General features: G+C 37.4%; 62 protein-coding genes (2 of these 62 cut by a window edge). 47 read left to right on the forward strand and 15 right to left on the reverse strand.

Going from position 1 to position 57,671, the window contains the following annotated elements:
* The 7 genes from E1I69_RS06780 to E1I69_RS06810 all read left to right on the forward strand — a co-directional run.
* A protein-coding gene (locus E1I69_RS06780) for an FAD-dependent oxidoreductase (protein WP_136378845.1) crosses the window boundary here: on the forward strand, positions 1–664 show its final stretch. The gene continues 914 nt to the left of window position 1, outside the view; 664 of the gene's 1,578 nt are visible here — the last part of the coding sequence; its start codon lies beyond the left edge, outside the window; the stop codon is at positions 662–664.
* A 26-nt stretch (positions 665–690) separates the two neighbouring features.
* On the forward strand, positions 691–2,532 hold the full coding sequence (locus tag E1I69_RS06785) for a hypothetical protein (RefSeq protein WP_161974849.1): 1,842 nt from the start codon (positions 691–693) through the stop codon (positions 2,530–2,532).
* A 16-nt stretch (positions 2,533–2,548) separates the two neighbouring features.
* Positions 2,549–4,138, forward strand: a complete 1,590-nt coding sequence (locus E1I69_RS06790; protein ID WP_136378847.1) for a hypothetical protein — start codon at positions 2,549–2,551, stop codon at positions 4,136–4,138.
* A gap of 13 nt (positions 4,139–4,151) precedes the next feature.
* Positions 4,152–4,769, forward strand: a complete 618-nt coding sequence (locus tag E1I69_RS06795) for an SGNH/GDSL hydrolase family protein (RefSeq protein WP_136378848.1) — start codon at positions 4,152–4,154, stop codon at positions 4,767–4,769.
* Positions 4,770–4,940: 171 nt separating this feature from the next.
* A complete protein-coding gene (locus E1I69_RS06800; RefSeq protein ID WP_136378849.1) occupies positions 4,941–5,498 on the forward strand; it encodes a hypothetical protein in 558 nt (185 codons plus the stop codon).
* 474 nt (positions 5,499–5,972) lie between these two features.
* Positions 5,973–6,701 (forward strand): ABC transporter ATP-binding protein, encoded by a 729-nt coding sequence (locus E1I69_RS06805; RefSeq protein ID WP_136378850.1) that lies wholly within the window; start codon positions 5,973–5,975, stop codon positions 6,699–6,701.
* Complete coding sequence (locus E1I69_RS06810) at positions 6,698–7,450, forward strand: ABC transporter permease (protein ID WP_136378851.1); 753 nt, start codon at positions 6,698–6,700, stop codon at positions 7,448–7,450. The genes E1I69_RS06805 and E1I69_RS06810 overlap by 4 nt, the downstream gene beginning before the upstream one ends.
* Positions 7,451–7,584: 134 nt before the next feature.
* Here E1I69_RS06810 and E1I69_RS06815 read toward each other — a convergent pair whose 3' ends face one another.
* Both E1I69_RS06815 and E1I69_RS06820 read right to left on the reverse strand, forming a co-directional pair.
* Positions 7,585–8,286 carry a cell wall hydrolase gene (locus tag E1I69_RS06815; RefSeq protein WP_136378852.1) on the reverse strand — a complete coding sequence of 234 codons (702 nt, stop codon included), beginning with the start codon at positions 8,284–8,286 and terminating at the stop codon, positions 7,585–7,587.
* Between the two features lie 178 nt (positions 8,287–8,464).
* Positions 8,465–10,036: a glucose PTS transporter subunit IIA gene (locus E1I69_RS06820; RefSeq protein ID WP_136378853.1), complete on the reverse strand. Its 1,572-nt coding sequence runs from the start codon at positions 10,034–10,036 to the stop codon at positions 8,465–8,467.
* Positions 10,037–10,178: 142 nt separating this feature from the next.
* Here E1I69_RS06820 and E1I69_RS06825 point away from each other — a divergent pair, with 142 nt between their 5' ends.
* On the forward strand, positions 10,179–11,363 hold the full coding sequence (locus E1I69_RS06825; RefSeq protein WP_136378854.1) for a helix-turn-helix domain-containing protein: 1,185 nt from the start codon (positions 10,179–10,181) through the stop codon (positions 11,361–11,363).
* Between the two features lie 47 nt (positions 11,364–11,410).
* Here E1I69_RS06825 and E1I69_RS06830 read toward each other — a convergent pair whose 3' ends face one another.
* The gene (locus tag E1I69_RS06830; protein WP_136378855.1) at positions 11,411–12,571 is read right to left on the reverse strand and encodes a M20 family metallopeptidase; all 1,161 of its coding nucleotides are present in this window, start codon (positions 12,569–12,571) and stop codon (positions 11,411–11,413) included.
* 198 nt (positions 12,572–12,769) lie between these two features.
* Here E1I69_RS06830 and E1I69_RS06835 point away from each other — a divergent pair, with 198 nt between their 5' ends.
* The 12 genes from E1I69_RS06835 to E1I69_RS06890 all read left to right on the forward strand — a co-directional run bounded on the left by E1I69_RS06835 (position 12,770) and on the right by E1I69_RS06890 (position 23,571).
* The gene (locus tag E1I69_RS06835) at positions 12,770–12,910 is read left to right on the forward strand and encodes a YjcZ family sporulation protein (protein ID WP_136378856.1); all 141 of its coding nucleotides are present in this window, start codon (positions 12,770–12,772) and stop codon (positions 12,908–12,910) included.
* Positions 12,911–13,118: 208 nt separating this feature from the next.
* Positions 13,119–14,039, forward strand: a complete 921-nt coding sequence (locus tag E1I69_RS06840) for an NAD(P)/FAD-dependent oxidoreductase (protein WP_136378857.1) — start codon at positions 13,119–13,121, stop codon at positions 14,037–14,039.
* A 111-nt stretch (positions 14,040–14,150) separates the two neighbouring features.
* Positions 14,151–15,506, forward strand: a complete 1,356-nt coding sequence (locus tag E1I69_RS06845; RefSeq protein WP_136378858.1) for an aspartate aminotransferase family protein — start codon at positions 14,151–14,153, stop codon at positions 15,504–15,506.
* Between the two features lie 20 nt (positions 15,507–15,526).
* Entirely contained in the window at positions 15,527–16,219 is a 693-nt protein-coding gene (locus E1I69_RS06850; RefSeq protein ID WP_136378922.1) for a CoA transferase subunit A, read from the forward strand.
* Positions 16,204–16,845, forward strand: coding sequence for a 3-oxoacid CoA-transferase subunit B (locus tag E1I69_RS06855; protein WP_136378859.1), 642 nt, complete (start codon positions 16,204–16,206; stop codon positions 16,843–16,845). Before E1I69_RS06850 ends, E1I69_RS06855 begins: the two co-directional genes overlap by 16 nt.
* A gap of 14 nt (positions 16,846–16,859) precedes the next feature.
* Positions 16,860–18,131: a peptidase gene (locus E1I69_RS06860; RefSeq protein WP_136378860.1), complete on the forward strand. Its 1,272-nt coding sequence runs from the start codon at positions 16,860–16,862 to the stop codon at positions 18,129–18,131.
* Positions 18,132–18,166: 35 nt separating this feature from the next.
* Positions 18,167–19,024, forward strand: coding sequence for a putative beta-lysine N-acetyltransferase (gene ablB, locus E1I69_RS06865; RefSeq protein ID WP_165439149.1), 858 nt, complete (start codon positions 18,167–18,169; stop codon positions 19,022–19,024).
* Between the two features lie 61 nt (positions 19,025–19,085).
* Positions 19,086–20,459 carry a sigma-54 interaction domain-containing protein gene (locus tag E1I69_RS06870; RefSeq protein WP_136378862.1) on the forward strand — a complete coding sequence of 458 codons (1,374 nt, stop codon included), beginning with the start codon at positions 19,086–19,088 and terminating at the stop codon, positions 20,457–20,459.
* A gap of 72 nt (positions 20,460–20,531) precedes the next feature.
* A complete protein-coding gene (gene ablA, locus E1I69_RS06875) occupies positions 20,532–21,944 on the forward strand; it encodes a lysine 2,3-aminomutase (protein WP_136378863.1) in 1,413 nt (470 codons plus the stop codon).
* A gap of 18 nt (positions 21,945–21,962) precedes the next feature.
* Positions 21,963–22,235: a YokU family protein gene (locus E1I69_RS06880; RefSeq protein WP_136378864.1), complete on the forward strand. Its 273-nt coding sequence runs from the start codon at positions 21,963–21,965 to the stop codon at positions 22,233–22,235.
* Positions 22,236–22,301: 66 nt separating this feature from the next.
* The gene (locus E1I69_RS06885) at positions 22,302–22,520 is read left to right on the forward strand and encodes a YozE family protein (RefSeq protein ID WP_136378865.1); all 219 of its coding nucleotides are present in this window, start codon (positions 22,302–22,304) and stop codon (positions 22,518–22,520) included.
* A 358-nt stretch (positions 22,521–22,878) separates the two neighbouring features.
* Positions 22,879–23,571, forward strand: coding sequence for a hypothetical protein (locus E1I69_RS06890; protein ID WP_136378866.1), 693 nt, complete (start codon positions 22,879–22,881; stop codon positions 23,569–23,571).
* On the opposite strand, the gene E1I69_RS24605 is transcribed toward E1I69_RS06890, so the two are convergent.
* A complete protein-coding gene (locus E1I69_RS24605; protein ID WP_136378867.1) occupies positions 23,568–23,765 on the reverse strand; it encodes a hypothetical protein in 198 nt (65 codons plus the stop codon). The two genes, E1I69_RS06890 and E1I69_RS24605, sit on opposite strands and share 4 nt — an antisense overlap.
* Positions 23,766–23,911: 146 nt before the next feature.
* Here E1I69_RS24605 and E1I69_RS06900 point away from each other — a divergent pair, with 146 nt between their 5' ends.
* Complete coding sequence (locus E1I69_RS06900) at positions 23,912–24,082, forward strand: YozD family protein (RefSeq protein WP_083497256.1); 171 nt, start codon at positions 23,912–23,914, stop codon at positions 24,080–24,082.
* Positions 24,083–24,137: 55 nt separating this feature from the next.
* Here E1I69_RS06900 and E1I69_RS24695 read toward each other — a convergent pair whose 3' ends face one another.
* A complete protein-coding gene (locus E1I69_RS24695) occupies positions 24,138–24,284 on the reverse strand; it encodes a hypothetical protein (protein ID WP_010281467.1) in 147 nt (48 codons plus the stop codon).
* A 14-nt stretch (positions 24,285–24,298) separates the two neighbouring features.
* On the reverse strand, positions 24,299–24,433 hold the full coding sequence (locus E1I69_RS25195) for a hypothetical protein (protein WP_262983756.1): 135 nt from the start codon (positions 24,431–24,433) through the stop codon (positions 24,299–24,301).
* A gap of 130 nt (positions 24,434–24,563) precedes the next feature.
* Between E1I69_RS25195 and deoD the strand changes: the two genes are divergently transcribed.
* The 5 genes from deoD (at position 24,564) to E1I69_RS06925 (ending at position 29,246) form a co-directional block, all read left to right on the forward strand.
* Positions 24,564–25,268 carry a purine-nucleoside phosphorylase gene (deoD, locus tag E1I69_RS06905; RefSeq protein WP_136378868.1) on the forward strand — a complete coding sequence of 235 codons (705 nt, stop codon included), beginning with the start codon at positions 24,564–24,566 and terminating at the stop codon, positions 25,266–25,268.
* 61 nt (positions 25,269–25,329) lie between these two features.
* On the forward strand, positions 25,330–27,525 hold the full coding sequence (locus E1I69_RS06910; RefSeq protein ID WP_161974850.1) for an amidohydrolase family protein: 2,196 nt from the start codon (positions 25,330–25,332) through the stop codon (positions 27,523–27,525).
* An 88-nt stretch (positions 27,526–27,613) separates the two neighbouring features.
* On the forward strand, positions 27,614–27,853 hold the full coding sequence (locus E1I69_RS06915; RefSeq protein WP_136378870.1) for a hypothetical protein: 240 nt from the start codon (positions 27,614–27,616) through the stop codon (positions 27,851–27,853).
* A 242-nt stretch (positions 27,854–28,095) separates the two neighbouring features.
* Entirely contained in the window at positions 28,096–28,905 is an 810-nt protein-coding gene (gene mutM, locus E1I69_RS06920; protein ID WP_136378871.1) for a bifunctional DNA-formamidopyrimidine glycosylase/DNA-(apurinic or apyrimidinic site) lyase, read from the forward strand.
* Between the two features lie 74 nt (positions 28,906–28,979).
* Positions 28,980–29,246, forward strand: coding sequence for a phosphocarrier protein HPr (locus E1I69_RS06925; RefSeq protein WP_136378872.1), 267 nt, complete (start codon positions 28,980–28,982; stop codon positions 29,244–29,246).
* 44 nt (positions 29,247–29,290) lie between these two features.
* Here the strand turns inward: E1I69_RS06925 and E1I69_RS06930 are convergent, their stop codons facing one another.
* A complete protein-coding gene (locus E1I69_RS06930; RefSeq protein WP_136378873.1) occupies positions 29,291–29,524 on the reverse strand; it encodes a hypothetical protein in 234 nt (77 codons plus the stop codon).
* A 177-nt stretch (positions 29,525–29,701) separates the two neighbouring features.
* Here E1I69_RS06930 and E1I69_RS06935 point away from each other — a divergent pair, with 177 nt between their 5' ends.
* From E1I69_RS06935 to E1I69_RS06950, 4 genes are all read left to right on the forward strand, one after another.
* The gene (locus tag E1I69_RS06935; RefSeq protein WP_136378874.1) at positions 29,702–30,046 is read left to right on the forward strand and encodes a YojF family protein; all 345 of its coding nucleotides are present in this window, start codon (positions 29,702–29,704) and stop codon (positions 30,044–30,046) included.
* A 43-nt stretch (positions 30,047–30,089) separates the two neighbouring features.
* Positions 30,090–30,755, forward strand: coding sequence for a bacillithiol biosynthesis deacetylase BshB2 (gene bshB2, locus E1I69_RS06940; RefSeq protein WP_136378875.1), 666 nt, complete (start codon positions 30,090–30,092; stop codon positions 30,753–30,755).
* Between the two features lie 47 nt (positions 30,756–30,802).
* Positions 30,803–31,087 carry a hypothetical protein gene (locus E1I69_RS06945; protein ID WP_136378876.1) on the forward strand — a complete coding sequence of 95 codons (285 nt, stop codon included), beginning with the start codon at positions 30,803–30,805 and terminating at the stop codon, positions 31,085–31,087.
* Positions 31,088–31,221: 134 nt separating this feature from the next.
* Complete coding sequence (locus E1I69_RS06950) at positions 31,222–31,413, forward strand: hypothetical protein (protein WP_136378877.1); 192 nt, start codon at positions 31,222–31,224, stop codon at positions 31,411–31,413.
* Positions 31,414–31,455: 42 nt separating this feature from the next.
* Here E1I69_RS06950 and E1I69_RS24365 read toward each other — a convergent pair whose 3' ends face one another.
* A complete protein-coding gene (locus tag E1I69_RS24365) occupies positions 31,456–31,620 on the reverse strand; it encodes a hypothetical protein (RefSeq protein ID WP_154670399.1) in 165 nt (54 codons plus the stop codon).
* 54 nt (positions 31,621–31,674) lie between these two features.
* On the opposite strand from E1I69_RS24365, the gene E1I69_RS06955 reads away from it, so the two are divergent.
* A complete protein-coding gene (locus tag E1I69_RS06955) occupies positions 31,675–32,505 on the forward strand; it encodes a deoxyribonuclease IV (protein ID WP_136378878.1) in 831 nt (276 codons plus the stop codon).
* A 66-nt stretch (positions 32,506–32,571) separates the two neighbouring features.
* Here E1I69_RS06955 and E1I69_RS06960 read toward each other — a convergent pair whose 3' ends face one another.
* Positions 32,572–33,936 carry an MATE family efflux transporter gene (locus tag E1I69_RS06960; RefSeq protein WP_136378879.1) on the reverse strand — a complete coding sequence of 455 codons (1,365 nt, stop codon included), beginning with the start codon at positions 33,934–33,936 and terminating at the stop codon, positions 32,572–32,574.
* Positions 33,937–34,118: 182 nt separating this feature from the next.
* Here E1I69_RS06960 and E1I69_RS06965 point away from each other — a divergent pair, with 182 nt between their 5' ends.
* From E1I69_RS06965 to E1I69_RS06975, 4 genes are all read left to right on the forward strand, one after another.
* A complete protein-coding gene (locus E1I69_RS06965) occupies positions 34,119–35,357 on the forward strand; it encodes a DHH family phosphoesterase (protein ID WP_136378880.1) in 1,239 nt (412 codons plus the stop codon).
* A 104-nt stretch (positions 35,358–35,461) separates the two neighbouring features.
* Positions 35,462–35,548, forward strand: coding sequence for a putative holin-like toxin (locus E1I69_RS25430; RefSeq protein WP_223254366.1), 87 nt, complete (start codon positions 35,462–35,464; stop codon positions 35,546–35,548).
* Positions 35,549–35,813: 265 nt separating this feature from the next.
* Positions 35,814–36,698 carry an ATP-binding protein gene (locus tag E1I69_RS06970; RefSeq protein WP_136378881.1) on the forward strand — a complete coding sequence of 295 codons (885 nt, stop codon included), beginning with the start codon at positions 35,814–35,816 and terminating at the stop codon, positions 36,696–36,698.
* A gap of 10 nt (positions 36,699–36,708) precedes the next feature.
* Positions 36,709–38,625 carry a vWA domain-containing protein gene (locus E1I69_RS06975; protein ID WP_136378882.1) on the forward strand — a complete coding sequence of 639 codons (1,917 nt, stop codon included), beginning with the start codon at positions 36,709–36,711 and terminating at the stop codon, positions 38,623–38,625.
* A 49-nt stretch (positions 38,626–38,674) separates the two neighbouring features.
* Here E1I69_RS06975 and E1I69_RS06980 read toward each other — a convergent pair whose 3' ends face one another.
* Positions 38,675–39,919: a response regulator transcription factor gene (locus tag E1I69_RS06980; protein ID WP_161974851.1), complete on the reverse strand. Its 1,245-nt coding sequence runs from the start codon at positions 39,917–39,919 to the stop codon at positions 38,675–38,677.
* Positions 39,920–40,187: 268 nt separating this feature from the next.
* On the opposite strand from E1I69_RS06980, the gene E1I69_RS06985 reads away from it, so the two are divergent.
* Together E1I69_RS06985 and E1I69_RS06990 are read left to right on the forward strand one after the other, a co-directional pair.
* Positions 40,188–41,033 (forward strand): hypothetical protein, encoded by an 846-nt coding sequence (locus E1I69_RS06985; RefSeq protein ID WP_136378884.1) that lies wholly within the window; start codon positions 40,188–40,190, stop codon positions 41,031–41,033.
* A 92-nt stretch (positions 41,034–41,125) separates the two neighbouring features.
* Complete coding sequence (locus tag E1I69_RS06990) at positions 41,126–41,524, forward strand: hypothetical protein (protein ID WP_136378885.1); 399 nt, start codon at positions 41,126–41,128, stop codon at positions 41,522–41,524.
* Between the two features lie 31 nt (positions 41,525–41,555).
* Here E1I69_RS06990 and E1I69_RS06995 read toward each other — a convergent pair whose 3' ends face one another.
* A complete protein-coding gene (locus tag E1I69_RS06995) occupies positions 41,556–42,002 on the reverse strand; it encodes a hypothetical protein (protein WP_136378886.1) in 447 nt (148 codons plus the stop codon).
* Positions 42,003–42,176: 174 nt separating this feature from the next.
* Here E1I69_RS06995 and E1I69_RS07000 point away from each other — a divergent pair, with 174 nt between their 5' ends.
* Both E1I69_RS07000 and E1I69_RS07005 read left to right on the forward strand, forming a co-directional pair.
* Entirely contained in the window at positions 42,177–43,289 is a 1,113-nt protein-coding gene (locus tag E1I69_RS07000) for a histidine kinase N-terminal domain-containing protein (protein WP_136378887.1), read from the forward strand.
* 80 nt (positions 43,290–43,369) lie between these two features.
* A complete protein-coding gene (locus E1I69_RS07005; protein WP_136378888.1) occupies positions 43,370–45,541 on the forward strand; it encodes a DNA topoisomerase III in 2,172 nt (723 codons plus the stop codon).
* A 121-nt stretch (positions 45,542–45,662) separates the two neighbouring features.
* Here E1I69_RS07005 and E1I69_RS07010 read toward each other — a convergent pair whose 3' ends face one another.
* Positions 45,663–47,489 carry a M6 family metalloprotease domain-containing protein gene (locus E1I69_RS07010; RefSeq protein ID WP_136378889.1) on the reverse strand — a complete coding sequence of 609 codons (1,827 nt, stop codon included), beginning with the start codon at positions 47,487–47,489 and terminating at the stop codon, positions 45,663–45,665.
* Between the two features lie 251 nt (positions 47,490–47,740).
* Here E1I69_RS07010 and E1I69_RS07015 point away from each other — a divergent pair, with 251 nt between their 5' ends.
* Positions 47,741–48,622, forward strand: coding sequence for an aminoglycoside 6-adenylyltransferase (locus E1I69_RS07015; protein ID WP_136378890.1), 882 nt, complete (start codon positions 47,741–47,743; stop codon positions 48,620–48,622).
* 75 nt (positions 48,623–48,697) lie between these two features.
* The gene (locus tag E1I69_RS07020) at positions 48,698–51,052 is read left to right on the forward strand and encodes a polyprenyl synthetase family protein (RefSeq protein ID WP_136378891.1); all 2,355 of its coding nucleotides are present in this window, start codon (positions 48,698–48,700) and stop codon (positions 51,050–51,052) included.
* Between the two features lie 157 nt (positions 51,053–51,209).
* Here the strand turns inward: E1I69_RS07020 and E1I69_RS07025 are convergent, their stop codons facing one another.
* Positions 51,210–51,725, reverse strand: coding sequence for a hypothetical protein (locus E1I69_RS07025; protein WP_136378892.1), 516 nt, complete (start codon positions 51,723–51,725; stop codon positions 51,210–51,212).
* Positions 51,726–51,993: 268 nt separating this feature from the next.
* On the opposite strand from E1I69_RS07025, the gene E1I69_RS07030 reads away from it, so the two are divergent.
* Positions 51,994–52,491 (forward strand): hypothetical protein, encoded by a 498-nt coding sequence (locus tag E1I69_RS07030; RefSeq protein ID WP_136378893.1) that lies wholly within the window; start codon positions 51,994–51,996, stop codon positions 52,489–52,491.
* A 218-nt stretch (positions 52,492–52,709) separates the two neighbouring features.
* Here E1I69_RS07030 and E1I69_RS07035 read toward each other — a convergent pair whose 3' ends face one another.
* A complete protein-coding gene (locus E1I69_RS07035; RefSeq protein ID WP_136378894.1) occupies positions 52,710–53,150 on the reverse strand; it encodes a GNAT family N-acetyltransferase in 441 nt (146 codons plus the stop codon).
* Positions 53,151–53,306: 156 nt separating this feature from the next.
* On the opposite strand from E1I69_RS07035, the gene E1I69_RS07040 reads away from it, so the two are divergent.
* The 5 genes from E1I69_RS07040 to E1I69_RS07060 all read left to right on the forward strand — a co-directional run bounded on the left by E1I69_RS07040 (position 53,307) and on the right by E1I69_RS07060 (position 56,838).
* Positions 53,307–54,062, forward strand: a complete 756-nt coding sequence (locus E1I69_RS07040) for a class I SAM-dependent methyltransferase (protein ID WP_136378895.1) — start codon at positions 53,307–53,309, stop codon at positions 54,060–54,062.
* Between the two features lie 17 nt (positions 54,063–54,079).
* Positions 54,080–54,748, forward strand: coding sequence for an HAD family hydrolase (locus tag E1I69_RS07045; protein WP_136378896.1), 669 nt, complete (start codon positions 54,080–54,082; stop codon positions 54,746–54,748).
* 122 nt (positions 54,749–54,870) lie between these two features.
* Positions 54,871–55,440, forward strand: a complete 570-nt coding sequence (locus E1I69_RS07050) for a hypothetical protein (RefSeq protein ID WP_136378897.1) — start codon at positions 54,871–54,873, stop codon at positions 55,438–55,440.
* Between the two features lie 37 nt (positions 55,441–55,477).
* Positions 55,478–55,867 carry a VOC family protein gene (locus tag E1I69_RS07055; protein WP_136378898.1) on the forward strand — a complete coding sequence of 130 codons (390 nt, stop codon included), beginning with the start codon at positions 55,478–55,480 and terminating at the stop codon, positions 55,865–55,867.
* A gap of 14 nt (positions 55,868–55,881) precedes the next feature.
* Entirely contained in the window at positions 55,882–56,838 is a 957-nt protein-coding gene (locus E1I69_RS07060) for an MBL fold metallo-hydrolase (RefSeq protein WP_136378899.1), read from the forward strand.
* A gap of 38 nt (positions 56,839–56,876) precedes the next feature.
* Here E1I69_RS07060 and pepF read toward each other — a convergent pair whose 3' ends face one another.
* Positions 56,877–57,671: the end of an oligoendopeptidase F gene (gene pepF / locus E1I69_RS07065; RefSeq protein ID WP_136378900.1), read on the reverse strand. 1,020 nt of this gene lie beyond the right edge of the window; the window shows 795 of its 1,815 coding nt (coding positions 1,021–1,815); its start codon lies off the right edge, out of view; its stop codon occupies positions 56,877–56,879.

A 57,671-nucleotide genomic window follows, 5' to 3' on the forward strand; every position in this document is an offset into this window, starting at 1 on the left:
AAATGATTACTGGTTAGGTCCTATTATTGACGTAACTGAAGAAGAAAAAGAAAAACATCTAAATAATGCCAAACAATTAAGCTTGTCTTTACTTTATTGGATGCAAACGGAAGCACCTCGGCCAGATGGTGGAAAAGGGTATCCTGGGATTAGGTTAAGAAAGGATATTTTAGGAACAGAAGATGGCTTGGCTATGTATCCTTATATCCGTGAATCGAGGAGAATAAAAGCCCAATTTACAGTAAAGGAACAACATGTCAGTGGTGAATTGGAAGGAAAAGAAAGTGCAACGTATTTTCCTGATAGTGTTGGAATCGGAAGTTATCGCTTAGACTTGCATCCGAGTACAGGAATGAATACATATATTGATTTTTCTTCTCATCCATTCCAAATTCCACTCGGAAGTTTACTGCCTATTCGAGTTAAAAATTTGTTGCCAGCCAGTAAAAATATTGGGACTACTCATATTACGAATGGTTGTTATCGACTTCATCCGGTGGAATGGAATATCGGAGAAGCAGCAGGTCATCTTGCAGCATATTGTATTGACCATGACATTATCCCGCATGAAGTGAGACATATAGAAGAAAAATTAAAGGACTTCCAGTCGCGTTTAGTGAAAGCGGGAATTGAACTTGAGTGGCCAAAAATTTATAAAATATGATCTAAGAATAAAAGTGGTGATACGGAATGATCGCACTAGTCGACAAAAGTATGGAAATGAAGAATCTAGTTCGCTTCAATCATTATTTTTCAAATATCAATGAACTTTTACATGAAGATCTCCATCAATATACATGTATTTTTATTAATGGTCTAAACAAAGGAAAACCAATGAAATTGTCATATGAGATACTTGAAAAGCTATGGAACTTTGTGGAACATGGTGGGATTTTGTATGGGGAGCTCATCAATTGTGATGACTTCCCATCCTCTCGTCTTTTTGGGTTCAAGCAAAACTTTTCGGTGACCCATTGCCGTTTAGAAAAACTGGTGATTTCACGTGATAATTCCCTTTGTAAAAAAGGACAGCTTCTCGAATGGCATGGTCCCTTTTTAACAGGCTTTACTTTCGACACCGAAAGACTGCTAAATATCGGTCATTTTAGAGAGACACATTGTACGGAAGAAGAAGGGAAATATCCTGGTATTGTTGTTAAAAATCATGGGAAAGGAAGAACCATTTTTTCGACTTTTTCTTTTTTGGGCAATGACCACAATTGGATGTTACGACCTAATTGGCTATGGAACCAAGTTATGAAATGGTTGCAAATGGAGTATCACTTGCCATTAAAAAGCAAACAATTGGTTATTCAGCCTTCAAAGGAAAACAATCTTGAAAAAACTATTGAAAAGGGTATGAATTGGTTTTTAACCTCGGGAATTTTGCCGAAGGAAGATGGAAGTCTTGGAATTTATGAAAATGTCCATTCCATTCGAAGCGATATTAGTAAGGATTTCCGTCCGGATTGCCATGCACATACTGCGCTTTTATTTTACCTTTATGGAAAATATACGAATGAACCTACATGGATAGAGAGGTCTCAAAATTTACTAAACTACTTATTTGAAGCAGGCTATCAGGATACAGATCCTGATTCAGCTACGTATGGTTTCTGGAAATGGTTTCAAAGCCCGAAGGAAAAACCAGATCAACTATTTTCCGATGATAATAGTTGGGTAGCACTTGTTCTATTATATCTATACCGTAAAACCGGTAATACAGAATACAAAGAGAGAGGCTTATTAACAGCTTATGCTCTTTTACACACACAAAATAAAAACGGACTTCGACCGGAGTGTATTCGGGAAAAAGAATTACTTGACCATGGGACCGCATATTTCAGAAATTCAACCATGTCCAGTATGAATCCCCATTTTGAAGCAATCGTTCATTCGACATTTATCCAAGCTTATCTTGTCTCAAAGGATGACACCTTTTTACAAACTGCATATCAAGGTACGTTAACATTGCTTGATAATAAACGAGATTTAAAGTTTATGTATAGTAAAACGGCTGGATATAGTAGATTCTTATTGTCCTTAGCACAAGTATATGCCGTTACAAAGGATGAAACCATACTAAAAGAGCTACATGAAGTAATTGATTACTTAGCTAAAAATCAACATGAATCAGGTGGAATTGAGGAACGTGATAATCCAGATCCTGACCGTTATGGTACAGAGGATACAGGAGTGTTCCGAATGAACGGGGAAGGGATTGCGGATCAATTGTATACGAATAACTTTTTGCTCATGAATGCATGGGAGGCATGGAAAGCTACGTGCGACCCAACAGTGAAAAAGTTTTATGAAAAGCTTGTTCGTTTTTTATCTAGCATTCAAATTACTTCTCCAAAACTGGAGTTTAATGGTGGCTGGATGCGCTCTTTTCATCTAGAAAGTGGTGAGTACTTTGGCAATAATGGTGACACTGGCTGGGGAGCATATGTGATAGAAAGTGGATGGACGAATGCAATCATCCTTTCAGGACTTATTTTAAGAGAAATAGATCAATCATTACTGGATTAGTGTGAGGAGGTGCACAATGTCGGTTAGATGCAGCATTCTTTCTGATAACATATCTGTAGTTTTTGCAAAAGAAGAGTTGCTCAAGTATATCAAACAAGTCGAGCGGTCCATTCCTTATTCTTTTGTGTTAGGGGTGGAACAAGATTTGATTGAAAAGGGCTTAGTAGAACGAGCAACATTAAAGGAAAATCCAATAGTTGACGCTTTTCAAGTTGTACAAAAGGAAAACGAAATTTATATCATCGGTTCAAATCCTAGGTCCGTTCTTTATGGTGTTTATCATACTTGTAAAAAACTATTTGGATATAAATGGGTTCACTTTTCATCTGAAGAAAAAGTTGACTTCAGAGATGTTAGTTTTAAAAAATCTTCAAGTCACCGTGGGAAGATGGTTAGAAGAGGTCTAGTTATTGAAAATTATAGTGACACTTCATTTCTTTTACAAATGATAGATTGGGCAGCAAAACACTATGTTAATGAATTGTTTTTTACTTTTATGCTATGGGACAAGGTAAAACCAGTAATAGAAAAAGAGATAGAAAAGCGTGGGTTAACAATTACAATCGGCGGCCACAGCATGCACTACTTATTAAGTGATATCTCAATTTCAGATAAAAAGCAGATTAATTACTCAGATGATAGTTGGAAAGGTTTACTGATTGATAAAATAAAAAACGAAATCACCAAAACATCTTCTATTAATAGAGTATCCCTATGGCCAGCAGATATAGGGATAAAGAATGACCAGGATTTCTTAACAAAATACATTGCATTTACTGAACAATTAAAAAAGCACATTCCTCGTATTGAAGTAGAACATATAGCTTACAATGCCGGTTTATCATGGGATATGTTAGAACTACCAGATGGTTTCGATAGTTCGAAAACAGTTGATACGTTATTCGCATTCTGGGGTAGAAACTATCAGCAATCTTTTAAAAAGGAGGAAAGAGCATTTGAGGCTTTACATAAATGGCGTCAAGCAACGAAAGCTACTCAAAAGAATATAACTATTTTTGAATACTATAGTGACCATTTTATGTTAGGCAATCTTTTTCCACCTTTATTTCAAAGGATTCATGAAGATATTAATTTGTATTCGAAGTTGGGAATCAACCAAATAGTCAATCTAATCGTTCCATACATTCCTAAAGAAAATGCCAATGTATTAGATTTTCAGTATCCATGGGAATCTATACAGTTAATGAACAGTTATTATTTTGCACGATTAACATGGGGCGATGGCTTTGACGAAATTGAAGGGGACTTTTACTCGATCTTTAATGAACGTCAAATAATGGTCAAGAAAGTACTTAAGAAAATGGAGTCGGTACTATCAGAGGTATCGAAATGGAACTTCCCTTTATTTCCAAGTCGGATAATAGATCCCGAAAAAGTAAAAGAATGTGATGAAATACATCTTATTATCTCTGACCTTACTAAATGGAAAAATGAACTTGAACCTTTTAAAGACGATTTCATATCAGAAATTAAAGACCCATCCAGTATGATAACTTTTTATATTTATTATGTGTGTGAAATACTTGAGTATTACTTACGTGAATGGATGGAAAAGGTAGAGCAAGTGTCAGATAAACTACAATAGTATGGAGGAAAGTATGAAACAGCGAATTGTTTTTATTGGGGATAGTATTACATGGTGGGGGATGAGTGAGAGTGATTCGATCGGAACTGGCTATGTAAGGTTGCTACATGATTATTTGAAGGTAACCTACCCAAATAGGGATATGGACATTATAAACAAAGGGATTAGTGGTAATCGAATAACAGACCTAGCCGAGCGGTGGGACAGTGATGTGATTTCCCATAATCCGGATATTGTTTCGATATCAATTGGGATCAATGATGTTTGGAGGCAAGTGGATTCTCCAGAAATAGAACAAGTATTACCCAATAGGTTTGAAGAAGTACTTGAGTATCTTCTTATAAATACCAAGAAAAAAACCAATGCATCTATTATTTTAATGGAACCCACTGTCATATCAGAAGATATTCAGGGAAAAGGAAATATTATGTTAAAGCCATATATAGAAATCATCCATGAACTTGCAAAAAAACATCATGCAGTCAACGTTCCAACTCATCAGGCATTTCTTTCATTTTTAAAATATAAAAAGGAATTTCCGCTTACTATAGATGGTGTTCATATGAACACTTCAGGGAATATGCTGATGGCAAAAACATGGATACAAGCAACAAAAGAACTACTAGGGTAATCTACTGATATTTAATGTAGAGGAGTAACTTTCTAAAAAATAGAGTTGCTCCTTTTTACTTATTTTACACTATACTAACTATAAGTTGCTTGAGTTTTCCAGAATCTAACACTTTTCGACATCCCTATAAAGGTATAATGAGAAAAATGATTGAATAGGGAGGTTCGATTCTTGCTAGATTCAAGTCATGAATTCTATTTAAGCAGTGCAGAAAAGCAATTGATTATTAACGGGATTACAAATGGATTAGAGCGTTTTTATAAGGATAGAGAGGGGAAATCCGCCCTCGTCACTGAAAGAAACTTCATCTCTAGACAACGCGCCTCTTATGTGTTCGACTCCATCTACCACATCGCGAATCAACACCCAGAATTGAATGTAACACCCGAAATTCGAACGGCTGGTTTATCCTACGAATATGTATCGCTATTTTTTGAAACTCGAAAAATTGTCGTCACCTTCAGCCAAGTGAAGCGACCAGAAGATCTACCAGAATACAGTGAGTACCGCAACGAGTACACGGAAGGAAATCGCTTATACAATCCACAACTTTCCTTTTTTCGGGAAGATGATGAGTTTAATCTCAAAATCTACAAACATCTCGTCGTCACCTTCAATGGTTCTCATGGACCAGATCCATTGTTTGTATGGATTGGTGCGACAACGCCTGAACAAAATGAGTGGATTTATCATGAAGAACTAACAGTAGATGTTGGTGTGGGAAGGTAACAAGTGCACCTTGAAAATCTTATATAAAAACTTGTGTTTTAAAAGGTCTTTTGGAATTAGTTGGAAAAGGTGCGGCATAAAACAGGTTTATGATATGACTTTTGGGTATGTCTGGAAATAAACCTTATATATCTTGTGGATTTAATATGACCTTTGGTTATACTTGGTAAAACTCCTATTACAAAAGAGGTTTATTATATAACATTTGGCGATTTTTGGAAAAACAATTAGTTTATAAGTGTAATATACATAAACTTTTGGATAATTATGGTGAAGTCCAGAATAAACTTGTACTACGGTACAACCTTTTACAATTAAGGAGACTGTCTTGTATACAGTCTCCGTTTTTTTTTAACCCGGGTTTTAATTTGTGTTTGACAAAAAAAGTACATACTATACAAAATAAATTAAAATTTTTCCAGTAAAGTGACCTATATGATATCTTATAGATAGCGAGTTAAAGGAAGTGAGTAAGTGCAAACATTAAAACCAGCCATTCATTTTAACCGGGTGGATTTTCACGCGGACAATAAACATATTTTAAAAAATATAACAGGTTCCTTTTATGAAGGAACCATTACGACCTTGGTTGGACCATCTGGAGCGGGGAAAACAACGTTACTAAAGCTTTGTAATGGTCTTTTGTCTCCAAGTTCTGGTGAAATGTACGTAAAAGAAAAAAACATCGATACATATGATCCGGTGGCATTGCGGAGAATTGTGGGAATTGCTCTGCAAAATGCACCAATGATAAACGGGACAGTTTTTCAGAACTTAGCTTTACCACAGACACTCCAAGGTAAAAAACTGGAAGAACAAACAGCGAAGGAGCTGTTAGAGGACGTTGGATTAGAAGAGGAATATTTACATCGTGATGTTCGAGATTTATCAGGTGGACAACGTCAAAAGGTATCTATTGCACGCACGCTTGTGAATCATCCAAAAATCATGTTGTTGGATGAAATCACATCGGCACTAGATCGAGTCTCTAAAACCGAAATCGAGGAACTAATCGTAAAAATTAATCAGAAGTACAAGGTTACCATGATCTGGATTACCCATAATCTCCAACAAGCCATCGATATAGGAAACTACGTGTGGGTCTTAATGGAAGGGGAAGTGATTGAAACGGGGGAGAGTACTTTACTGAAATCTCCTACCCATGAAAAAGTACAACAATTTGTGAAGGGGGAGATGGCATGAGTACACTTGCATTGGCTATCGCTCTCATTTTTGTTCTCATCCCGATATTTTTATCGAAAACCTTTAACCTAGGTTTGGAAAAAGACACTACAATTGCGGTTGTTCGTTCCATTATTCAGCTTTTTGCAGTTGGCTATATTTTAAAATTTGTCTTTGAGACGGAAAGTCTTATCTATATTTTTCTAATGGTAGTTGTCATGATCGTTGCTGCTACACAAAACGCACGGAAAAAAGGAAAGGCAATCAAGGGTATCACTTGGAAAATTGCCTCAACCTTGGTTTTTTTGGAGGTTCTCACCCAGGTTATTCTATTAGGGTTTAAGATTACACCGGCAACCGCACAATATATCATTCCAATCAGTGGTATGGTAGTCGGAAATTCGATGGTACTAGCAATCCTCTTTTTAAACAGGTTCACAGCAGAGGTGGATGCGCATCAAGAACAGACGGAGCTCATACTATCCTTAGGTGGGACGCCAAAACAAGCAATTCATACACAACTCATTACATCCATTAAGGCGAGTATGATTCCAACCATCGAGAGCCAAAAGACAATCGGGCTTGTTCAACTTCCAGGGATGATGAGTGGACAAATCATTGCAGGCGCGAGTCCAATTCAAGCTGTTCAATTTCAATTGCTCGTTCTCTTTTTACTCTTAACAACAGCAGCCGTAACAAGCGTTATGCTCGGATTTTTATCCTATCCGACCTTATTTAATCAGCGCTTGCAGTTTCTGAAAATGAGATAGAAAAAATAGAAAACCAAAAATGCCTGAACCCTATGTCATATTATGGGCTCAGGCATTTAATCTATTTTGGAAAAGGCAACCTAATCAACCAACTAGGTTTCCTAGCTTATTTTCGAAAGTCAATACAACACAATTTAATACTTAAACACATGTCGTCCTATTTTCACAGCGGTTGCTCTCGAGTCCAACCAACGACTTGTGGCAATGGTAGGGTTGTAGAAGAACAACGCTTCTTTTGCAATATGTCTCATTTCAGATAGTGCTGCTTGCACAGCTCGTTTCGACTCTTCATCTGCAGGTTTATTGATTGCCCCATTTCGTACGGGTTGGAACTGACCACGCTGATATATGACACCTCGTATTGTGTCTGGGAATTTCGGGCTTTCTAAACGATTTAATACGACCGCCGCCACTGCAACTTTTCCTTCAAATGGCTCCGCTTGAGCCTCAGCTCGTACAATTCTCGCTAATAAGTCTAACTCTTCAGTAGAAAAACTATAGTTAGTTGAAACACTTTTAACCTCTGTCACTACTTTCTCTGTTTTTACCGTTTCTTGTGGTGCAACAACAACTTCTTCTATTTTCTCAACATTCATTCCTTCAAATAATGTTGGTCCATGATCATTCGTTACTTCCGTATTTATATTCTCCCCGACAACAATCAGGTCTAAATTTTCCACTTGTGGGTTCATTACTGCTAATTCATGTAATGTCATACCATGCTTTCGTGCAATTTCAGACATCGTGTCACCTTTTTGAACTGTATAGGCAAATGCTTGATCCGCAAAAAATAGAGAAGCAATAAAGATAGCTAGTCCAAATATTATTTTTTTCATAGTCATAGTCCTCCTAGTCATAGTATTACTGGGTAACTCTCTATGACTCATTTCTATGAACTAAAAAAGTAGATTAGTATTACAGTTTCGTTACAGGTAGATTACATCTTGTCTATCTTCCAATAACTAGAAAAAAGGATGATCCTCTTTTGATTAAGAGAACCATCCCGATTCGATTTTAAATATTCAATTGTAGTAAATCTTCTAACGTATTCACATTGCCCAAATTAGGAGCTTTTACATCTACATATTTTTCTGAATTCGTAATGACAATTGGAGTTGTCGTTTCAAACCCCGCTGCCTTGATTTGCTGTAAGTCAAAGGTAATCAGCAGATCTCCACGTTTCACATGGTCACCTTGCTTTACATGTGCTTGGTAATACTGACCTTTCAACTTTACGGTATCAATTCCGATACAAATTAAAATTTCAGCTCCGTCTTTTGATGTAACCCCAATGGCATGACCAGTAGGAAAGATAGTAGTGACAACTCCATCGACTGGAGACACGACTTTTCCATCTTCAGGTTCAATTGCAATTCCTTTTCCAACAGATTCAGTAGCAAATAGAGGCTCTTTGATCTCAGTTAATGGTACTACCTTACCGTGTAATGGGCTACTAATCTTCTCTGGTCTTACAATGATTAGATCATAATTATCTTTCGCTTTTTCTGTTTTTCCTTCAAATCCGAATACATAGGTGAAAATGAAACCTAATGCAAACGCAACAGCAATACCAATTAAAAATGGCAAGATAGGGGTGAAAGCTGGAATTGAAAGAACACTTGGTAGAACAAATGAATTCATTACAACACCTAGGCTTCCATTTATTGCTCCACCGACGGCTGCTGCGATTAAGACATAAACCATCGTTTTTTTATAGCGTAAAATAATTCCATAGTTGATCGCTTCAGTTGTTCCAGCTAAGGAACCTGGAACTATTCCGCTTGCAGCAAGTGCTTTTAAATCTTTGTCTTTCGTTTTCAAAAAGACAGCAATACCAATCCCGATTTGTGCAAATGGAGCTGCTGCAGCCATCCCGATAATTGGGTCTGGTCCTGTTGCAAGGTTTGCGATTGCTAGTGGAATGATTGTCCAATGTAAACCTGCAATTGTTAAGAATGTCCAAGCCCCTCCGAGAACGGCACCTGCTAATAAACCACTTTTATCACTTAGGAACGTGATTAATGTACCTAGACTTTCTCCTAATAATGTCCCGATAGGTCCAAATACGAGAAGGGTTAAAGGAACAATTATTACAAGAGATAGCAATGGATTCATAAATAATTGAATATCTTTATAAATGACTTTTTTCAACATTCTTTCTAGCCCTGCATAGGCAAAAATAGCCATAAAAATAGGGAAAACTGTTGACGAATAATCAGAAAGTAAAACAGGTAGTCCAAAAAATTCAAGTGAGTCAACACCATTTTCAACAAGATGAACAATTTCAGGACTTAAAATCGAAACACCAATAACTCCACCCACATAACCGTTTGCACCTAATTTTATTGCAATTGAGATCCCAAGAAATACAGGGAGAAAGTGGAATACGGCATCACCAGCTGCAGATAGAACGATGTATGAACCGTTTTCAATTGAAAGCCAATCAAACATGACAAGTACGGATAACATCGCTTTCAAAAGACCGGCACCGGCAAGAATTCCTATGATAGGAGCAAAGCTTCCGGAAATCACATCTAAAACCATTGCTAATTTTGATTGTTCTTTCTTTTTCGTTGTATGATTCATAGTAGTACCTCACAATTTTCTAAGATTATCAAACGTTTTCAAAAGAATTGCTTCTTGCATTATGATATTAGTATAATAAATACATCATGATACAATGTAGGATTATTTTGATAAAAATAGGACTTTTGTGAGGATAACTGTATTGGAAACATCTACTATTATTTCAACAACGATAAAATTACACTATATTACAGATTTAAATAGTTATGTATTGGATGAGAAGGGTTCGTATTTGTACAGTCAAGAACTGGTGCAATTGCCCATGTTTATCGAAGAAACGCGGGATGCAGCTTTTGGAACATTATCCAAAATGAGGGGGGATCAGGTCTATATTTTACATAATGAATGGGATTTGCAATTTTTTGGATATGCTCTTCATTATAATGGAATGAAATTTTGTATACTATTAGGCCCCTTTTATGAAAAAGCACCTGATTTTTTTAAGGTATCGAGAGAATATCATTTAACTCGAACGGAAAGTGAAGAATTGCGGAATGTTGCTAAAAAAATCTCGATTCTTACTGGAGAGAAAATTAAAAGCTTTACAAGTGTTTTACAGCAATTTCGAAGTTTGATGGACGAGACAGTTCCTGTAGCTATTGATTATACGATTAATCATGAGCGGAATGTCAGCCAATCAAGTAATGAGGAAATCAATCAACATGATTTGGTTGAATTACGATATAAAATCGAAAAGGATTTTCTGCGAGCGGTGGAAATGGGGAACAAAAAGCAAGCATTACAATTAATCAATTCAAATAATCTCTTATTTTCGTTTGCAGAGAGATTTCCAAATCAACCGATTAGAAGGTTGAAAAATAATTTAATTGTCTTGAATACATTACTACGAACGGCTGCAAGAAGAGGGCAAGTGGCATCTATTTTGGTACATCGAATTTCTGAGGACTATGCGCTTAAGATTGAAAAGGTTGATCGATTAGGAAAACTTTATCAAATCGAAGACCAGATGATTGGGGATTACTGTGATTTGGTGCACTCTCACTCCTTAAAACAGTACTCCATTATTATTCAAAAGGTCATTGAACATGTTACAAGCTACTACGATCAGCAACTAAATATTGAAAACCTTGCCGTGCAAAATGATGTAAATGTTAGTCATCTTTCACGGAAATTTAAGCAGGAGACAGGATATACAATAACTGGATTTCAGCAAATGCTTCGAATCAACCAGGCAAAATTTTTACTTGAAACAGAGAACCTCACGATTGAGGAAATTTCATGGATGGTGGGATACGACGATCCCTCTTATTTTACGAGAGTTTTTAAAAAGGAAACAGGTATGACACCGACACAATTTAGAAAATAAAAGGGACGATTCCATGACTAAGGGTGCCAAGAGAACCGTCCCTGTGGTTATTTATTCGCAAATTCTTTTTTTATCTTTTCTAGTAATTGTGGCTCGGTTAAAATTTTATAGCCTGTTAGGGCCATGGTTTTGGCACCGAGGATCATGGCTTCTTTTCCTTGGTTGCTTAAGGCAGCCTCTCGGAAACCGTGTGTGTGACATGCAAATGGTTCATCACATATTTTTATATACGGATGGATGGAAGGAACGACGTGGCTTACATTCCCCATATCTAGTGAACCACCTTCTGCGCGTTCGTGAATTTCCTCCGGATTCACTCCTAATTCAATTAATGTATCCGTAAAAGCGTCGGAAAAAGTTTCATTTGTCACCATGTCATCATAGGAAAATTCATAAAATGACCATTCCATTGTTGCACCTGTTTGTAGGGCAGCACCTTGGGCACATTTTTTTACTTTTTCCACGAGCTCGTTGACATAAGTACGAGAAGCAGCGCGGACATAGAATTGTGCCACTGCATAATCCGGTACGATATTTGCAGCTTTTCCACCTTCAGAAATAATTCCATGAATACGTGCGTCTGATGTAATATGCTGTCTTAATGCGTTGATGCTGCTAAATGTTTGGAGCACTGCATCAAGGGCATTGATTCCTTCGTGTGGGGCTGCTGCTGCATGTGCCGCTTTCCCGAAAAACTCAAATTGGATGGCATCCATAGCTAGGGATGCACCGCTTTTTTCGTAGTGGCTCAGCGGGTGGACCATCATGGCTACATCGAGTTGCTCGAATATACCTTGCTCTGCCATGGTTACTTTTCCACCTTTTGTTTCTTCAGCTGGCGTACCGTACACAATCACTTTTCCGCCAGTTTCATGAAGAACCTTTGACAAGCCAATTCCAGCCGCGATTCCCATTGTTCCGATTAAGTTGTGTCCGCAAGCATGGCCTAATTCGGGTAATGCATCATATTCTGACATGATTCCAATTGTTGCACCTGGTTTACCACTGTCAAATGTCGCTTCAAACGCAGTAGGAAGACCTGCAGTTCCAATTTCCACATTAAAATTTTGTTTTTTGAGTTCGTCGGTTAAAATTTTACACGCTTTAAATTCTTCATGACCAAGCTCAGGGTTTGCCCCAATATATGCACTGATTTCGTAAAAACGATCTTTATTTTCTTCGATAGCCGTTAGTATTTCTGGTTTCATAATGCCCCTGCTTTCTTTTTATAGGTTTTCTACGGATTATTATAAAACAATATGTATAAAAATACAATCAAACTCTTTGTCTACTATACTATTTTTATATAATAAATAAAAGTTAGGCAAAAATAGGCACTAGCACATACAGTACAACCCATAGGCTCATATCATACAGTGTAAAGAAAAAGAAAGGGAGATGACACTATGTACTACGGCGGATGCGGATGTTATGACGGATATGGGCATGGATATGGATATGGTGGTTATGGCTATCACCATGGCTTTGTATTAATTGTCGTACTATTTATCTTATTAATTATTGTTGGAGCTTCTTGGGTACGTTAAAAATATACAAAGCAATGAATAGAGAGGTTCCTTTCACTAAAAGTGAAGGGAGCCATTTTTATTTGTGATAGCAATAAAATGTAAACTACTATTGAAAAGTGTACGAAGGTTTATCATAAAAACATTATGTTAACCGGGTGTTTTTTTGAATAGAATATTACCCTCAAAACAAATGATAAAAGGTACATGTCTTTATTGAGGTGAGAGAATGGATAATCAATACGATGTCATCATTATTGGTGGGGGAATTGCTGGTTTACAGGCAGCGATTCAACTTGGAAGGTATAAACATAGAATCGCCGTCATTGATTCAAATGATGGTCGTTCCACAATTTGTAGAAACTACCACAACATCTTAGGCTGGCCAGATGGAGTCAGTGGGGAAACATTAAGAAATCTAGGGAAAATGCATGCTGAACGTTACGGTGTTTCGTTTATTCAAAATGAAGTAGTAAACATCGATAAAAACCAAGATACTTTTCAACTCCAATGTCGGGGTGGCGATGCATTTTTAGCAAAACGATTACTACTTGCAACCGGCGTAAAGGACAATATTCCTGCCATTAAAAACATTTATAAATGCCTTGGTCTAACTGTCTATGTATGTCCTGATTGTGACGGCTATGAAGTCGTTGATAAGCATGTGATAGTTATCGGTTCTGGGAAAACCGGGGCGAATATGGCACTGACGTTATCCTATTTTACAAGAAATATTACCTTCATCAATCATGACTGGAGTAACTTAGACCATGAAGTGATGTTGAAGTTGGAGGAAAAGGAGATTACTCATATCCAAGATGAAGTGGAGGAGATTTTACTTGATGAAAAAACCTCTGATTTTAAAGGGGTACGCTTGAAAAGCGGCAAAATCATGGAAGGAGAACGTGGATTTTTGGCGTTTGGGGGAAACGAGGTCCGCTCAGAACTTGCTACCCAGCTCGGTATTGAACGTTTAGAAAATAAACATATCGTCGTAGATCCAAGAACCAAAATGACAAATATTAAGCATGTGTGGGCAGCTGGAGATATAGCGGTTCATTCCGAGCAAACCACAATCGCCATGGGAGATGGTATGCAGGCAGCTATTTGGATTCATAAAAGCCTTTTGGATGAAAAAACCTCCGAATAACGAAATTATCATTCTATACATACATATGATGTAATAATAGGCTTTTTAATTATTTAAACGCTTACATTTTAAGCTGCTCGGCAATACCATTTTTGGCGAGGAGGGTTCGTAATGGACGAAACCCGCTTGATAAAACCTTTATTGGATAAGGATTATCCGATGATCAGCCATGGTGATGGAATCTATTTATATGATACAAACGGTAAAAGATACATCGACGGATCATCAGGGGCCATCACGGCAAGTATCGGTCATGGAGTCAAGGAAATCATTGAAGAAATTGAAAAACAGGCTCACAAAATATCATTTGTATACAGGTCACAATTCACAAGTGAGCCCGCTGAACAATTAGCCAAAAAACTAAGTGACTTAGCAAAAGGCGGTGAATACTGGTCTTTTTTTGTGAACAGCGGTTCTGAGGCTACAGAGACCGCAATGAAAATTGCCATTCAATATTGGCAGGAAAAAGGCATTAAAGGAAAAAACAAAATTTTATCCCGCTGGATGAGTTATCACGGAATCACGATCGGTGCGCTTTCTATGTCCGGACATAGCGGAAGAAGAGCCCGCTTCGTTCCTTTATTAGAGGACTTCCCAACCATTCATCCACCGTATTGTTTCCGGTGTCCATTTAATGCCACATTTCCGTCCTGTAACCATATGTGTGCAACAGAGTTGGAACAGGCAATCAATCGGATTGGTGCGGAACATATTGCAGCCTTTATCGCCGAACCAATTATCGGTGCAGCAGGTGGGGCGATTGTCCCGCCTGAAGGCTATTATCAAGTCATTAAAGAAATTTGCGAAAAGCATGACATTTTATTTATCGCCGACGAGGTCATGACCGGTATGGGGCGTACCGGTAAAATGTTTGCCCTTGAGCATTGGGATACTGAGGCTGACATCATAGCCCTCGGTAAAGGGATGAGTGCAGGCTACACACCAGTTGCTGCGACCCTCGTAAGTGAAAAGGTAATGGAACCCATACAGAAGGGGTCAAAGCTCATCATGAGTGGACACACCTATAGTGCAAACCCTCAATCTGCAGCAGTTGCTTTAGCGGTTGTTGATTACATCGAGACTCATCATCTCGTTGAAAAATCTGAGAAACAAGGAAAATATCTCATTACAAAACTACAAGAATTACAAAATAACCATCCAATTATAGGTGATGTTCGCGGAAAAGGACTGATGTGTGGGATTGAGTTTGTGTCAGATATGATTACTAAATTTCCTTTTAAAAAGGAGATTGATCTAACGTCACTTATAGTTTCTCAAGGGCAGCATAATGGTCTTCTCTTATATCCAGCAGCTGCTGGGATCGAAGGTATTGGTGGTGATGCCGTCCTTGTTGCTCCACCACTAACAATCACAAGAAATCAAGTCGATGAGCTAATCGAACTCCTTGATCAAACATTAAAGGATGTGGAAATGGAACTAAGGAATAATGGTGTCATATCAGCATAATATGGAGGTGTCATAGATTGATTGAAAATCGCTACAATAAAATTTCAACTCTAGAAGAGGCACTCGAACGTATCAATGATGGAACAACCGTAATGTTTGGGGGCTTTGGTGGGATAGGAAGCCCCCCGACTCTCATTGATGGGTTACTTGAGAAAAATGTCAGAGATTTGACTTTGATAGGAAATGACACGGGTTTTCCAAACATTGGAATTGGAAAACTCGTAAGCCGCGGTCATGCAAAAAAATGCATTGTCTCCCATATTGGTTCAAACCCGGTTGCAGGACAATTAATGACGGAAGGAAAAATGGAAATTGAATTTTCCCCACAAGGGACGCTTGCGGAACGAATTCGTGCAGGTGGAGTAGGACTTGGTGGTATTTTAGTAGATGTAGGTATTGATAATGAAATTGTATCAAATGGGAAACAAATCATTCACGTTGACGGTACAGATTATCTTTTAGAAAAGCCACTAACTGCTGATGTTTCCATTATTTTTGCGAAAAAGGCCGATCCATTTGGAAACCTTGTCTATGACAAAAGTGCTCGAAATATGAATCCGCTTGTGGCAATGGCAGGTAAATTCACGATAGCCGAGGTTGAAGAAATTGTTCCACTTTCTGAACTTGACCCAGAGGAAATTGTGACGCCTGGAATTTATGTCGATATGATCATCGAAAGCAGAGGGGTGAATTGGAAATGGGTATGGGAGTAGATATTCGCAACGCAATCGCCAAGAGAGCAGCCCAAGAGATTAAAGATGGAATGATTGTGAATTTAGGAATAGGGATTCCTTCCCTCGTTCCAAATCACCTACCTGCTGGCATAAATGTCATGATCCATGCAGAAAACGGCATTTTAGGGATTGGTCCAAGCCCAGAAAAGGGTTGTGAAGACGAGAATCTTTGCAATGCTGCCGGATACCCAGTCACAACAGCAATCGGTTCTTCCTATTTTGATAGTTCAATTGCTTTTGGCATGATTCGTCGCGGGTATATTGATATCACCATTTTAGGCTCGCTTCAGGTCAGCGAAAAAGGTGACCTCGCTAACTGGATTGTTCCAGGCAAACGCGTTCCAGGTATGGGCGGAGCAATGGAGCTAGCACAAAAAGCGAAGAAAGTCATTGTCTTAATGAATCATATCGACAAGCATGGAAACTCCAAAATTGTCAAGGAATGCAGTCTTCCACTCACCTCGAAAAGCTGTGTCAATCTCATCATCACCGATATGGCTGTAATTGAGGTGAAGGAAGATGGCCTTCATTTACTTGAAGTAATGGCTCCTTTTACAGTCGAAGATGTCGTCAAAAATACAAGTGCCGAATTGCAACTTTCCTAAGGGAGGAGAAATGTGTGGGTAACAATAACGCGAAAGTAAAAAAGTGGATACAAGAAAACAAGAACAAGGGGATACGTCTTTTAAAAAAGCTCGTTCAAGAACCGAGTCTCCAAGGGAATGAAAGGTCCTCACAAGCAATTATTATAGAAAAGTGCCGCCAGCTAGGGATGGAGATTGATATCTGGGAACCAAATGGTGCAGAACTGCTAAAGCATCCTTATTTCGTATCACCACGAACCACTTTTCTCGATAGCCCCAATGTTGTCGGTGTCCTTAAAGGGACAGGAGGTGGGAAATCGCTTCTTTTAAATGGTCATATTGATGTCGTACCAGAAGGTGATATTACCCAATGGGAGATGGATCCCTATTCTGCTGAAGTGAAGGATGGAAAATTATATGGGCGTGGCTCCACCGATATGAAGGGTGGGAATGTAGCACTCCTTTTAGCAATTCAAGCCATCAAGGATTCAGGTATTCAATTAAAAGGTGATGTCATCTTTCAAAGTGTGATTGAAGAGGAAAGTGGTGGCGCTGGCACCCTTGCGACCATTTTAAGAGGATATAAAGCAGATGGGGCAATTATCCCGGAACCGACAAATATGAAGATATTTCCAAAACAACAAGGTTCCCAATGGTTTAAAATTGATATTTATGGTCGGATTGCACATGGCGGCACAAGGTATGAAGGTGTTAGTGCTATCGAAAAAGCGATGACCGTTATCAATCATCTGTTAAAACTTGAAATGATTCGCAATGGTGCAATCAATGATCCTTTATATAAAAATACACCGATTCCTGTTCCGATCAATATTGGGAAAATTCATGGGGGAACATGGCCATCCTCTGTTCCGGACGTTGTCACAATTGAGGGGCGAATGGGAGTTGCACCAGAAGAAACAATTGACCACGCAAAAGCTGACATGCAACAATGGCTGAAAAAATTAGCCGAGATTGATAAATGGTTTGAGGAACATCCAGTTGAACTTGAATGGTTTGGTGCACGATGGGTACCAGGCACGATTGAACCCGACCATGAACTTATGAATCTTTTAAAAAATAGCTTTAAACAGGTGAAAGGGAAAGACCCCATTATTGAAGCATCCCCATGGGGCACAGACGGTGGGTTGTTAACAGCGGTAGGCAATATCCCAACAATCGTCTTTGGTCCTGGAACAACTGAGGTTGCCCATTATCCAAATGAATATATTGAACTTGAGCGAATGTTTGAAACGGCAGAAATTATCGCGCAAACGATTCTAGCATGGTGTGAAGTTTCAGAAGATTAATGATATGATGATAAAAACGATTTTAAGGAGGTTTGATGTTGTCAGTTCAGAAGTATAGTGAACAAAAACAAATAAACGCCGCTACATATCAAGCAAGCATTGTCATAGATTATTTTAATCGCAGGCTCAGAGTATTAGAATATCGGGGGAATCTATTTTCTCTTATTGATGAAGTTTACGAGATTGCCGTACAGCACTCCTTTGAAAAAATCATTTACATGGCAAAGCGAGAGGACCTTCATTGTTTAATGGCTCAAGGTTACATGATCGAAGCAATGATTTCTAAATATTTTAATGGCAGTGATGCTTATTTTGTAACCAAATACTTTACAAATGAAAGAAGAAACAGTGAAAAATGGATGGAAGAAGAAAAAATCATAACTGACATCTTACGCAATCCACAGGAAAACAAGCAAACAGACACCGACTTTTTAATCCGCAAAGCAACACCTAAAGACGCCGGGCAACTGGCCGCGTTATATAATACTGTGTTTCAAATCTATCCAACACCCTTAAACAACCCAGACTATATTCAGCAAGTGATGAAGGAATCGACTATTTTCTATGTGGTCGAAGATAACGGTACGATTATAAGTGTTGCCTCAGCCGAAGTGAACAGAGCCTTTTACAATGCAGAACTCACCGACTGTGCGACGCTTGATGCCTATCGAAAACATGGTTTAATGAAAAAGCTTTTAGTTCAGCTTGAAAAAGAACTCATAAGCAATGGAATTTATTGTGCCTACTCGATTGCGAGAGCTCTTTCATATGGTATGAATAAAAGCTTTTGCCAGTTAGGATACACGTATACTGGCAGACTCACAAACAATTGTTATATTTTTGATAAAATTGAAGATATGAATGTGTGGGTAAGAGATTTAACGGAGAAATAATTAGCCGAATTTTCGGCGCCAAACGCCGGAATTTCATCATCCGATTAGGAGGTGGAGATGCATGCAAATCGGAGAAGAACTCGTCATCGCCATTTTAGATAGCATAGATGAAGCGATTCATGTTGTGAATGAGGAAGGAATCACCATCTTCTATAATCAGGTCGCAGCAGAGCATGATGGGCTTAGCCGCGAGGAGGTTCTTGGAAAACATCTTCTTGAGGTTTTTCCCTCCTTAAATGAAGACTCTAGTACTCTATTAAAAGTTATTCGCACAAAACAGCCGATTTTTCATCTCCCCCAAACCTATAAAAATAAATGGGGAAAGCTGATTGATACAGTGAATACGACCCTTCCGATTAAAATGAATGGTACCTTTATTGGGGCTGTCGAGATTGGAAAGGATTACTCTAAAATTAAAGATTTATCCAATAAATTAATGGACCTCCAATCAAAGGTTCGGGGTGTTTCAAAAAAGCCGAATGAAATTTACGGTGCTAAATACACCTTTCATGACATCCTGACGAAAAATGAGCGCTTCAATCATGTGAAGCAACAAGCAACCAAGGTTGCCAATTCTTCATCAACAGTCTTGGTTTATGGGGAGACTGGCACTGGAAAAGAACTTCTTGTTCAAGCGATTCACAATGAATCAGCACGAAAACAGGCACCCTTTATTGCCCAAAACTGTGCAGCCTTACCAGAAAGCTTATTAGAAAGCATTTTATTTGGAACCGTAAAAGGCAGTTATACAGGTGCGGTCGACCGTGCCGGGTTATTTGAAATTGCCCATGGTGGAACACTCTTTTTAGACGAAATCAATTCAATGCCACTCGAACTCCAATCACGATTACTTCGTGTACTTGAAGATGGCATGGTGCGCAGAATTGGCAGCCCGAAAGCCCTTCAAGTCGATGTCCGGGTGATTGTTGCATTAAATAAATATCCTTCGGAATGTGTGAAGGCAGGGGAATTACGGCCGGATTTGTATTACCGATTAAATGTTTTTTCACTTGAGATTCCACCATTACGTGAACGAATTGGAGATATCCCTTACTTAGTGGATCATTTTATCGGAATGTATAATCATAGCTTTCAAAAAACTGTTTCTAAAGTGGACGAAGGGGTTCTCGACCTTTTCGCGCGTTACAAATGGCCAGGAAATGTACGTGAGTTAAAGCATATTATCGAACATGCAATGATTATGGCAGAGGGTGAGAGCCTGACCAAGGAATTACTGCCAAATCATCTTGTTGAATCACATGCGATTGTCTCATTACCATCGTTAAGACCACTGCGTGAAGCTTTACAAGAAACGGAAACCACTTTAATTGAAGCGGCAATGAAAAAATCAGGCGGGAATATTAACAAGGCCGCAAAACTACTTGAAATCCCACGTCAAACCTTACAGTACAAATTACAAAAAAAGAAATTTTAATCCAAATCTCTTTTCTACTTTAAAAGTTGGCATGCAACTTGCATGTTAATCAAAGTAGGGAGGAGATTTTTTATGCAGATTAATTTATATAAGCCTCAGCGTCATTGGAAGGATATTGAATTATGGAAGGATGTAACAGAGGAGCAATGGAATGATTGGATTTGGCAATTAACCAATACCATTCGCACCATTGATGATTTACGTAAGGTCATAAACCTTACTCCAGAGGAAGAAGAGGGTGTCTTAATTTCGACAAAGACGATTCCTTTAAATATTACGCCTTATTATGCTTCGTTAATGAATCCAGATGATCCACGCTGTCCAATCCGGATGCAGTCAGTGCCAATTGGAAAGGAAATTTACAAGACAAAATACGATTTGGAGGATCCGCTGGAAGAAGACGAGGATTCCCCAGTCCCAGGGCTGACTCACCGATACCCAGACCGCGTCCTATTTTTAGTAACAAATCAATGTTCAATGTACTGCCGCTATTGTACGAGAAGACGATTTTCCGGCCAAATCGGCATGGGGGTGCCGAAAAAACAGCTAGATGCTGCAATCGGTTATATCGCGAACACGCCTGAAGTGCGAGACGTACTCATTTCCGGTGGTGATGGTTTACTTATCAATGACAACATCCTTGAGTATATATTGAAAAATTTACGGGAGATACCACATGTTGAAATCATTCGGATCGGAACGAGGGCTCCAGTCGTTTTCCCGCAACGAATTACTGAAAACCTGTGCAATATCTTAAAGAAATATCACCCAGTATGGTTGAATACCCATTTCAATACATCGATTGAGATTACAGAAGAAGCAAAGAAAGCATGTGAAATGTTGGTGAATGCTGGTGTTCCAGTCGGTAACCAATCCGTTATTTTAGCAGGTATTAATGACAGCGTGGAAATTATGAAAAAGCTGATGCATGATTTAGTGAAGATTAGAGTTCGTCCATATTATATTTATCAATGTGACTTATCTGAAGGCATTGGTCACTTTAGAGCGCCTGTTTCAAAGGGTTTGGAAATCATCGAGGGTCTTCGTGGTCACACTTCAGGCTATGCTGTGCCAACTTTCGTCGTCGATGCACCTGGTGGAGGCGGAAAAATTGCAGTTCAGCCGAATTATCTGCTTTCGCAAAGCCCGGAAAAAGTGGTGTTACGTAATTTTGAAGGAGTCATTACGACCTATCCAGAGCCAGAAAACTATGTAGCCGGCCGTGCAGACGCTTATTTTACAGAGCATGTCGGATCGCTCAATGATAAAAAATCGACTGCAGGTATAGCGGGGCTTCTAGGTGATGGATTCAACCTTGTCCCTGAAGGAATCAACCGAATTTCGCGGAGAAAGCAATACAATGAAGACCCAACACACAGCACATTAAAGGATAAACGCGATAAACGGGATGAGTTAAAAGAGAAAAAATACCAATCCACTTTGAAAAAAATGCAGGGAAATAAGGAAGAAGAGGCATCAAGCTAAAGATAGGAGGTCAAATCTTTGAAATGTATGTGGTGTGGATCGGAAAAAGCACGTGAAACAACGAATAGTGTGTTTTGGGAGCTTCCAGATGGAACACGTGCAATTGAAATTACAAAAACACCTAGTGTTAGGTGTGAAGCTTGCGGAATGGAATATCAAGAAGAAGATATCATTAATGAAATTGAAGACCAGCTTATGCTTATCGATACAAAAAAACTTTCAAAAGCAATTCAATACAAGGAACTCATGCAGATTCCCCGATTTTTGAAGCATAATTACTTTCGTTTTTAGTTGACAGGACAACATAACGTGATAAAATGACAAAAAAATGGTTCGAGAGAGTAGGATGTGGTTGTCATGGGGAAGTCATTTTATCATTATATTGTGAAGTTTCGTGCGGCGAAAGCGAAAGATGAGATTAGTCAATTTGCAAATGATGTTTATTTGGATCATAGCTTTCCAATTTATTCGAAGGATTACAATGAATTAAGCTCCTATTTAGAGCTAAACGGTCAATATTTAAAAAGTATGTCCATTTTTGATAAAGCGTGGGATCTTTATCAGAACGAAGATTAAAACTACAACCACCGTTTTCGGTGGTTTTTTAGTTTGATCCATCATTTTATTAAAATACTGTTGCTATCAAAAATTTACTGTCACTATTACAAAAGTACTGTCACTAATCAGATTTTACTGTCACTATTACAAAAATACTGTCACTATCCAGATTTACTGCCACTATCTTAATAATACTGCCACTAAATAAACGAAAAAATATACCTCTAAATCGAACGCATCACACCGACAAATTTTAGGCTCGCCAGCCCTTTATTTTTCTTTTCTCACAAGCCCTAATCCGATGCCGTTTTGCAAAAGACTTGCATATACTATCTCACACCCTTCAAATCGACATAATAGCTAAAGGGATGAGGACATGGATGGTAGAAGCAAAAAGCCAAAATATAAAATAGGGGATATCGTCGTTGTTACGTTATATGGAACAGTGGGTTCTGTAACAGATATCCGTAAGCTCGATGGGCATTTTCTTTATAAAGTAAATAAGGGCGAGGCATTCTATTCGGAATCGGCATTAACTTTACTTTCTGAATACAAAGCAAAGTCGATTGAATTCGAAAAAATTGAGATTGAATATAAATATTATTTTGGTGACCTTGTCTTTGTTCAGGGATATGAAAACGACGTATTTAAAATTGTTGGGATACACACGGAAATTTGGAGATACAAAGAGGGTGCATGGGAGGATGTGATTTACGAATTAGCTAGAGTGACAGATGGTGAGTGGCTCGAAGCGGGAGAAGATGAACTCACACTACTTGCAGACTTTGATCAAGCTGAAACATTCCTTCAAACGTATTCGCTGAAGTATTTTGTGAAAAAGAAAAACAAAAATGTGGGGATGTATGAAAATATGGATATCTATCGTAAATCCGAAAAAGATCATATGCGGATCAAAAAAGAGAAAAAAGAAATCATCGATGGCTTACTTGATGTTTACAACGACTACAAGATCCTGCACGAAATGTTCCAGGATCAGAAATATAAGGATGTTATGGATTTGGCGATGAAAAATCTTCAAAAATTTGAGTCTGGGAAAGGTAACGATTAACCCATGAAAAAAGCTTGCACAAGAACATAAAAGAAATAAGGGATCCCTAAAAATAAAATAGTTGAAAATAATCCTTTTGTTACTTTTCCTAACACTTTATCGAATCCATCTCCGTCAATAAATTCAAAGAATTTATTTGTCTTTTTAACTTCTTCTCTTACTGGGAATTTTACGAGAACGGTATGCTTTGTCATGTGAACCCCTCCATTAGGCTTGTCCAATCTTTATATTTCATCCTATGTATGAACACTCGTAATCATGACTAAAAAATAAAATACATACAAAACTGACATAGGTGATGATTTTAAAACATACACCTTAAGTAAAGGGGGCGATCATGCTGAAGGAAATTGAGGTTGTTATTGATACAGAGGAAATTGCAGAGTTTTTCTATAACGAACTTGTCCAAAGGGGATTTGCCCCAGGCGAGGAAGAGCTAGAGGAGCTAGCGGATATCACCTTCGAATATTTACTTTATAAATGTGTAATTGACGAAGAAAACGAAGACTAAGTACATATCAACGGTAATGGAAAAGGGCGCCCAAACGATGGACGCCTTTTTCCATTTACTCATTATGCCCTGGACCGTTTTTACGACCACCTGCAGCGGAAAATTCTTTTCCGTGTGCAATTTGCTCAGCTTCTATAGCTTCAGGTGGTGTATGATTGTTTTTCTTAGGTGCATTTATGCGGTTACGATTTTTTTTGCCCATTAAAATCCCTCCACTTATTTAGGTTGCATAAATCCTTCTTTTTCTTTTTTTGATGTATTAGGTGGATTACCAACACCCTTTGTTGTGTCAGTAGCATTTGCATAGTCAACAGCTTGTCGCAATTTTTTGCTCATCTTTTCTTTAGCCACGGTTGAAACCCCCTTAGGAATTAATACAACTATAGCTTTCCCCATATTTTTGCGTTCATGTCTATTTTTAAGTAGAATGTATTTGTGGTAAGATAGAAAAAGTGCAAGATTTTACATAGGAGGAACATGAATGAGTACACATATTGGTGCAAAGCAAGGGGATATCGCCGAAACGGTATTATTACCAGGAGATCCATTGCGTGCAAAATATATTGCAGAAACCTTTTTTGAAAATGTTACATGTTACAATGAAGTGCGAGGAATGCTCGGATTTACCGGTACATATAAAGGAAAGCGAGTATCTGTGCAAGGGACAGGAATGGGTGTTCCATCCATCTCCATATACATACATGAATTAATGAATGAATACGGTGTCCAAAACCTAATTCGCGTTGGTACTTGCGGTGCAATTCAGAAAGATGTAAAAGTGCGTGATGTTATTTTAGCGATGACGTCATCAACGAATTCTCAGATGAACCGCATCAACTTTGGAACAGTTGACTATGCGCCAACAGCTTCGTTTGATTTATTAAAAAAAGCGTATGATGTAGGTACTGAAAAAGGCCTTAAATTAAAAGTAGGAAATGTCTTCACAAGTGACGTATTTTACAACGATAATGCAGAATTAGAAAAATGGGCACAATACGGCATTCTTGCTGTAGAAATGGAAACAACTGCACTATACACATTAGCAGCGAAATTTGGTCGAAATGCATTATCTGTATTAACGGTCAGTGATCATATATTAACTGGAGAAGAAACAACAGCGGAAGAACGACAAACAACATTTAATGATATGATCGAGGTTGCTCTAGAGGCAGCATTAAAAGAGTAAAGGTAAGGGGAAAAGATTTCGAGTTTCGAGATTTTTTCCTCTTTTATTAAGGTGATGAATGATGAGAAATCGTATTATTAAATATGGCGTAATGCTTGCAATTGTCCTTTTTGTCGTCTTTTTCGGATCAAAAATCTTTTCTCCTTCCGAGTCTTATACGGATACCGACGAGGCCGTTAAGAGTCAATTAATTGTAAACGGCTTCAAAATCGATGGGATTACGTTTTATGGAAATCAGGTACTCGCCATACTTGAAGAAAAGGGTGAGAAAAAACTTTATATTGGAGACCGCAATCAATCCTTCATTGAAAATGTGAAACCATGGGAAGATTATCAATTGCCAAACAAGGCAGACAAAACCTACCAAGGGGTTGAAGTAAATCCTGATTCCCACCTGATGTATTTGTATGGGAAAAAGGAAGATGGCAGTAATTTCATGGAAATCATTAATATTGCGACAAAGGAAACGGTTTCTGAAATTCCATTTGAGAATTCAGCAAAAATCAGCAATATTAAATTTAAAAATGGATACATGGAAGGAATGCTGTACGCCAAAACAAATCCAGAAAAACAACATGCAGATATCATTTTTAATACGCCAGAATTTAATTCTCATATGGATTTGCTTACCGTAAAACTGCCATCGAAAAAAGCGACACTTGATTGGGTTGATGCCAATCCTGAGCTTGAACAAATTGTTTACACCATTAAGGATCAAGGGAAGGTTTCAGCATATGTTCATGACCTCACAACGAATCAAACGACACAAATAAAAAAAGTAAATGGCGATAAGTTTTTATTCGATGGTGAACAACTTATTGGGTTTAAGTCAAAGAAGGACAAGCTTGCGATCAAAGTTTACGAATATAAGCATTCAGATTCTGCTGAAGAGCAGCAACAATCTGAAGCATATGATATCGTCATAAAAAATGGAATTGTCCTTGATCCAGACAAAGAGACTCTTAAAATTGGCTATCATGTTGGTATTAAGGATGACAAAATAGTGACTGTCACAAAAGCACCGATTCAAGGGGAGACCGAAATCGATGCGTATCAAAAAATCGTAAGCCCTGGTTTTATTGATATGCTCTCGTTTAATCCAAGTCCGATGGGTGCGAAATATAAAATTGGTGACGGGGTCACTACAAACTTATCGATGCATGGATGCACCGTTGATTTTGATGGTTTTTTTAATCAATACAGCCAATACCCCACATCTGTAAACTATGGCGGTGCGTTGTATGCGGTCAGATTGCGTTATGAAGCGGGTCTCGGCAATCACGGTACGCCTACAAAAGAACAAATTGACTATATGGTAAAACGTGCCCGTGAGGAAATAAAAAAGGGAGCGCTCGCTGTTGCGTTTAGTCCTGAATATTATCCTGGCACTTCTCCGGAAGAAATCAAGGCTATCATGAAAGTTGCTAAGGAATATGGGCTTGTTACTCATTTTCACGGCAGACATTCAAGTCTAACAGGAGAGCATACAAGTATTGATTCGGTAAAAGAAGTTCTCGGGTATGCAAGGGAGTTGGATGCACCTGTCCATTTCATGCATCTTCATAGTACAGGTGGAACAGGTGCAATGGAAGAGGCCATTAAGCTAATTGAAGAAGCACGGTCAGAAGGGTATCAAGTCACTTTCGATGTGTACCCCTACGATTCTTGGGCAACTAATATTTCATTTGAACGTATGGCTGGAGACTGGCAATCACGTTTTGGTATTACTTATTCTGATATTCAGGTTGCTGGAACAACCGAGCGGCTTACGGCTGAAACATTTCCAATTTATCGTAAAAAAGGCGGAATCGTAATTGTCTATGCGATGGAAGAAAAAGAGCTCATTCAAGCACTTCAGGTGGAGCATAGTATGATTGGCAGTGATGCGATAATGGATAATGAGTTTAACCATCCAAGAGGAGCGGGAACTTTTTCTAGATTTATTGGTCGTTATATCCGTGACCTTGATGTTGTTCCACTCATGGAAGGGATGAAAAAAGTGACGATTCATTCCGCAAGACAACTGGAGGATGTTGCTCCAGCGATGGCAACAAGAGGAAGACTTCATGTAGGTGCAACAGCTGATATAACGGTTTTTGATTACCATGAAATCATGGATACAGCAACAGCTGAAAAACCAGCTTCTTTATCAAAGGGCATTGACTACGTCATCGTATCTGGACAAATCGCTAAAGATGACACCGGGGTCCTAACAAACGTTAAAAATGGACAACCAATTATTGGCGTTTTTGAATAAGTTTCTATGGTGGGCAGACGCTTTTTAACTAATATTTACAGCCTTATTCTCCTCTAAAACGCAAATACTTCTAATGAGGTGATTTATCATGAATCATGAGAAGGATTATGATCGCGATCATGACCGTGAGGATGCGCTCACTGACATAGCTTTAAAGGAGATTTTGGAAACTGCCTACACGGCAGAAACTGAATTGATGAGACGCTATTTGATTACCTCTGAACGTATTTCGGACGATCATGAGCTTAAAGAAAGACTCGCCAATTTCGCCGAAGGAAATGCCAAACGAACAAAACAGCTTCAAAATGAAATAGAAAAATTACACTAAATAGCTAGCCACGGAGGGTCTACCTTCCGTGGCTTTTTTATACTGCATTCTTTTAAAATCAAACTACACTATTTTTAACGGCATTGCTGTCACTGGCATCCGAGTCGAAAAAGCAGCACCTGGGACGTTCGTTAAAGAAAAGTCTCCATTTTGCTCCCCTCGAAAATTTTGAAAACAGTTGAAGAAAATTCATACATGAAACCTTTGAAATAGCTTAAGCTAATTGAAAAGGTGGTGCCATCATGCCAGAGTTACCGGAAATGGAAACGTATAAAAACCTCCTCCAACTAAAAGTAGCAGGACATACAATTAAAGACGTTGAGGTAAATCGTGAAAAATCGATCAACAGCTCGGTTGCCGATTTCAAAAACGAACTGATTGGTAATCAGATCACCCAAATTCATCGCAGGGGAAAACATCTTATTTTTAACCTCGCAAGCGGTAAAACACTGCTCCTCCACCTTATGTTGGGTGGCTTAATGTACATTGAAACAGGTGACGAAACTATTTCAAGAACAAAGCAAGTAATTCTTAGCTTTGCCTCACACAGGCTTACATTTATTGGTTTACGATTAGGGTATTTACATCTTTTAAGGTCAAAGGAAGTAGAAGAAGAATTTGCAGACCTAGGTCCGGAGCCGCTTGCGCCAAGTTTTACAGTCCAGACTTTTCAACAATTAACCGAAACTAAAAAGGGAAAACTAAAATCAACACTGGTTGATCAACAATTTATCGCTGGAATTGGAAACCGGTATTCTGATGAAATTTGTTTTGCTGCAGGACTATTACCGACCCGAAAACTAGATTCACTAGACAATTCCCAGCTTCTTCAGCTTCATTCATCTATTCAATCTGTTTTACAGGAGGGAATTCGCTATGGTGGATACATCGATTTGCCTCTTTTTAAAGGAGATCAACTTTCAGGCGGTTTTGAAGAGAAATTTAAAGTGCATGATCGAGAAGGGGAGCCATGTATTCGCTGTGGTTCGATGATTGTGAAGAAAGATGTGTCATCTCGTAAAACTTTTTTTTGTGCAAATTGCCAAATCTAAAAATTATACTTGATTATCAAGGTGATTAATGGCTATTCTATAGGAGAATGAATATTAGAAAGAGGGTTAAAAATATGGCAGAAAAAACGTTTACTATTACAAGTGATGCTGGCTTACACGCTAGACCGGCTACAAAGCTCGTACATAAAGCAAGTCAATATCAATCAGAAATTACACTTACCTTTAACGGAAAATCAGTTAATCTTAAATCCATTATGGGTGTAATGTCTTTAGGTGTACCAAAAGGTTCACAAATTGTGGTACAAGCTGAAGGAAATGATGCAGATGCTGCCTTAGAAGGAATTGAATCTGTATTAAAAGAAGAAAATTTAGGTGAATAATCTAAAGTAGAAAAACAACCATCTGTCTGGATGGTTGTTTTCTATTATGCTGTTTCTTCGTCCTCATTCTTAGTTAATACCAATGCCCCATGACGGATTAAGTATTGAAAATGAGAGATCGGAAAGACACCTTTTTGCTTTGATTCGAGCTCTATTCGTACAGATGATGGATTTATTTCAACAACTCTTAACGTTTTTGCTTCGCATAAGTTCGGAATGAATTTTGATGTTATGCCAAATTCCATATTATTAACAAGTTCTAAGTTTTCTCTTGCCAAATTGTTCACCACCTTCTCCATATAGGTAATATAACCAATAAAAAGAAAATCATACCAGATATACTATGATTTGCAACTAATTTCATTTTTTAATTCGCATTATTGGAATTTTATTGATATTAAAGGTAATATTTAAATAGGATTAATTCATTTATTTAGAGTTTGGAGGATTCACATTTGAAACCGATTAAGAAAGAAGACGTACAGGAATTAATTAACCGTTTTGCCAATCAAAACGTTTATATTCACCTTGAAACGACAAACGGTGCATATGCTGTTCATTCAGGTGCCCGAAAAACATCGGCAGGTGCATTTATTCGAAATGCCCTGGTTACGTATACAGAAGGAAAAATCGTCGGTAATGACCCATACCGTGTAGGTCTTAAAATGGACTTGGGATGGATTTATGCAGAAGGTCTTACAGATTGGGAATTTGACGAGAAGGATCGATTATTACTTGCTGGACATGATGAAGAAGGTAAGCTGGCTGTCGCGCTTCAAATCAGCACAACCCCATTCTAGGGTAACTTTTAAAAAGGCATATTTTGAATAAAGGAGTAGTAAAATGGAACGACATATTTTAATCGTACTACCTCATCCAGATGATGAAGCATTTGGAGTTTCAGGTTTTATTAGCTTAAACACACAAAAAGGGGTTCCCGTAACATATGCTTGCTTAACATTAGGGGAGATGGGCAGAAATCTTGGAAATCCGTTTTTTGCAACGAGAGAGACCTTACCTGAGATCCGTAAGAAAGAGCTTAAAGAAGCTTGTAAGGCATGTGGAATTACAGATCTTCGCATGCTAGGCTATCGTGATAAAACATTAGAATTCTTAGATCCTGAAGAAATTGCAGATACCATTGAAGGAGTCATCAAGGAAGTAAACCCATCACTTGTTATTACATTTTATCCAGGACACGGTGTTCACCCTGACCATGATGCGACAGGTGAAGCTACCATTCGGGCCGTGAAGCGAATTCCGAAAGAAAACAGACCAAAGGTATATTGCAAAGCCATCACTCACGACCGTGTTGAAAAGATTGGTGAGCATGATGTCGAATTCGATGTTAGTGAAGTATTAGACAAGAAAATTGCAACATTAAAAGCGCATCGTTCCCAAACAGAGGGACTTATGGGCAATTTACTTCAGAAAATCGATAACAAAGAAGATGAAGTGTTGGATTGGCTTCGGACTGAAGTATATTGGACCTATAAATTCGATGAGTAGGGACTAGGAGCTTTGTGCTATTAGACATTAAAGGAGCTCTTAAAATCATGGAGAATGTTTCGGTTGATTATGATCGACTTTTAAAAGCATACCAATCACTATGGATGAATAGAAGGCTGTGGCAAAAGGACCTGAGCAGTGAGGATATCCTTCGGGCAACCATTCAGAGGGACTTACATGATGAGTTAACCCATCCAAGGTTACGAAAAACCCCGTATGAAAAATTTTTCATGGCAAGTAAACGAATTTTTGAATCTAGCTTACCAATCGAAGATAAACTTCACATCCAGCGTGTGTATCTCGAAGAAATGGAAAATGTGAAGAAAATGTAAACAAAACAAGAAAAAATTTACAAATAGTACAAAAAGCAGTTGTACAACTCTTGGGTTTCCTTTATAATCTGTGCATATACAAGCATGGCTCGTCAAAATATCTCAGTATATCGAGTAATGAAAGGGGTATTTTTATGGAGATGAACATGTATATGGAAATTTCATTGATCTTATTTTTGATCTTTGCATTTTCCTTCGCACATTCGATTTTTAAAGGAACTCACAGAAGAGTAGCCAAAATCATTAGTGCAACGGTTATCAGTTTATGTTCATTTGTAATTATTTGGAGAACAGCAAGTCTATTAACATATTTTCATTCATTTTAAAATGATGACCAACCAAAAGAGCGAATGGAATTTCGCTCTTTTTTATTGCTCTTCTCCCAAAATTGAACTAATTTTTTCAGGTGAAACAATATATAATCCCATTTCTTCCTCTAATTCCTCAATTGATTTATCAACGACCGTCTCTTCTTTTGATGGAAAGTTTTCCAAAATAATCACCTCGACAGCTAGTATGCCCATTCTTTGCATAGTTCCTTCTTTTATAGAAAAACTAAATGTATATGTTATATAGGAGACGAAACCATGAGATTTGGAAGTCATATTAGTATCCGCGATGGGTATTTAGGTGCCGCTCGTCATGCCGCAAAAATTGGGGCGAAGGCGTTTCAATACTTTCCGAAAAACCCACGAAGTCTGTCTGTAAAAGAATTTGATCGCCATGATGCAAACGAATGTGCGAGTTATTGTAAAGCCCACGATTTACGTACAATCGCTCACACTCCATATCCTACAAATTTAGTAGCTGATAAGGATCAAATAGGGATTGTGATGGATTCTTTATTAAATGATTTAGAGATTGCCAATGAATGCGGTTCAATTGGCGTTGTAGTTCACTTTGGTGTATTAAAAAATGCACCCAATCCTCTTGAAGGCTATCAACGGATGATCGAAACTCTAAATGAAGTTTTATCGAGATGGGATGGTGAAACTCTTATCTTATTAGAAAATAATGCTGGAAAAAGTGGACCCACTGGGACAATGCTAGAGGAGCTTGTGCAAGTTAGACAACTGACAGATTTTCCAGAAAGAATCGGTTTTTGCTTAGATACGTGCCATTTATACGCTAGCGGAGTTTGGGATGGAGATAATTGGCGTGAGGTCGAGACAAAAGGGACGGAGCTTGGCTATTTTGAACATCTTAAAGCTGTACATCTAAATAATTCCGTATATCCGACAAGGTCGATGAAGGACCGACATGCTACTATTCCGAATGGGGAAATAAAAGTGGAGCAAATCAAGGAATTTTTGTCGAGCTCAGTGTTTGGCGGTATTCCATTTGTACTTGAAACACCTCATGAAAGCCATTTTTCGCATAAGGATGAGATCGAGTTTTTGAACGAGTTAATGAAATAGTTGCACACGACTGTAGACGAATAGCTAAATCAAAAAACCAGCCTTTCTAAAAGGCTGGTTTTCTCTTTATTCCTCATTAAAATCGATTCGAGCTGCTTTCTGCTGAACAATCAGCAAGCGTCCTGATAACGTAATAGCACCAGCGGCAAGACCGACAATCAAACCTATCCAATATCCAAACGCACCAAGGGTGGTATACTTAGCCAACACATACCCGACTGGCAATCCAATAACCCCATAAGAGATGAGTGTCATCACAAAAGTTGTGTTCACATCTTTGTACCCACGAAGTGCTCCTTGTATCGGAGCCGCAATCGCATCTGAAAGTTGGAAGAAGATTGCATAAATCAAAAATTGGGTTGTTAATGTAATAACAGCTTCATTTGTTGAGTACATTTTTGCAATCGGCTCTTGAAATACAAAAATAATCAGTGCACAGACGATTGCCATCAATATAGCAATACAAATGCCTAAAATGCTATATTGTTTTGCATCCTTAAACCGTTTTGCACCAACCTCAAAACCAACAACAATGGTTAAAGCCATTGAAATACTTAACGGAATCATGTAAAGCAAACTCGCAAAATTGATAGCGACCTGGTGTGCCGCAATCGTGATTGTATTAAATTCACTCATAAGCAACGTTACAGCTGAGAAAATACTCGTTTCGAAAAAGATCGCGAATCCAATCGGTAACCCAAGCTTTAATATTTCAGCCCAACTTGGAAGTGATACAGCATAAAGTTTGCGAAATACACGATACTCGACAAACGGCGGTCGAGTTAAAATAATCCAAACAGCTATGATGACAATCAGCCAGTACGTGATCGCAGTTGCATAACCAGCACCTGCACCGCCTAACTCAGGAAAGCCAAATTTTCCAAAAATCAACAAATAATTAAACAGCACATTAATCGGTAATGAAGATAGAGTGATAATCATCGTTACACGCGTGTGACCTAGTGCATCAATAAAGGATCTCAACACGGAATACACGAAAAGTGGAACGATCCCGAATGACAGCCCGATTATATATTCTTTTGCGATATCACGAACCTCGGATTCAAGCTTCATGAGATCTAAAATCGGATCTAACACAAAAGAGCCAACAACAGCTACAACTAGTGCAATAACGATTGAGATATAAACACCCTGCATCACCGAATAAGGCACTTTCTCCCTTTGTTTGGCACCAACATAGTGCGCTATTATGGGGGTGATAGCAACTAAAATTCCTGACAATCCAGTATAGACTGGCACCCAAAGACTTGATCCAATCGCTACACCGGCAAGGTCATTTGCCCCAGCGCGTCCTGACATCATTGTATCGACAAAATTAATGAGATTAAGACCTACCTGTGTAATAAGGATTGGAAAGAGGATATGCAAAAATAATTTATTTTTTTCTTTTAGATTAAATGTTTGGTTCATTACGTATTCTTCTGCCTTCCATATTGATTAATGGATTATATCACAAAAATGACATGATTGAAGAGAAAATTTATTCTTACCAACATACAAGACTCGTTCTTTTCCCTTTTTTAGTGTAAAGTAGTAAACAGGTATGAAAATAACCTTTGTAATCGAAACTAAGAGTGAAGGGGGAATCCAACTTGATAAAGTTATTTTCAGATAGTGATTTAGATGGAGTAGGATGTGGACTTGTTGCCAAGCTAGCATTTGGTGATGAAGTTGATGTCTCCTATTGCTCTTACCGAAACTTAAACGAACGTGTGGAAAAATATATTCAAAATCCTGAACACAATCAAGCAAAAGTTTACATAACTGATCTTGCTGTCAATGACAAAAATGAAAAGGCATTGGAGAAACGTCATAAAGCAGGGCACTACATACAGATGGTGGATCATCATAAAACGGCAATGCATTTTAATAAGTATGACTGGGGATTTGTCCTTGCTGAATATGAATCAGGCAAGAAAACATGTGCAACCTCACTTTACTATGAATTTCTTCTTGAAAAAAATCTCATTCAAGAACATAAAGGATTAGAAGAATTTATCGAGCTTGTAAGACTCTATGACACATGGGAATGGGAATCTGAAAATCGAGTGGAAGCAAAGCGACTTAATGATTTATTTTTTATCATAGGAATTGAAGAATTCGAAGGGAAAATGCTTGAAAGACTTCAAAACAATCAAGATTCCTTTCAGTTAACAGAGGCTGAGGAGTTCCTATTAGATACTGAAGATAAGAAAATTGAACGCTATATCCATTCAAAAAACAGACAGATCGTTCAGACGTTTATTGAGGAGTATTGTGTGGGAGTGGTTCATGCTGAGCAATATATTTCTGAACTTGGTAATGCACTTGGCAAACTAAATCCACATTTAGATTTGATTGCTCTCTTAAATGTTGGAACGAAAAAGATTGGACTTCGTACCATCCACGATGATGTCGATGTATCAGAATTTGCAAAGCGTTATGGTGGAGGGGGACATCCAAAAGCATCTGGCTGTTCACTTGGTGACACGGCATTTGAGCTGTTTGTAAAAAATACGTTTCCATTGTATGCAATACGCCATGATGCCCCTGAAAACGAACTGAATGTCAAAGGGAACGAACATGGGACTCTTCTTGTGAATCGAAAAGGAGAAAAATCGTTTATCTTCAAAAAAGAGGACCATTGGGTGGTACATCATGAGAAGAAAACACTTGATGTAAAGTTTTTATCATTTGAAGAAGCTGAGCGGTTTATAAAACGGCAATTTGCAAGTGGTTTAGCGTTTGATAATGAACTTCTTTCTTACATAGGAGAGCATTTGAATAAGAAAGAAGATGCAATCAAAGCAAACCTCGAAGGTGCTCTAGTGAGTATAAAGAACCAATTTTAAATGAAACGTGTGTTCGCATGGTAAAATGTGCTATAATAAAATGGCAATAGATTGTCCATAAGGGTGGTCGGCTAAGCTCCCAAGTGAAAGGGGGTGATGCCTATATGACGATTTATGAGAGCCTTGTGATTATGCTTTCGTTTGCGTCTCTTGTTGTTGCGATTCTATCTTTTGACAACAATAAAAAATAGACCTCCCTTTTTCCGCTAAAAATCGGGTGAGGTCTATTTTATCTTAGGCTGATCCTCTTAGTGGGACCATTCTATTGCTAGACCGTAGATGCTCCCAACATCTGCGGTCTATTTGTATTTTACGAGTATTTATCATTATAATACCATACCTTCAGCGAAAATGTCACAAATACTTGAATTTCAAGGTGAATTCATTGCCCTTACGTCTAAACTTCGATAAAATACATCAGGGTATAAAGATATGTATGAGAGGATTTGATACTTCATGACAATTCAACTAGAGGATTTGACGTTACCGACAAATATACAAACTGAAATTTTAAATAGAAAGAAATATGCTTCCGGTGATGAGCTTTTAATTGGTAAAGGGGGGTATACTCCATCAGATATCAATATTATTCGTGATGCCATTATTGCCTTAAGCATTGGCAAAAATGTGCTTTTAAAAGGACCTACCGGTTCCGGAAAAACAAAACTTGCCGAAACCATTTCTCATTTGTTTCAGCAACCAATGTATAGCATCAACTGCTCTGTTGATCTAGATGCAGAAGCATTACTTGGCTATAAAACCATTCAAGAGCACGATGGAAAAATGAAAATTGAATTTGTTGCGGGACCTGTTATCAATGCAATGAAAAAAGGATATCTCCTTTACATCGATGAAATCAATATGGCAAAGCCAGAAACCTTGCCGATTTTAAACGGAGTGCTTGATTATCGAAAAATGATTACCAATCCGTTTACGGCTGAAGTCGTTCGCGCCGAAAATGGCTTTGGTGTCGTTGCTGCAATTAATGAGGGCTATGTTGGAACGGTTCCATTGAACGAAGCGTTGAAAAACCGCTTTGTGGTCATTGACGTTCCTTATATTCAAGGAGAAACGCTTAAGGAAGTACTTCAAACACAAACTGCCTTACAGGATGAACAATTAATCAATCGATTTGTTTCCTTATCTTCTGATTTAATCACCCAGGTTCGTGGAGGTATGCTGTCGGAAGAGGCTGCATCCATTCGTGCATTGATTGATACGTGTGATTTAGCGATGTATATGCCACCGCTGCGTGCCATTGAACGTGGTATTATTGAAAAACTGGAAGATGATCGAGAGAAAGCAGCGGTTAAAAATATAGCAGAAACTCTGTTTGAGTGAGGTTTTACCAATGAGATTTATTCAATTTAATGATAAAAAGGTGGACTCCTTTTTGTTCATGGAATTATCCGACCTTGCCAAAACAATCTCGAAAAATCCTGAACTTGAAGTCGAGTTAGGTTATAAATCATACCTCGATCCGATTCAACAAAAAGTCATCATTAGTCATTTTTGGGACAACCGCCCAACTAGCGACAAACGTAATGGTTTATTAAGTGATGTCTTTATCCGAAGTATTGGAAGCATGAAGTACACGGATTTTAAGGAAACGAATCAGTATCTTAAATACTGTAAAAAGAGTGAACTTCCAAGCTTTGCAAAACAGCTGTTCATGCTTTTTGAAGATTTTCGATTAGAAGAACTTTGTATAAAAGAACGGCCCGGAACAAGGAAGTCTTTTACTGAAAGACGACGAATTTATCGAAAGTATTATGAGGATCAGCTCCATGTGAATATGGTCAAGAGTGTTCCGACGGATGCGCTGTTTAATGCACTATTTATACTCTTAACAGCAGAATCTCCACTTGAGGAGATTCCGTCCATTCAAGATAAAATTGACCTTGCCATGCCATTTCTGCGAAGTCAAGTTGCAAAAGTCTTTGATGCTAAATCTACAAGAGACATCATAAAAAGTTGTAAAGAAATAATCGATGTGTTAGAGGATGTCCTTGATGAAGATATGTTAAACACTTATTTTCATTTACCTGAGCTAGATTATGACATTCTTGAGGACAGACTAAGAATTGATGATTTAAAACGCAAGGATAAATTGAAAAACAATGATGTGCTCGATGATGTGAAAAAAGGCGATGAGGATATCCATGAGGAGAAGTTCGAAACCTGGCATCGCGAAACAAGCACACCAACAAAAAGCTTTTTACAATTTGATTTGGAACAAGGGTCTAGAACGAATCTGATGGGTGAAGGGGCGAGAGAAGGCGAAGCGGGTGACCAAGCGCTAGGGATTGCCCAAGGCTCATCTCGTCGAAGCAAAAATAGCGATTACTCCAAACTCGAAGCAATGGAATTGGTCCATTCCGAGAAAGAGGGTTCCCAGGAATCCGAATTTGGGAAAGAAAATCGATTTGCCTATCCAGTCTTCAAAAAAGCACGAAAGCCAGTAGATGATGAGATTATTCAATACGAAAAAAACAAAACGATCATTGCTCCGTATCAGAAGAAGCTTAAACAAATGATTTTAAAAACATTGGAACATAAAAAGAATCTGCCAAGAGGGGATTTACATTTTGGCCGATTAAATAAAAAGCTTATTCGTATTTTTACGGACGATAATCCAAGATTATTTTATAAAAAAGAACAGCCATCACATCAAATTGATGCAGCATTTTCGTTATTAGTCGATTGCTCCGCTTCGATGTACGATAAAATGGATCAAACGAAGCTTGGGATTACATTGTTTCATGAAGCTTTAAAATCAGTTCAGGTTCCTCATGATGTAACAGGTTTCTGGGAGGATACCAATGATGCAGATAGTACGAAGCAACCGAATTACATGCAAACCGTGATTGATTTTGATTCTAGTCTGAAGCGCAGCTATGGCACGGAAATCATGCAACTTGAGCCAGAGGAAGACAATCGTGACGGTTTTTCCATTCGTTTACAAACAAGGAAGCTATTACAGCGTAGTGAAAAACAAAAATTCTTACTTGTTTTTTCTGACGGTGAGCCTGCAGCATTTGATTATGAGCAAAATGGAATTATTGATACACATGAAGCTGTGCTAAAAGCAAGGAAACATGGCATTGAAGTTATTAATGTTTTCTTATCAAATGGAGAGATTGATGAAGGCCAGATTACAACCATTCAAAACATTTACGGAAAGTACAGCATTTTAGTCCCTAACATTGATCAACTGCCAGATGTGCTGTTTCCTTTATTAAAAAAACTATTATATAAGAGTATCTAATTATGAAAGGGAGCAAAGCTATTCGCCAAAACGACTTTGCTCCCTATAACTATGCTTTCAAACTAATAAATCCTCTTGAAGCTCCGAGTACAGCCGCATGAGTCCGATTTTTTGCACCTAACTTTTTGATGATCGTCGAGACATAATCTCGGACAGTATAGCTGCTTAGCTTTAATTCATTTGCAGCCTCTGCTATCGATAAACCATTTGCCATTAACTGAAGTACATCGATTTCCCTGGGGGTTAACGGTTTTTCTGGAACTAGAGTCATTGAAGACACTTTCCCTTCCCAATGGGCATTAAGCAATTCTGCCGCACTCTGGCCAAACCTCATCAATGGGACTAGCAATTCCTGTGATAACTCAAAAGACTTATTTTCACCACAATCAAGAATGGCAATCCCGGTTAATTTATTTTTAGAAGAGACAAATAGCGGGACCATAACAACTGATTTTAGTTGGAACTTTTGAACATATTCAACAGGGAAATGGTCTTCGGCATTTGCGATGTAAATCGGTTGCAGATTAATGAGCTTTTTGATGTTATGCACGACAGGCAGTATGTTTGAAATGTTTTCCGTAATTTTTTCAATTCCTTTTAAACGATACCCCATGAGACCCACGCCTTTTTCCCTCTCGTGTGTAAATAACGCACAGCGAGTAAATGGAAGACAATGAACAAATCCAGAGATAATGTTTTCTACACTATGCTGAAAATTCCCTGACCGCATAATCCATTGGTTAAATAAGAGAAGGGCATCATGTTCATAATCATGTGTGGCAGTAGCCTTTTTTTGTTCAGATTCAATTTTCACTTGTAATGTAGATAGTAATTCTGTTAGGGAGATGTCTGATAGTCGAACTGATTGATGTTGGTCTATGGTGTAATGAGAATGCCTTGATACTAATTCCTTACTCATTTTCGAGAATAAATAATGAATGGCATGATATTCATGGTAGGTTGAGTTTTTATCAGGTCGAATGATTTTATGAATGATGTTTTCAAGAGATGCTAAGTAAATCAAAATGTGGTGGGTTTCTATTGGTGATAATGGCATTTTTATTTGATGTAACCGATCAAAAAATACGGAAACGGACTGTGGTGGATGTTGAAAAAGTATCTTTTCTAATTGTTTACCAAGTATTTTTGCGTAATAACCTTGTTCGAGTTGGTAAATTTCTTTATGTAGGATACGTTTCCATTCATTGCGAATGCTCTCCTTGTTTGCCCCAATGATTTGCAGACCTTTTAGTAATAGACTTTCCATACTGTCTTTTAATGAAAGTTGCTGCACACACATCCCTCCCAGTACTAACTTACACTTATTTTTCAAGGTAAAGCCATATGTAATATGGTCTAATTTTTCAACTTAGGTTACGACTTATGTTCTATTAGCTTTGAATTTGCTCATCATAAAATACGATATGTACCCGACGTATATAGGGGTTGTTCTTATTTGTATAAAGGGACACGATATTTAACGTAATTGGCATAATTTTCCGACACCTGTAAAATGAAAAGAAAACAAGGAGAAAAAAATTTTTATAATAGGGGGGATGGACTTGAAGAAAATGCAACGAGGTCAATATGCAAAAATTGGGATTATCATTTTGATTCTTGTAAGTTTTTCATGGTTTCATGATCGCGTGCCTGCTAAGGATGAAGAGAAAGTGTCAGCAAATGTAGCTAAGAAACAAACACCGTTATTCGATATTCCGCAAGATGATTTTGAAATTGATCCCATCACATTTGATGTTAATTGGGATATCCTTGACCCGATTGAACTTTCCATGAGTCCAATTTATTTTGATAAGATGAGTGCAAAGGCAAAGGTTTCGGACATGAAAGTTCAGCCTATTCCAGAAGTTCAAGTAAAAGCTGTGGAGCCAGTTAACCAAACACCCGAAAAAAAATCAAGGGTTGAAACTCCATCAGACAGCAAACAAGTTATTCATCCAAAGCAGCCTTCAACATCTATACAAAACCCAGAAAATGGTCCACCTTCAAAAGAAATAGATAGTGAGGCAGAACCAATAAATGAAGTAATCAAACCTGTAGTTGATCCACTTTTAGATGATGCCATAGCCCTCATTGACCAGACAATTGCGACACTTACAGGAACACTTGATACAATAAGTGATATCACAGACCAAACATTGAAAAATAAACTCCAAGCAGATATCGAGCATCTTACCAATTTTAAGCAAGAGATAACTTCCGCCAATTCGGTCTCCAAAACTCAAATTGATGAGCTAAACAAGATACATCAACAAGCAACTTCACTTAAAAATCTAGCAGGAAATACCATCACAAATAATGTACTGCCATTACATCTAGTCACAAAAACGTTATTAAATGTAGTAATGGAACCATTAGATGCATTAAGCAATACTATTTTAAAACTATGAATCCGGCTAAATTAGCTGGATTTTTTCTTTGTTAGAATGATATATCTTCCCTTATCATATGATGAAGTATCAAGGAAAATGGGGTGAAGAGTATGCAAGAATCAAAGCCTTTTACACAAATTCCAGAAGAACTCATTACAAGATATTTTACATTAAGTGAAAAAGCGAAGGAAATTGAAAAAGAATTAAAAGAGATGAAAAAGGTCTTAAATGTGTATTTTGATGAAACCGTAGGAAAGCATGAAAAAGGAGAGTCAGTTGTAGGAGATTATAAGATACAACGGCAAATACGTTTGTCTGATAGCTACCATGATGAAAAAATGGTGAAAAGATTAGAAGAGTTAAATCTGAACGATTGCATCCAGGTCATTAAACAGCCTGATCAACAGAAGATTGAAGCAGCAATTACGCTTGGCCTGCTTGGACAAGCCGATATCGACGATTGCATTTTGAAAAAGACAACAAATGCCATAACTGTTCGTAAACTATAAAAACAGGAGAGGCAACTCTCCTGTTTTTCTATTAATCCACCACAATATACCCGATCATCGGACCGTTACTATTTTTGTCAGCGTGATTTAAGCAAATAATGCGGTACATGCCTTCATCTTTAAAGTTTGCTTTAAGCGCGATTTCTTCACCTTTTTTCACGGTGCCTTTAAGGTCTGTACCCTCGATATAGAAAGAATGCTCCTTGCCATTTACCCCGTAAATATTGAAGGTTACATCTTTACCCTGAGGAACATATACCGTTCCTGGATTCCAAAAATAGGACTCGATTTCTTTGCCGTCATCCATTTTAGATTTCAGTTCTCCAGTTGTGATATGTATCACAACATCGTTTTTTGCAGCTTGTGGGGCGATCGTAGGAATGATTTCAGGCTTCAGCCATATCCATCCTCCAATTATGACCACAGCAGCAATAAAAGCTGTAACAATCCAACTCCTTTTAATCACTATAAAATTCATCAATCAACCCTCCTATAGTTTATCTCTTTATAATGTATGCTTGACCCACTATAAAACTTGTCTACTATTTTAATTTTTTAAAAATTCAAAAAGGATAACTGTGAAATTTGTAGAATATAATAATTAACTTTGATTTTGTGTCTTTAAAAGATAGATTGAAAGGACTTGACATAAATGAATCCAGTAATTGGTGAACTCGTATACTTCCTCGAAAGCAATTTATCGATCTTTTTAAAATCATGGAAAGATAAGACAGTGATGTCCGAGAATGATTTTCATAAGGACAAGTTGATATTAAATGGTTTAACTATGTTTGAAATGATCAAAAACTCATTAATTAATCCAATTGATGAAGAAAAGCTTAAGTCATTTGCCTATAAATTAGCAGAAGAGCGCGTAGAGGCGAATATTAATATTGGGGAATTTGTCTATAATGTAAATCTTGGACGAACTGAAATTTTAAAATACATATATCGATCAAAACTTGATTATGACCAATTAGACCCTGTTTTTGAAGAGGTCAATCGGATATTTGACTTGTTTTCCTATCATGCTGTTTCCAAATATACAGAAATGAAAGAAAAGATGTTGCAGGAAAAGATACAATATATAGACCAGAGTCACCAGGAGCGCCTTACAATTTTAGGTCAAATGGCATCAACCTTTGTTCATGAGTTCCGCAATCCACTTACAGCAGTAATCGGCTTTGTAAAATTAATAGGCAATGAAAATCCTGAGATCAAATATTTAGATATAATAAGTCATGAATTAAATCAATTAAACTATAAAATTTCGCAGTTTTTGCACGTTTCCAAAAAAGAATTAATTGAAAGCAATGAAAATGAAGTATCGTTACTCGATTTATTTACAGAAATAACAGAGTTTATTTATGCAAGTATTTTAGATAGCGAGGTAAAAGTTCATACGGATATAGAATCTAATATTCTTATTACCGTGAATAAGGATGAAATCAGACAGGTCTTGTTAAATATTTTAATGAACTCCATTGATGCGTTAAAACAAAGGGATTACGACCGCAACATCTGGATTAATGGACATCATATCAATAATCAAATTGTGCTCTCGATTATGAATAATGGACCTGCAATACCAAAGGAATCTTTAGCTACGATCTTCGAACCATTTTATACAACTAAGGAATTTGGAACAGGAATTGGTTTGTTCGTATGTAAAAAAATTATTGAAAAACATGGGGGCACTATTGGATGTACCTCCAATTCAATAATGACTGAATTTACAATTGTCTTACCCGTATATGAACAGTAAACTCGGCAATCAACCGGGTTTTTTTTATGCCTAGCTACCCGATTCGTGTATAATAGAAAGGGTGAATTGGAGGAATTAAAATGAAATCACTTGTACTTGCAGAAAAACCTTCTGTTGGAAGAGACATTGCCCGCGTATTGAACTGTCATAAGAAGGGCAACGGCTTTTTTGAAGGGGATAAATATATCGTAACATGGGCCCTTGGCCATCTTGTTACATTAGCGGACCCTGAAAAATATGGAGACCACTTTAAAACTTGGAAACTAGAGGATCTACCGATTATACCTAATCCATTAAGCCTTGTTGTCATTAAACAAACAGGCAAACAATATAGTGTTGTAAAAACGCAAATGCATCGTAAAGATGTTAATGAAATTATTATCGCAACAGATGCAGGTCGTGAAGGAGAACTTGTCGCTAGGTGGATTATTGAAAAATCAAACACTCGAAAGCCAATTAAACGATTATGGATTTCATCTGTTACGGATAAAGCCATTAAACAAGGATTTGCTACCTTAAAAAACGGGAAAGAATATGAGAATCTATATTCATCTGCTGTTGCACGTGCTGAAGCCGATTGGCTGGTTGGAATTAATGCAACAAGAGCTTTAACAACAAAATTTAATGCGCAGCTTTCATGCGGAAGAGTGCAAACTCCGACTTTAGCGATTATCGCAAAACGTGAAGAAGAAATTAGAAATTTTAAACCAATACCGTATTATGAAATAAAAGCAACAACAGACGGCTTAACACTAAAGTGGCAGCATGAAAAAACAAAGGAACAGCGAATTTTTAAAAAGGAAGTTTCGTCCTCAATTGTTCGTTCTCTTCAGGGGCAGGATGCGAAAATCATCGATGTTCAAACGTCACAGAAGAAAAGCTATGCGCCGCAACTTTATGATCTAACCGAGCTGCAACGTGATGCAAATAAACGGTTCGGTTTTTCAGCAAAGGAGACCTTAAATGTTCTCCAAAAGCTATATGAACAACATAAATTGGTCACGTATCCACGGACTGATTCTAAATATCTCTCAAATGATATCATAGAGACATTAAAGGATCGTATTGAAGGATGTATGGTGCAACCATATACTAAGCTGGGTGCAAAGATTTTAAAAAATGGAATTAAGACAAACAAATCGTTTGTAGATAATAGCAAGGTTACAGATCACCATGCCATTATCCCGACTGAGGAACGTCCTAATCTACAAGCCTTATCGGCGAAAGAAGAAAAGCTTTATGACATGATTGTCAAGCGGTTTTTAGCTGTTTTTCTTCCACCATATACCTTTGAACAAAAAAACGTTCAAGCACGTATTGGGAAGGAACTTTTCGTTGCAAAAGGGATTACGGTGACATCATTAGGGTGGAAAGAGGTCATCACTTCAATCGATGAGAAGGAGGATGAGGGCCAAATTCCAGCATTCGTTCAACCTGGAAAATCCCTTACTATTCTTGCGTTGAAGGAGATTGAAAAAGAAACTCTGCCACCAAAGCCATTCAATGAAGGCAGCTTACTTTCTGCTATGGAAAATCCGGCAAAATATATGGCGGGAGAAAGCAAGGATTTAATTGATACAATCGGCAAAACAGGTGGACTAGGCACGGTGGCAACACGTGCAGATATTATTGATAAGTTATTTAATACCTTTTTAATTGAAAAAAGAGGTCAAGATATTCACATTACCAATAAGGGCAAACAGTTACTAGAACTTGTTCCAGATGACTTGAAATCTCCTGTGTTATCAGCTGAGTGGGAGCAAAAGCTTGAACAAATTGCGAAAGGCCGATTAAAAAAGAATGCGTTCATCTCAGATATTAAGCAATACACAAAAGAAGTAGTTTCAGATATCAAATCAAGCGACTCAAAGTTCAAGCATGACAATATTACAGGTACAAAATGTCCAGAATGCGGAAAATTAATGCTTGAGGTTAATGGAAAAAAAGGAAAAATGCTTGTCTGTCAGGATCGTGAATGTGGCCACCGTAAAAACATCGCAAAACTGACAAACGCAAGATGTCCGAACTGTCATAAAAAGATGGAATTGCGTGGGGAAGGGGAAGGACAATTATTCGTATGTAAATGTGGTCATAGAGAAAAACTTTCCGCCTTCAACGAACGTCGCAAAAAGAACCAATCGGGAAAACTGTCCAAAAAAGAAGTATCCAATTACATGAAAAAACAACAAAAAGAAGAACCGATCAACACCGCCTTAGCAGACGCCCTCGCCAAACTAAAGCTAGATAAGTAGGCGCATGGGGCCATGGAGCCATGGGGACGGTTCTTGTGGTTCCGCCGGGCTAAATTTTGTCCCGGTACCAATGAAGCAAAAGAAACCTGAGTCCAATCTATTGGCTCAGGTTTCTTCATCATTATTTTTGCTTTCCCTCGTTCGTGCTGTAGAAGAATTTTGCTGTAAGGGAACCATCTTCATTTTCAACAATATCAGTTACATGGATTCCGGAATCAGCAGGTGTAGACCCATAGCCTTTCCAGAAATAATAGGAACCGGTATGAACATTACCTGAAACAGGCGTGATTTCATCTCCTGTTTTAAAGAAATCACCTGCATCACCACGGTTTACATATTTTTCGAGATCATATTTTCCATCTGCTTGTAGTACTGATAACCCATAATGGGTAACTTGTGTACCATTACTAGCTGTTTGCGATTGATTGTATTGAAATCTTTTATTCATCCAGTTGGCTACATTGTTCGGACGGAAACCGGCAGTTTGGTACAAATTGATAATATTTTCATCAACATGCCATGCAACCAAACCATGTGAATCTTCACCTTGACGGATTAAGCCTTGGTTGAAGCCGCTTTGCTGTACATTTTCGAATAAGAAATATTCAGTGCCATTTGAACCAGGTACTTCCATTTTTACAATACCGTTGTTATCGGCAGCTTGATCTATAGAAGGTAATGTGATTTCTTGAACTCCATCCTCTGGGCTTACTTCAATTGGTTGAGCCCAACCTAAGAAAATCTTTGAGAATGGGTCGAAATGTGTTGGTGAGTTACCATTGTACTCTAGTGCATCAGGGTAACGCATCCAAGACCCACCTGACATCATCGAGTAGTTACCAGTACCTTCAGAGTTATATGCTGTATCATAGAAATCAGGTAACCCTAATGCATGTCCGAATTCATGGGCATATACACCAACTTGTGCAGGGTATGGGCCAGTAACGAATGCATCATCATATTCACCCGTTGCCGCATTAAAACCTGCCACATTTCCACCAATTGCTGGTTGGATGTTATAATTGTTAACAACTACACCATCATAGGTCATATCTTCAGCAATCGTTCGTTCAATCCATTCCGATTGACTCATGCCTGCATGAACATCTGCTGGTTTACCAGTTTCATAGTATTTGCCATAATATAAAGCACTTAAAATGTTCCATTTATGGGACCAAAACTGTGCAGGGTCTCGGCTCCATTCAGCACCCGTACCCTCATGAACCACGAAAACATTAGGGACTTCACCATCAATCGCGTACTTGGAAAAATCGATTTGTTCGTCTGCCGCCTTAAGCAGGTCACGAACAAATTCTCCAGTATGGGCATCACCATTTACATTACCTAACACGTACGTACCATTTTCAGCATAGGTACCGTCTTGATCCAGGTAGTATGAGGCACCTTTAGGAAGTTCGACCCAAACGAGTTCAGCGCCATCATGTACAAGATTTACTTTTCCATAACTAGATTCATCATACACATTTTGCATGGTACGATCTTTTGGCACATTTGGTCCATCGTATTCTTCAAACGCTTCGAGTTCATACGGATTGTACTCAGTTCCAAAAATAAGGTCCTCATAATACTTTGCTGGAACCTGACCCTCCAGGTCACCTAAAGGTTCGTCGCCATCCTTATATTTTGCGAGAATAACCAGTACCGGTACATCTCCATTTGCTGCTTTGTAGGCAACGTGGTTATCACCAGCTTGTTGGAATTTCCTCCCATGGTTTGCGATTTTCTCAGCTGGATCTGCTTTTGATACATCGAATCCTTGTTCTTTGGCCTCTTCAACTAGTTCAGGAGTCGCTGAAACATAATGCGCAAGACTCAAGTCATATTTTGTAGAATGTGAAGAGGTAGATTCATTTACGTGAAATCCTGTAAGTAATACTCCACCGGCTAAAGCAAGCGTTAAACCTGTTTTTGAAAGAACCTTTAACAATAACACCACTCCTTTATGTATGATAGAGAAAATATAACAGAATATTTTGAAATTTGTAAGAATCCTTAGACCTAGTAGTCCATGTATCCTAATTCTCATTCTTTTACATATCGATAAAAAGTCATAGGGCTCTGGTTATAAAGGCTTGGGGTATTGGACTTAGTCTTGTGCGTTTTTCTTTGGCAACTTGCAGGTGAATTCATTGTGAAAATAGAAGTTAATCATACATATAAATTGTAAGGAGAATTTTTATGAGAACTGAACAGGAAATGATGGATTTAATTTTAGGTATTGCTAGGAATGATGAACGGATTCGTGCGGTTTACTTGAATGGTTCTAGAACGAACAAAAATGTTCCGAAAGATATTTTCCAAGATTACGACATTGTCTATGTGGTAACGGATACTAATTCTTTTATAAAGGATGAAGGCTGGATTCGTATTTTTGGTGAATTAATCATGCTGCAAGAACCCGATAAAAATAATCAATCAAGGGGTCATCAAGTAGAAGTTTATCCAACCTATGGGTATTTAATGCTTTTCAAAGATGGAAATCGAATCGATCTACATATTGAAACGAAAGAGAATATGCTTGGTGAATACGGAAGTGACAAACTTACCGTTCCATTATTGGATAAAGATCATATTTTACCATCAATTTCTGACCCAACAGATATTGACTATCATGTGAAAAAACCTACTGAATCAGTTTACTTAAGCAGTTGTAATAATTTTTGGTGGTGCTTGCAAAATGTAGCAAAAGGAATATGGCGTGAAGAATTACCTTACGCGAAACAAATGTTTGAACTTGTCATTAGACCTCATTTAGATGAGATGGTTTCATGGTGGATAGGTTGTGAAACCAATTTTCAAGTGTCGGTTGGAAAGATGGGGAAGTATTTTAAACAACACCTTCCTGATTCTTATTGGCAGCAGTACGAAAAAACGTATTCAGATCATCATGATGATAACTTCTGGAATTCTATATTTGTCACTTGTGAGTTATTTAGAAGATTAGGAAGAGAAGTTGCAGAAAACTTAGCATTTGCATATCCAGTTGAGGATGATAGGAACATGACTGAATATTTAAGACATGTGAGAAATTTACCGAAGGATGCTAAGATGATATATTAATTTAAACAACAACGATATGGATCCCATTTATAGCATATATATTTGGTAATGAACAAAAGTTGAGGTATTTACAATATGGATAAGAATGCCGAAATTAGGTATCAGCAAGCAGAGAAGAAGGCCAATCAGTATTTTAATACGTTATATCAGAGTGTAAAGGAAGAGAATTATATTACAGCCCTAATAAAAGACATTAATTCCTGGAAGCAGCATCATATTTATCATTCGCTATTTCCTTTTGGGACGAAGGCGAAGAAAAAAGCTCATACACAAGATTATGAAAGTTATATAAAATGGCTTAATTACACAGGAAAATTAAATCAATACTTAGATCGAAGTATTTCTTATATTTTCATGCGAGACTTGGGAAAAGACCTTACGTCCACAGATACACAAGTAAGGATCCAAAACGTCGTTACCAGTTTGAAAGATCACTTAATTCAAACAACATCTAACGATAAAAATGAAGAATCAACTCTTTTTAGTATCGCTGGATTGTACAGGTGGGGCCAAAAGGAAGGTATTGAATCCACCATTATTTGGTTAATCGATAAGTTGAAAATTGTATCTAAGAATTTACCAGAGGGAATGGATGGTACACATGCAAGAAGGAAGTTACTAAAAATCATCGCTGGAGTTGTCATCAATGAAATGGAAGAAATGGAATCAAACCTCTTACCAGATGATCGTTCAAAAAAACTTGATACTGCAATTCGATTAGGCTATGCATACGGTCTTACTTATCCTTTTATTGATGATCTTTTGGATGCCAAGGTTTTGTCAGATGAAGAGAAAAAGAGATATTCTACTATAATCCGCACCTCACTGTTAACTGGCTCAGTAGCACCATTAGGACAATGGGAAGGAAATAATAAGGAATTACTAGAATTTATTCATTCAGAACTTACTGATGCCTTTCAGTACATTAAGAACCAGCAGTCAAAAGAAACCTTACATTCTTTTTTTGAACAATCTTATGTTTTTTTTCATTCCCAAGAAGTCGATCGAATGAAAAATCTTTCAAATGAAACGTACACTAATGAAGATTTATATATTCCCATTGTGATTAAATCCTCTTCATCACGATTAATTGTTCGTTCTCTACTTCGTGCTCCCAAAGATGAAGATATAGACAATCGAGTTTTCTATTATGGAATCTATAATCAGCTTGCAGACGATTTTGCAGATATGTTTTCAGATATGGAGGAGGGTGCGGTAACCCCGTATACCTATTATTTAAAATATCACAAGCAACGAAATGATTTAGTGAATCCATTTGCATTATATTGGGCTGTGATATCCTATTTGATCCATAACGTTTATAATTCTGATTCTAAAGCAATAGAAATCATATTAGACCGAGCGTTTAATGGATTAAAACGTTTCAAAAAGAAGGTCGGTAGTAAGGTCTATGAAGAGGTAATGGAGACATTTGCTGTAGGTAATTCAAGATTTACTCAGTTAATTCAAAAAATGGTGCGAAAAGCAGATGATGTTGATTTCTTTGATAAACTCTTGCGTGATCATATGGTTACCAATTTGAAAAATGAACAAAAAGAGCAAGAAGACTTTTCTGAGTTGATTGATGAGGTCCGTACAAAGATAAATAACTTTTTGCACATAAATGAAATAGATTCTTCACCGATAATTGATGCCGCTAATTACAGTCTCAATGGAGACGGGAAAAGATTGAGACCTATCGTCGCCTGGATGATGGGTGTGAAGGAATATGGATTAGAAGAAAAAGCTATTTTTCCACTTTTGAAATCTATTGAGTACATGCATACAGCTTCTTTAATTTATGACGATCTTCCATCCCAGGATAATGCTTCCTTTCGGAGAGGTCAACCAACTGTCCATCAGTCCTACAACACCGCTGTAGCTGAATTAACTGGCCTTTTTTTAACGCAAAAAGCGGTAGTGGAGCAATCCTATCTCACGGAGTTTGATACGAAGAGTGTACTTAAGCTAATTCAATACTCGGCTGAGAGTACGATGGACATGTGCAAAGGGCAAGTGATGGATTTAGAGTCAAGAGGAAAACAATTATCGCTTGAACAGCTCAATCAATTATGCTTTTTAAAAACGGGGAAGGGGTTTGAGGCTGCGCTTATCATGCCTTCTATTCTTGCAAATGTGGATGAAATTCAGATTGATGCTTTAAAAAGATTTGCATATCATGCCGGTATTGCTTTTCAAATCAAAGATGATTTATTAGATGTAGAAGGGACACTGAATTTACTCGGAAAATCAGTTGGTAAAGATGCAGAAAACAATCATTCTACGTTCGTCTCGATTCTAGGAGTAGAAGATGCAAAAAAAGAAATGTGGGAACATTATTGTCTCGCGATGGAAGCCTTGCAAGAAATTAAACTTAAAAGTACTTTTTTAAAACAAATATTGAATTATTTTGTGCAGAGAGAACGCTAATAGGAATGCCTGTCCCTGATATCTAGGTAATGGGTTCCATTTTGAGGTGCAAACAGGTATAAACTCATTTATTTTCGCACCCTAAAATAGGGCATCATTATTTCACTTACTAAATCACAAAAAGAAATGCTGTTGAAGTTATTCAACAGCGTTCTTTTTAATTCGAGTAATATTCTTTCTTCTTTTTAAAGTATTTTTTTTCACATTTCATTTCTTTATATTCAATTTCATTTCCCTTTTTCTTTTTCTGGTCAATTACTCCCCATATAGTTCCAATAAGTTTCAGATGAATCATTACATCATTGTTATCCGGGTCTTTGTATAAAACAAAGGCTTCTTGGGGTTTGATAAATAACCTAGGTTCACCACGAAACTCACCAATAAAATGTTTATTTATTGAATTAAAATAACTATCGTTTTCCCAACCGCCATATACCATATTGGCAGCCAGCAATTCCCTTGGACTCATTTCTAAATAACTACGTTCATTAATATCTAACTTAAAGTTTGCAATAATTTCTTGCATAATTAATTTATTAAAATGTTTATCCCGTTCCTCCATCTTTCTAAGGCATTCTGGCGACAACTTCGGTGGTGCCTTAGCAAAGATATAAACAGGATTAAGAACAATGAAAATTAACAGACAACTAATAACGACGAATGATTTTTTCATTAGTACCCCCTCCAATATAATGTTCGAGTATATTATTCAGCACTGTTGAAATTAATATTCTGAGTAGTCTCATGGTTTGTTATCTGAAATATATAATATCTTTCATAGTGAATACCTTATCTGTAAGTATTTAACTATGCTCTAGGGCGGGTATTTTTTTAATTCTTTTGAATACCTAGGTAAAAGCACATTTCGGAGGTACAAGTTGAAAGGCATAAGCCTATCGAATAGGATGATAGTAGCCTATGAATAAGGAGAGATTTATCAAATGTATTATTACGATCCTAACACTTTAATGGCGTCATCGCTACCATACTATTCAGATTATGATTATTATAACGAGTATGAAAGACAAATGGGTTCATTCATGCCACCATTTGGAGGAGGTTCTATGATGCCTCCATTTGGACCACCAAGCCAAGGACCAGGAGGAGTCCCACCATTTGGACCACCAAGTCAAGGACCTGGAGGTGGGCCGCCTTTTGGAACGCCAGGTCAAGGACAGGGAGTAGGAGCACCAACAGCCCCGCCACCATCATTTGTTCCACAACAATCCCAACAAGCACAGGCGTTTGCGGTCGATCCAGGTAGTATTAGAGGATGTTTGTTTAGATATACCTATGTCTGGTTGAAAGGACGAGAGCAATTCTGGTTCTATCCAACATTTGTTGGTAGAAGGTCTGTCTCAGGTTATAGATGGACTGGTTTTCGATGGATTTATTTCGGAATTAGCCTAAGACAAATCCAATCTTTTACGTGTGTTTGATGTAAGTAGTGTGACTTAGAATTACACTTCATGAGAAAAATTTCTCTTATCAATAAACTTATTATTCCAGAAGCTAAGATTACCAGAATGAGATTAATCAATCTAACAAAATCAAAAGGAGAGTTTAGGACGATTAAACTATTTAACATTACTATGATGCCAAAAAAACGTAAAATTAAATCCTATTTCGAATTTTCATGTTCAACTCTCCTTGCAATTTAGATTATCTTTTTCACCATCACAATATGTGGGCCAATCGGTGGGTAATCGAAAACCTTCCCATATGGTCTGAAGCCCAACTTTTCATAATACCCTTGAACGTTTGTTCTAGCCATGCACCATAAAAGCTCCGTACCCTTATCCTTTAGAAAACTTTCTGCAAAATGAACAACTTCTCGTCCAGCACCTAACTTTCGATATTCTTCATGAGTCGCCATTGCTCTAAGGCGATATTGATTTCTACTTGAAAAATCTTCGTTTAATAGGGCACAAAAGGAAGCAATGCTAATTAATTTCCCTCCATAAAATGCTCCCACATGGAATCCACCTTCTTGATGATCTGTATCATACATGCAGGTTTCCATTGGTTGGTGGGGACGGAGAACTTTGTGTCTTAAATCATACGTCATTTCTGGGGTAATTTGTTTCACCACTAACATGATTTTCCTCCATTTAAAAACTATTTAAATAATAATTCTGTAATTAAGTTTAGTTTCCTTCATACCTTTTGAAAGGAATAAAAAGGAATTTATCAAAATATGTAGAATGTAGGTTTTATGGTATAGATTTTGCTGAATTTCTGGAGGTACGAGTAAATGACATTTGAAATACTTAAGAACAATAAGAAAAGTTGGGACAAGGTCGCACATCATTTTAATGGGAAGGATGCACTTCCGAGTTACGGTCCTTTTACACAAACAGAGGAAGAGTTAATGCTGTTTGGGGATTTAACAAATAAAAAAATACTTGATATTGGATGTGGAAGTGGACATTCCTTACGATACATGGCAGAGAAAGGAGTTAATGAAATATGGGGAGTAGATTTGTCACAGAATCAAATTGAAACCGCGAAAGAAACACTAGAGGGAATGAATCCTAAATTGTATTGTGCACCAATGGAGAAAGATATTAACCTTCCAAAAGAATACTTTGATTTTGTTTATTCTATTTATGTGATTGGTTGGACAATGGATTTACCTGCAACCTTTAAGCTTATCCATTCCTATTTGAAATCTGGTGGAACTTTTATTTTCAGTTGGGATCATCCTTTATATCCTTATCTTAAAAGTGAAAATGGGCGAATATTCCTAGAAGGCACCTATCAGAATGAAGGAACGGTTACATATGAAAATTTCAAAGGTGAAGATGCACCGATGGTCATTCCAACACGAAAAATGAGTACATATATAAATGAATTAATAACAGCGGGTTTTACAATTGAAAAAGTAATTGAAAGTGATGTATCAGAGTCTTTTGATTCAATCGAAGAAGAGGTTTCAGACCGTTATTATTCGTTATACAAAGCTCGTAAATTTCCAACAACGATGATTATCAAGGCACGAAAACAATAATTGTTGGTAGGTAAAACATGATAAATGCGGCTATTTTTGATTTAGATGGGACATTATTGGACAGGGATGAATCTGTAAAGAAGTTCGTTTCACACCAATATGATAGGCTTTTGAAGTTTTTAGACCATATTCCTAAAGAAAGGTTTATAAGAAAATTTATTGAATTAGACTGTCGTGGTTATGTTTGGAAAGACAAAGTGTATCAACAACTAGTTCATGAATTTAATATAAAGGTCATTCCTTGGCAAGAACTGTTAGAGGATTATATCTCAGAGTTTAAATACAATTGTGTACCATTCCCAAATCTTATACCTATGTTAGGAGAACTAAAGGATACTGGTCTTCAATTAGGAATAATTACAAATGGAATGGGACAGTTCCAGTTAGATAATATTAGATCACTCTGGATAGAGAAATATTTTGATACTATTTTAGTTTCCGAATGGGAAGGAATAAAAAAGCCTAATCCGCAAATATTTATGAAGGCAGTTGCACAATTAAATGTTCAACCAAATCAATGTATATTTGTAGGCGACCACCCAGATAACGATATAAAAGCAGCTCGTAATGTTGGTATGACAGGAATATGGAAAAAAGATTCTCAATGGGACAATGTAGATGCGGATTATATCATTGATGATTTGTCAGAATTACCATTGATTATAAAGAAAATAAATCTGGAGTAAGCTGATATTGCTTAAGAGAATTAATAAACACTGACCAAAGTTTGTGGTACAAATAGACCTGTGTAAATTGAAGATTAGTGGATATTTAATATAATGTCATATCCTAAAAAGGAGGTGCAAGATTGAAGCAGAATGCATTAAAAACAATTCCATTTTTTATTGTATTCCTATTTTTAATTAGTGGATGTTCATACAGTTACGGAATAGATATTAACTATATTCAGCAATATCCAGATAAATACAGTGCATCAACGTTACCTTATGAAGGGAAGATTGAATTCAGTTTGTCGACGGAAGAAATATTAAATGGAATTGAAGAACCACAAAAAATCACAACGATTTATGATACGGATGTATTTCTGATAGATATTACTGAAGATGAAAACACAATTAACAATGAACAAGAAATCTTAGTAATTGTAGGATTTGATAGTCATATTAATTCTAATGAAGGGACCTTATTAAGCCAATACGAAGTGAATGAGGATAATAGTATAACAACTGGAAGTGTTAATATAAAGGCATTTGGCGATGATGGCGAATTAGGTAGCTTCGGTACCGGAAGTGGTGATTTCGAAGGAAAGTACGAACAACATGTTATGTATGTATTTAATAAGGATGATCTTTTTAAAAGTAAAAAGTGGAAATTTGAAATAAGCGGGTTACATCTTTTAACCTATTCAAAAAAATAGATTGTAAGATAAATTTACGAAAAAAGGATGTGTATTAATGAATAATTCTAACCAAACACCCATTAAAAACACAATGGGAGGAGTATTCATTCATGTTTCAGATTTAAAAAAGTCAGTTGAATGGTACAGTAACATTTTAGGAATTGAAGCCAATTTAGATAAGGTGAAATCTCCCGTCTATAACATTCCGGTTACTGGATCCACAGGCTTAACATTAGATGACCATGCTTTTGATCCAACATTCATCCACCGACCTTCACCAAATCCAATCTTTAATTTTCTAGTTGATAATATTGATGCTGCCTACGATTTTATTAAATCAAAAGATATCGAAATCGTTAGGGAAATTGAAAGAGTGGGAGAGAACTTTGCTTGGTTTAATTTTAAGGACCCAGATGGAAATGTAATCATGGCTTGTACAGGTTAAGAGGGATTTAAAGAATGGAAAGATTAATAAACGAAACTGATTTTTTTAAGATGTATTCATTAGATAATGAAGTGTACGCAGCTATAGCAAAACCTGGTAAAGGCGCTTGGAGTAATGCGGGTATTGTTGATTTAGGTGAAGAAATTTTAATTTTCGACTCATTTTCTACCCCCTCAGCAGGTTATGAACTGCGTAGACAAGCAGAGATGATAACTGGTAAAAAGGTAAAGTACCTGATAAATAGCCATTATCATGGTGACCATGTTTTTGGAAATCAAGCATTTTTAGATGCAACGATTATCTCAACAACAATCACTAAAAAGGATTTTAAAGAAAAAAATAAATTACAAGAGTTAGAAATAGAAAGAAAAGAAATGGAGAAGTATCTTAAGAGTTTAAGAGGACAACTAGAATCTACTCATGATGAAGTCATTCTATCCAGTCTAACTAACCAGTATTATGAAATGTCAAAAGTGTCGGAGGATTTATCTAATCTTAGACTTGTACTACCTAAGGTGCTTTTTGAAGAAAAATTAATCATTGAAGGTTCAAAAAGAAAAGTTGAGTTACATTGCTTTGGTGGAGGCCATACCGCGAGTGACGCATTCCTGTATCTACCAAACGAAAAAATTGCGTTTATGGGAGATTTACTAACTGAAAATTTACATGTGCCCATTCACAATCCAGAAGACTTTTATTCTATTTTGGAGAAGGTTAAAGAGATGAATATCAATACATTCGTTCCGGGACACGGTAATTTTGGAAACAAGCAATTACTGGAAATAATGACAGGTTATTTATCGTATTTAATCGAGACTTCAAAAGAAGCAATAGAACGTAATTTAACATTAGATTCTTTTTTATCATATACAACAATTCCCGTTCAATATAGGAATTGGAAAGGGATAAATGGGATTAAGGCTAACCTTACAAAAGTCTATAACTTTTATTATCTTCAGTATAACGAATAAATTAAAAATGCCCAGATTAACTCTGGGCATTCCTCATATTATTCGTAAAGACCCTCTAATTCCTCAATTAAATCACCAACATAAGCAACTGCTTTGCGAATTGCATCTGGTTTAGACATGTCAACACCAGCATATTTCATTAATTCAAGTGGTTTCATAGTACCGCCAGCTTTTAAAACCTCAATCCAGCGATCAACTACTGGTTGACCTTCTTCTTTTATTAACTGTGCAACAGCGGTAGAAGCCGTTAACCCTGCGGAATACGTATATGGATAAAGGCCCATATAATAATGTGGTTGACGCATCCAAGTTAAGCTAGCTGCATCATCAATTTCCACAGCATCTCCCCAGAAGGATTTTAATACCTCACCTTTAATTGTACTTAATGCAGGAGCTGTGATTGGTTTTCCGCTTTCAGCTAATGCATATACACGACGTTGGTATTCACCTTCAAGGAGGTGGGTTACAAAGTTATGATAATAAGTTCCTAGTAACTGTAGAATGACCCATCGCTTCATTCTCTTATCATCTGTTTTCGATAACAGATGTTCAGCAAGAAGTAATTCGTTCATAGTGGATGGAGCTTCGATAAAGTAAGTTGATGGACGTGTGTTTCCAACCCGTTGATTTCCATTCGCATAATAAAAATGTCCCGCATGCCCTAACTCATGAGCTAATATGAACGCACCACGCATTGTATCAGTCCACGTAATTAAAATATATGGATGGGCACCATACGGACTTGAGCAAAATGCACCAGTTGATTTCCCAACGTTAGCAGGGAGGTCAACCCAGCGCTCTGTTAGACCTTTTTCCATGATTGCACTATACTC

The organism is Bacillus timonensis, from assembly GCF_004799755.1.
Taxonomy (GTDB): domain Bacteria; phylum Bacillota; class Bacilli; order Bacillales; family Bacillaceae_L; genus Ferdinandcohnia; species Ferdinandcohnia timonensis_A.

Coding starts and splice junctions, on each gene's coding strand:
- E1I69_RS06975 (WP_136378882.1), top strand. CDS start 36,709: ATGAGATTTATTCAATTTAATGATAAAAAGGTGGACTCCTTTTTGTTC.
- E1I69_RS07015 (WP_136378890.1), top strand. CDS start 47,741: ATGAGAACTGAACAGGAAATGATGGATTTAATTTTAGGTATTGCTAGG.
- E1I69_RS07000 (WP_136378887.1), top strand. CDS start 42,177: ATGAATCCAGTAATTGGTGAACTCGTATACTTCCTCGAAAGCAATTTA.
- E1I69_RS07025 (WP_136378892.1), bottom strand. CDS start 51,725: ATGAAAAAATCATTCGTCGTTATTAGTTGTCTGTTAATTTTCATTGTT.
- E1I69_RS06815 (WP_136378852.1), bottom strand. CDS start 8,286: ATGAAAAAAATAATATTTGGACTAGCTATCTTTATTGCTTCTCTATTT.
- E1I69_RS06945 (WP_136378876.1), top strand. CDS start 30,803: ATGGAGAATGTTTCGGTTGATTATGATCGACTTTTAAAAGCATACCAA.
- E1I69_RS06795 (WP_136378848.1), top strand. CDS start 4,152: ATGAAACAGCGAATTGTTTTTATTGGGGATAGTATTACATGGTGGGGG.
- ablA (WP_136378863.1), top strand. CDS start 20,532: ATGCAGATTAATTTATATAAGCCTCAGCGTCATTGGAAGGATATTGAA.
- E1I69_RS06885 (WP_136378865.1), top strand. CDS start 22,302: ATGGGGAAGTCATTTTATCATTATATTGTGAAGTTTCGTGCGGCGAAA.
- E1I69_RS06845 (WP_136378858.1), top strand. CDS start 14,151: ATGGACGAAACCCGCTTGATAAAACCTTTATTGGATAAGGATTATCCG.
- E1I69_RS07045 (WP_136378896.1), top strand. CDS start 54,080: ATGATAAATGCGGCTATTTTTGATTTAGATGGGACATTATTGGACAGG.
- E1I69_RS06925 (WP_136378872.1), top strand. CDS start 28,980: ATGGCAGAAAAAACGTTTACTATTACAAGTGATGCTGGCTTACACGCT.
- E1I69_RS06835 (WP_136378856.1), top strand. CDS start 12,770: ATGTACTACGGCGGATGCGGATGTTATGACGGATATGGGCATGGATAT.
- E1I69_RS06890 (WP_136378866.1), top strand. CDS start 22,879: ATGGATGGTAGAAGCAAAAAGCCAAAATATAAAATAGGGGATATCGTC.
- E1I69_RS06810 (WP_136378851.1), top strand. CDS start 6,698: ATGAGTACACTTGCATTGGCTATCGCTCTCATTTTTGTTCTCATCCCG.
- E1I69_RS06915 (WP_136378870.1), top strand. CDS start 27,614: ATGAATCATGAGAAGGATTATGATCGCGATCATGACCGTGAGGATGCG.
- E1I69_RS06960 (WP_136378879.1), bottom strand. CDS start 33,936: ATGAACCAAACATTTAATCTAAAAGAAAAAAATAAATTATTTTTGCAT.
- E1I69_RS06970 (WP_136378881.1), top strand. CDS start 35,814: ATGACAATTCAACTAGAGGATTTGACGTTACCGACAAATATACAAACT.
- bshB2 (WP_136378875.1), top strand. CDS start 30,090: ATGGAACGACATATTTTAATCGTACTACCTCATCCAGATGATGAAGCA.
- E1I69_RS06870 (WP_136378862.1), top strand. CDS start 19,086: ATGCAAATCGGAGAAGAACTCGTCATCGCCATTTTAGATAGCATAGAT.
- ablB (WP_165439149.1), top strand. CDS start 18,167: ATGTTGTCAGTTCAGAAGTATAGTGAACAAAAACAAATAAACGCCGCT.
- E1I69_RS24365 (WP_154670399.1), bottom strand. CDS start 31,620: ATGCAAAGAATGGGCATACTAGCTGTCGAGGTGATTATTTTGGAAAAC.
- E1I69_RS07005 (WP_136378888.1), top strand. CDS start 43,370: ATGAAATCACTTGTACTTGCAGAAAAACCTTCTGTTGGAAGAGACATT.
- E1I69_RS06790 (WP_136378847.1), top strand. CDS start 2,549: ATGTCGGTTAGATGCAGCATTCTTTCTGATAACATATCTGTAGTTTTT.
- E1I69_RS07055 (WP_136378898.1), top strand. CDS start 55,478: ATGAATAATTCTAACCAAACACCCATTAAAAACACAATGGGAGGAGTA.
- E1I69_RS24695 (WP_010281467.1), bottom strand. CDS start 24,284: ATGGGCAAAAAAAATCGTAACCGCATAAATGCACCTAAGAAAAACAAT.
- E1I69_RS06855 (WP_136378859.1), top strand. CDS start 16,204: ATGGGTATGGGAGTAGATATTCGCAACGCAATCGCCAAGAGAGCAGCC.
- E1I69_RS06830 (WP_136378855.1), bottom strand. CDS start 12,571: ATGAAACCAGAAATACTAACGGCTATCGAAGAAAATAAAGATCGTTTT.
- E1I69_RS06910 (WP_161974850.1), top strand. CDS start 25,330: ATGAGAAATCGTATTATTAAATATGGCGTAATGCTTGCAATTGTCCTT.
- E1I69_RS07040 (WP_136378895.1), top strand. CDS start 53,307: ATGACATTTGAAATACTTAAGAACAATAAGAAAAGTTGGGACAAGGTC.
- E1I69_RS06955 (WP_136378878.1), top strand. CDS start 31,675: ATGAGATTTGGAAGTCATATTAGTATCCGCGATGGGTATTTAGGTGCC.
- deoD (WP_136378868.1), top strand. CDS start 24,564: ATGAGTACACATATTGGTGCAAAGCAAGGGGATATCGCCGAAACGGTA.
- E1I69_RS06990 (WP_136378885.1), top strand. CDS start 41,126: ATGCAAGAATCAAAGCCTTTTACACAAATTCCAGAAGAACTCATTACA.
- E1I69_RS06820 (WP_136378853.1), bottom strand. CDS start 10,036: ATGAATCATACAACGAAAAAGAAAGAACAATCAAAATTAGCAATGGTT.
- E1I69_RS06785 (WP_161974849.1), top strand. CDS start 691: ATGATCGCACTAGTCGACAAAAGTATGGAAATGAAGAATCTAGTTCGC.
- E1I69_RS06950 (WP_136378877.1), top strand. CDS start 31,222: ATGGAGATGAACATGTATATGGAAATTTCATTGATCTTATTTTTGATC.
- mutM (WP_136378871.1), top strand. CDS start 28,096: ATGCCAGAGTTACCGGAAATGGAAACGTATAAAAACCTCCTCCAACTA.
- E1I69_RS07035 (WP_136378894.1), bottom strand. CDS start 53,150: ATGTTAGTGGTGAAACAAATTACCCCAGAAATGACGTATGATTTAAGA.
- E1I69_RS06995 (WP_136378886.1), bottom strand. CDS start 42,002: ATGAATTTTATAGTGATTAAAAGGAGTTGGATTGTTACAGCTTTTATT.
- E1I69_RS25430 (WP_223254366.1), top strand. CDS start 35,462: ATGACGATTTATGAGAGCCTTGTGATTATGCTTTCGTTTGCGTCTCTT.
- E1I69_RS24605 (WP_136378867.1), bottom strand. CDS start 23,765: ATGACAAAGCATACCGTTCTCGTAAAATTCCCAGTAAGAGAAGAAGTT.
- E1I69_RS06840 (WP_136378857.1), top strand. CDS start 13,119: ATGGATAATCAATACGATGTCATCATTATTGGTGGGGGAATTGCTGGT.
- E1I69_RS07030 (WP_136378893.1), top strand. CDS start 51,994: ATGTATTATTACGATCCTAACACTTTAATGGCGTCATCGCTACCATAC.
- E1I69_RS07060 (WP_136378899.1), top strand. CDS start 55,882: ATGGAAAGATTAATAAACGAAACTGATTTTTTTAAGATGTATTCATTA.
- E1I69_RS07020 (WP_136378891.1), top strand. CDS start 48,698: ATGGATAAGAATGCCGAAATTAGGTATCAGCAAGCAGAGAAGAAGGCC.